General features: G+C 37.1%; 55 protein-coding genes and 1 tRNA gene (1 of these 56 running past the window's edge). 25 read left to right on the top strand and 31 right to left on the bottom strand.

Annotated features, from left to right (window positions below):
• The 17 genes from FJR11_RS10690 to FJR11_RS10610 form a co-directional block, all read right to left on the bottom strand.
• Positions 1–393: the beginning of a hypothetical protein gene (locus FJR11_RS10690; protein ID WP_168503659.1), read on the bottom strand. 477 nt of this gene lie to the left of the window's left edge; 393 of the gene's 870 nt are visible here — the first part of the coding sequence; its start codon is at positions 391–393; the stop codon falls past the left edge of the window.
• A 153-nt stretch (positions 394–546) separates the two neighbouring features.
• Positions 547–1986 (bottom strand): glycosyltransferase, encoded by a 1440-nt coding sequence (locus FJR11_RS10685; RefSeq protein WP_254444736.1) that lies wholly within the window; start codon positions 1984–1986, stop codon positions 547–549.
• A 178-nt stretch (positions 1987–2164) separates the two neighbouring features.
• On the bottom strand, positions 2165–4009 hold the full coding sequence (gene hepA, locus FJR11_RS10680; protein WP_168503657.1) for a heterocyst formation ABC transporter subunit HepA: 1845 nt from the start codon (positions 4007–4009) through the stop codon (positions 2165–2167).
• 251 nt (positions 4010–4260) lie between these two features.
• Complete coding sequence (gene hepC / locus FJR11_RS10675) at positions 4261–5007, bottom strand: heterocyst development glycosyltransferase HepC (RefSeq protein WP_371417504.1); 747 nt, start codon at positions 5005–5007, stop codon at positions 4261–4263.
• A gap of 609 nt (positions 5008–5616) precedes the next feature.
• Positions 5617–7845, bottom strand: a complete 2229-nt coding sequence (locus FJR11_RS10670) for a polysaccharide biosynthesis tyrosine autokinase (protein ID WP_168503655.1) — start codon at positions 7843–7845, stop codon at positions 5617–5619.
• A 152-nt stretch (positions 7846–7997) separates the two neighbouring features.
• Positions 7998–9083 carry a glycosyltransferase gene (locus FJR11_RS10665; RefSeq protein ID WP_168503654.1) on the bottom strand — a complete coding sequence of 362 codons (1086 nt, stop codon included), beginning with the start codon at positions 9081–9083 and terminating at the stop codon, positions 7998–8000.
• Between the two features lie 257 nt (positions 9084–9340).
• Complete coding sequence (locus FJR11_RS10660; RefSeq protein WP_168503653.1) at positions 9341–10654, bottom strand: NAD(P)H-dependent oxidoreductase; 1314 nt, start codon at positions 10652–10654, stop codon at positions 9341–9343.
• A 2-nt stretch (positions 10655–10656) separates the two neighbouring features.
• Positions 10657–11202 carry a dTDP-4-dehydrorhamnose 3,5-epimerase gene (rfbC, locus tag FJR11_RS10655; protein WP_168503652.1) on the bottom strand — a complete coding sequence of 182 codons (546 nt, stop codon included), beginning with the start codon at positions 11200–11202 and terminating at the stop codon, positions 10657–10659.
• A 96-nt stretch (positions 11203–11298) separates the two neighbouring features.
• Positions 11299–12288, bottom strand: a complete 990-nt coding sequence (locus FJR11_RS10650; RefSeq protein WP_168503651.1) for a glycosyltransferase family 2 protein — start codon at positions 12286–12288, stop codon at positions 11299–11301.
• Positions 12289–12420: 132 nt separating this feature from the next.
• Positions 12421–13185, bottom strand: a complete 765-nt coding sequence (locus FJR11_RS10645) for a phytanoyl-CoA dioxygenase (RefSeq protein ID WP_168503650.1) — start codon at positions 13183–13185, stop codon at positions 12421–12423.
• Between the two features lie 29 nt (positions 13186–13214).
• Positions 13215–14228 carry a glycosyltransferase family 2 protein gene (locus FJR11_RS10640; protein ID WP_168503649.1) on the bottom strand — a complete coding sequence of 338 codons (1014 nt, stop codon included), beginning with the start codon at positions 14226–14228 and terminating at the stop codon, positions 13215–13217.
• 159 nt (positions 14229–14387) lie between these two features.
• The gene (locus tag FJR11_RS10635; protein WP_168503648.1) at positions 14388–15416 is read right to left on the bottom strand and encodes an NAD(P)-dependent oxidoreductase; all 1029 of its coding nucleotides are present in this window, start codon (positions 15414–15416) and stop codon (positions 14388–14390) included.
• 122 nt (positions 15417–15538) lie between these two features.
• On the bottom strand, positions 15539–16753 hold the full coding sequence (gene lhgO, locus FJR11_RS10630; protein ID WP_168503647.1) for an L-2-hydroxyglutarate oxidase: 1215 nt from the start codon (positions 16751–16753) through the stop codon (positions 15539–15541).
• A gap of 58 nt (positions 16754–16811) precedes the next feature.
• Positions 16812–17585, bottom strand: a complete 774-nt coding sequence (gene rfbF / locus FJR11_RS10625; protein WP_168503646.1) for a glucose-1-phosphate cytidylyltransferase — start codon at positions 17583–17585, stop codon at positions 16812–16814.
• A 374-nt stretch (positions 17586–17959) separates the two neighbouring features.
• Positions 17960–20149, bottom strand: coding sequence for a tetratricopeptide repeat protein (locus FJR11_RS10620; RefSeq protein WP_168503645.1), 2190 nt, complete (start codon positions 20147–20149; stop codon positions 17960–17962).
• Between the two features lie 147 nt (positions 20150–20296).
• The gene (locus FJR11_RS10615; protein ID WP_168503644.1) at positions 20297–21079 is read right to left on the bottom strand and encodes a PP2C family serine/threonine-protein phosphatase; all 783 of its coding nucleotides are present in this window, start codon (positions 21077–21079) and stop codon (positions 20297–20299) included.
• A 157-nt stretch (positions 21080–21236) separates the two neighbouring features.
• Positions 21237–21914, bottom strand: coding sequence for a VWA domain-containing protein (locus tag FJR11_RS10610; RefSeq protein WP_168503643.1), 678 nt, complete (start codon positions 21912–21914; stop codon positions 21237–21239).
• 663 nt (positions 21915–22577) lie between these two features.
• On the opposite strand from FJR11_RS10610, the gene FJR11_RS10605 reads away from it, so the two are divergent.
• Positions 22578–23942 carry a response regulator gene (locus tag FJR11_RS10605; protein ID WP_168503642.1) on the top strand — a complete coding sequence of 455 codons (1365 nt, stop codon included), beginning with the start codon at positions 22578–22580 and terminating at the stop codon, positions 23940–23942.
• 374 nt (positions 23943–24316) lie between these two features.
• Here the strand turns inward: FJR11_RS10605 and FJR11_RS10600 are convergent, their stop codons facing one another.
• Positions 24317–24580, bottom strand: coding sequence for a hypothetical protein (locus FJR11_RS10600; protein WP_168503641.1), 264 nt, complete (start codon positions 24578–24580; stop codon positions 24317–24319).
• 213 nt (positions 24581–24793) lie between these two features.
• Positions 24794–26368, bottom strand: coding sequence for a mechanosensitive ion channel family protein (locus tag FJR11_RS10595; protein ID WP_168504186.1), 1575 nt, complete (start codon positions 26366–26368; stop codon positions 24794–24796).
• A 392-nt stretch (positions 26369–26760) separates the two neighbouring features.
• Between FJR11_RS10595 and ahcY the strand changes: the two genes are divergently transcribed.
• Positions 26761–28038: an adenosylhomocysteinase gene (ahcY, locus tag FJR11_RS10590; protein WP_168503640.1), complete on the top strand. Its 1278-nt coding sequence runs from the start codon at positions 26761–26763 to the stop codon at positions 28036–28038.
• 178 nt (positions 28039–28216) lie between these two features.
• Here the strand turns inward: ahcY and FJR11_RS10585 are convergent, their stop codons facing one another.
• Positions 28217–29821: a HEPN domain-containing protein gene (locus FJR11_RS10585; RefSeq protein WP_168503639.1), complete on the bottom strand. Its 1605-nt coding sequence runs from the start codon at positions 29819–29821 to the stop codon at positions 28217–28219.
• A 12-nt stretch (positions 29822–29833) separates the two neighbouring features.
• Entirely contained in the window at positions 29834–30196 is a 363-nt protein-coding gene (locus FJR11_RS10580) for a DUF2513 domain-containing protein (RefSeq protein WP_168503638.1), read from the bottom strand.
• A 286-nt stretch (positions 30197–30482) separates the two neighbouring features.
• Between FJR11_RS10580 and FJR11_RS10575 the strand changes: the two genes are divergently transcribed.
• The 4 genes from FJR11_RS10575 (at position 30483) to FJR11_RS10560 (ending at position 31635) form a co-directional block, all read left to right on the top strand.
• Positions 30483–30740 carry a type II toxin-antitoxin system HicA family toxin gene (locus FJR11_RS10575; RefSeq protein WP_168465855.1) on the top strand — a complete coding sequence of 86 codons (258 nt, stop codon included), beginning with the start codon at positions 30483–30485 and terminating at the stop codon, positions 30738–30740.
• Positions 30737–30958, top strand: a complete 222-nt coding sequence (locus FJR11_RS10570; RefSeq protein WP_168503637.1) for a type II toxin-antitoxin system HicB family antitoxin — start codon at positions 30737–30739, stop codon at positions 30956–30958. Before FJR11_RS10575 ends, FJR11_RS10570 begins: the two co-directional genes overlap by 4 nt.
• 12 nt (positions 30959–30970) lie before the next feature.
• Entirely contained in the window at positions 30971–31138 is a 168-nt protein-coding gene (locus FJR11_RS10565) for a hypothetical protein (RefSeq protein ID WP_168503636.1), read from the top strand.
• A 167-nt stretch (positions 31139–31305) separates the two neighbouring features.
• Complete coding sequence (locus tag FJR11_RS10560; RefSeq protein WP_071189669.1) at positions 31306–31635, top strand: XisI protein; 330 nt, start codon at positions 31306–31308, stop codon at positions 31633–31635.
• A 52-nt stretch (positions 31636–31687) separates the two neighbouring features.
• Here FJR11_RS10560 and FJR11_RS10555 read toward each other — a convergent pair whose 3' ends face one another.
• The 3 genes from FJR11_RS10555 to FJR11_RS10545 form a co-directional block, all read right to left on the bottom strand.
• Positions 31688–32050, bottom strand: coding sequence for an aspartyl protease (locus FJR11_RS10555; RefSeq protein WP_168503635.1), 363 nt, complete (start codon positions 32048–32050; stop codon positions 31688–31690).
• Positions 32047–32364 carry a hypothetical protein gene (locus FJR11_RS10550; protein WP_168503634.1) on the bottom strand — a complete coding sequence of 106 codons (318 nt, stop codon included), beginning with the start codon at positions 32362–32364 and terminating at the stop codon, positions 32047–32049. The genes FJR11_RS10555 and FJR11_RS10550 overlap by 4 nt, the downstream gene beginning before the upstream one ends.
• Positions 32365–32550: 186 nt before the next feature.
• A complete protein-coding gene (locus FJR11_RS10545) occupies positions 32551–32796 on the bottom strand; it encodes a hypothetical protein (RefSeq protein ID WP_217358224.1) in 246 nt (81 codons plus the stop codon).
• A gap of 528 nt (positions 32797–33324) precedes the next feature.
• Between FJR11_RS10545 and FJR11_RS10540 the strand changes: the two genes are divergently transcribed.
• The gene (locus FJR11_RS10540) at positions 33325–34872 is read left to right on the top strand and encodes a serine/threonine-protein kinase (RefSeq protein ID WP_168503632.1); all 1548 of its coding nucleotides are present in this window, start codon (positions 33325–33327) and stop codon (positions 34870–34872) included.
• A 16-nt stretch (positions 34873–34888) separates the two neighbouring features.
• On the opposite strand, the gene FJR11_RS10535 is transcribed toward FJR11_RS10540, so the two are convergent.
• Positions 34889–34973 (bottom strand) — tRNA-Ser (locus FJR11_RS10535).
• A gap of 85 nt (positions 34974–35058) precedes the next feature.
• Between FJR11_RS10535 and FJR11_RS10530 the strand changes: the two genes are divergently transcribed.
• A complete protein-coding gene (locus FJR11_RS10530) occupies positions 35059–35640 on the top strand; it encodes a Uma2 family endonuclease (RefSeq protein ID WP_168503631.1) in 582 nt (193 codons plus the stop codon).
• Here FJR11_RS10530 and FJR11_RS10525 read toward each other — a convergent pair.
• The 3 genes from FJR11_RS10525 to yidD form a co-directional block, all read right to left on the bottom strand.
• Positions 35601–36317, bottom strand: a complete 717-nt coding sequence (locus FJR11_RS10525; RefSeq protein ID WP_168503630.1) for a M15 family metallopeptidase — start codon at positions 36315–36317, stop codon at positions 35601–35603. The two genes, FJR11_RS10530 and FJR11_RS10525, sit on opposite strands and share 40 nt — an antisense overlap.
• Positions 36318–36343: 26 nt before the next feature.
• On the bottom strand, positions 36344–36826 hold the full coding sequence (locus FJR11_RS10520; protein WP_371417503.1) for a TIGR02281 family clan AA aspartic protease: 483 nt from the start codon (positions 36824–36826) through the stop codon (positions 36344–36346).
• 206 nt (positions 36827–37032) lie between these two features.
• Entirely contained in the window at positions 37033–37278 is a 246-nt protein-coding gene (gene yidD, locus FJR11_RS10515) for a membrane protein insertion efficiency factor YidD (RefSeq protein ID WP_168504185.1), read from the bottom strand.
• 52 nt (positions 37279–37330) lie between these two features.
• Here yidD and FJR11_RS10510 point away from each other — a divergent pair, with 52 nt between their 5' ends.
• The 8 genes from FJR11_RS10510 (at position 37331) to FJR11_RS10470 (ending at position 45565) form a co-directional block, all read left to right on the top strand.
• A complete protein-coding gene (locus FJR11_RS10510; RefSeq protein WP_168503628.1) occupies positions 37331–38038 on the top strand; it encodes a diacylglycerol/polyprenol kinase family protein in 708 nt (235 codons plus the stop codon).
• Positions 38039–38380: 342 nt separating this feature from the next.
• Complete coding sequence (locus FJR11_RS10505; RefSeq protein WP_371417502.1) at positions 38381–38746, top strand: CTB family bacteriocin; 366 nt, start codon at positions 38381–38383, stop codon at positions 38744–38746.
• A 498-nt stretch (positions 38747–39244) separates the two neighbouring features.
• Positions 39245–40759 carry an HlyD family efflux transporter periplasmic adaptor subunit gene (locus FJR11_RS10500; protein WP_168503627.1) on the top strand — a complete coding sequence of 505 codons (1515 nt, stop codon included), beginning with the start codon at positions 39245–39247 and terminating at the stop codon, positions 40757–40759.
• A 193-nt stretch (positions 40760–40952) separates the two neighbouring features.
• Positions 40953–43121 carry a peptidase domain-containing ABC transporter gene (locus FJR11_RS10495; RefSeq protein WP_168503626.1) on the top strand — a complete coding sequence of 723 codons (2169 nt, stop codon included), beginning with the start codon at positions 40953–40955 and terminating at the stop codon, positions 43119–43121.
• Positions 43122–43189: 68 nt separating this feature from the next.
• On the top strand, positions 43190–43495 hold the full coding sequence (locus FJR11_RS10490; protein ID WP_168503625.1) for a hypothetical protein: 306 nt from the start codon (positions 43190–43192) through the stop codon (positions 43493–43495).
• 308 nt (positions 43496–43803) lie between these two features.
• The gene (locus FJR11_RS10485) at positions 43804–43959 is read left to right on the top strand and encodes a hypothetical protein (RefSeq protein ID WP_168503624.1); all 156 of its coding nucleotides are present in this window, start codon (positions 43804–43806) and stop codon (positions 43957–43959) included.
• Between the two features lie 918 nt (positions 43960–44877).
• Positions 44878–45081, top strand: a complete 204-nt coding sequence (locus FJR11_RS10475) for a hypothetical protein (RefSeq protein WP_168503622.1) — start codon at positions 44878–44880, stop codon at positions 45079–45081.
• A 298-nt stretch (positions 45082–45379) separates the two neighbouring features.
• Complete coding sequence (locus FJR11_RS10470; protein ID WP_168503621.1) at positions 45380–45565, top strand: hypothetical protein; 186 nt, start codon at positions 45380–45382, stop codon at positions 45563–45565.
• Positions 45566–45593: 28 nt separating this feature from the next.
• Here the strand turns inward: FJR11_RS10470 and FJR11_RS10465 are convergent, their stop codons facing one another.
• Entirely contained in the window at positions 45594–46496 is a 903-nt protein-coding gene (locus tag FJR11_RS10465; RefSeq protein WP_254444734.1) for an alpha/beta fold hydrolase, read from the bottom strand.
• Positions 46497–46816: 320 nt separating this feature from the next.
• Between FJR11_RS10465 and FJR11_RS10460 the strand changes: the two genes are divergently transcribed.
• From FJR11_RS10460 to FJR11_RS10445, 4 genes are all read left to right on the top strand, one after another.
• A complete protein-coding gene (locus FJR11_RS10460) occupies positions 46817–47374 on the top strand; it encodes a thioredoxin family protein (protein WP_168503620.1) in 558 nt (185 codons plus the stop codon).
• Between the two features lie 74 nt (positions 47375–47448).
• Positions 47449–48177 carry a UMP kinase gene (pyrH, locus tag FJR11_RS10455; RefSeq protein WP_168503619.1) on the top strand — a complete coding sequence of 243 codons (729 nt, stop codon included), beginning with the start codon at positions 47449–47451 and terminating at the stop codon, positions 48175–48177.
• Positions 48164–48712 (top strand): ribosome recycling factor, encoded by a 549-nt coding sequence (gene frr / locus FJR11_RS10450; protein ID WP_168503618.1) that lies wholly within the window; start codon positions 48164–48166, stop codon positions 48710–48712. Before pyrH ends, frr begins: the two co-directional genes overlap by 14 nt.
• Positions 48713–48887: 175 nt before the next feature.
• A complete protein-coding gene (locus FJR11_RS10445; RefSeq protein WP_168503617.1) occupies positions 48888–50006 on the top strand; it encodes a geranylgeranyl reductase family protein in 1119 nt (372 codons plus the stop codon).
• Positions 50007–50066: 60 nt separating this feature from the next.
• On the opposite strand, the gene FJR11_RS10440 is transcribed toward FJR11_RS10445, so the two are convergent.
• A complete protein-coding gene (locus FJR11_RS10440; protein WP_168503616.1) occupies positions 50067–51152 on the bottom strand; it encodes an AI-2E family transporter in 1086 nt (361 codons plus the stop codon).
• Between the two features lie 89 nt (positions 51153–51241).
• Positions 51242–51454: a hypothetical protein gene (locus tag FJR11_RS10435; RefSeq protein WP_168503615.1), complete on the bottom strand. Its 213-nt coding sequence runs from the start codon at positions 51452–51454 to the stop codon at positions 51242–51244.
• Between the two features lie 366 nt (positions 51455–51820).
• On the opposite strand from FJR11_RS10435, the gene FJR11_RS10430 reads away from it, so the two are divergent.
• The 5 genes from FJR11_RS10430 (at position 51821) to FJR11_RS10410 (ending at position 57670) form a co-directional block, all read left to right on the top strand.
• Complete coding sequence (locus FJR11_RS10430) at positions 51821–52351, top strand: YdcF family protein (protein ID WP_168504182.1); 531 nt, start codon at positions 51821–51823, stop codon at positions 52349–52351.
• A 140-nt stretch (positions 52352–52491) separates the two neighbouring features.
• A complete protein-coding gene (locus tag FJR11_RS10425) occupies positions 52492–53655 on the top strand; it encodes a GuaB3 family IMP dehydrogenase-related protein (RefSeq protein WP_168503614.1) in 1164 nt (387 codons plus the stop codon).
• 341 nt (positions 53656–53996) lie between these two features.
• Entirely contained in the window at positions 53997–54320 is a 324-nt protein-coding gene (trxA, locus tag FJR11_RS10420; protein WP_168503613.1) for a thioredoxin, read from the top strand.
• Positions 54321–54976: 656 nt separating this feature from the next.
• Entirely contained in the window at positions 54977–56047 is a 1071-nt protein-coding gene (locus FJR11_RS10415) for an LOG family protein (protein ID WP_168504181.1), read from the top strand.
• A 300-nt stretch (positions 56048–56347) separates the two neighbouring features.
• On the top strand, positions 56348–57670 hold the full coding sequence (locus FJR11_RS10410) for a D-alanyl-D-alanine carboxypeptidase (protein WP_168503612.1): 1323 nt from the start codon (positions 56348–56350) through the stop codon (positions 57668–57670).
• Position 57671 lies beyond the last annotated feature (1 nt).

Here is a 57671-nt window from a genome sequence, read left to right as displayed (position 1 = left end):
AGCCAATCTTCTCCAAAATGCCATGATGGCACGATTAGGATAATCTAGCGCATAGTTGGAGATAGGTTTAGGTATATCACCTATCACTAAATCTTGCCATTCCACAACATCAACACAAGGATGAATTTGACGTAAAATATTACTAGATTTTGGCAAATAACTACCGTCAGAAATGACAGTAAATTTGTTAGGAATACCAACATGACGAATAAATGAGCGAATATTTGCTACTTGGATAGCTAAATCGCGTTGACAAGAGAAAGCATAGACATTTATGTTAACTTTCCTCTGTTGAATAATGGGAAAGGCTACAATATTATTAATTGCTTTTGAGTACAAAAAACGATGGATTTGTCCTTGAATTTTTGCTGAATGATAGCCTATGTTAACCATAACTTTTCTCCAATAACCTAGAAATAATACTGAATCGAAATCTTGATACTAACAGTGTAATTAAAGTCTTGTTAAATTACGCTTGTAATTACACCTTTAAATTGTCCGGTGCTTGTGTACGACACTTAACCCAATTTACAATTAAGACTTAGTTTAATTTGAGATTGAGCAAAGATTATCGAAAATTTTTAAATAGTCTTGCACTAGGATTTGATAACTTAATTCATTGTGTAAATGAGTCCGATCAAATCGTAAAGGAGATCCAGAAAATTTGGCTGTAGCGATGTGAGCAATTACTTCTTTCATAGCCTCTATATCGGTGGGTTCTACTAACCAAATACCGGGTTTATCTTGTAAATAATCCCAATTTTCTCCGTAAGGTACTGCTGCTAAAATGGGTCTATCTGTCATTAAATATTCATAGCTTTTGCAAGAAATTCTTCCTCCTTGCGTACCATCTGGACGATTTGGTAAGGTTATTAATAATAAATCTGCCTGTCTAGCTAGTTGAATAGCTTGAAAATGAGGTAATGCTCCAGATACAGTCACTACATCTGTAATATTTTGATTTTGTAAGACTTTATTAACTACAAATTCAGGAAAACTATTGCCATAAACCGAGAGTTTAATTTTGTTTTCCCATGCCAATTTTTGAGAGATGAGTTTTTTAATTGCCTGACCTACAAAAACTGGACTAGAACTACGATGATCAATTTTTGTTCGTTGATAATATCCCCATTCTAGCCAAGCTTTATAAAGTTTTTTAACTAAAGTTTTTTCTTGAGGTAGATGATAGAAATTATACCATCCATTCATCCCTCCCGTGTAAATAATCTCGAAAGATGAATTATCATTTTGGGAATTAATAGGAGTAGCAAAATCCAAAGGATCTGCACCACAACGAATTAAATGAAATTTAGATTTTTCAGATTCAGGTTGACGATTTTTGACTAGATCTAAATTGAATTGAGAAACATAAACTACCGCATTTGCTTGTCGAACATAAAGGTTTTCTAACCAACGTTCAAGATGATGATGTAACCAACTAACAGTATTGGGGTGCATATCAGTGCAACTAAGTGAATCATCTAAACTAACTACTAAAGGTAAACCTGTCAGCCATTTTAGTGCTACTCCCACCAAACCCGCAGAATAGGGCATCATGATCACAAAAATTGCATCTGGTTTTTGTTGTTTAATTAACTGGTAGCCTTTTAACACTGCGGGAAAAACCCAAAATATTTCTGGATCTGGCCAAATTAATAAGTTTAATATTTTCTCAAATCTTAGTTTTTGTAACCATGTAATTAAAGCTTCAGGATAGTAACTTTTTACATAATGAATATTACATTTTCCTGGTAAACAACTATCTTTTGTGGCAGTTAATACATCTACTTTCCAAGTTTTCTGGAATTCTCCTAAGAGTTTATTAGCCCTATAGGCAATAGGGTTTTTTAACGGAGGTAAATAATGAGCCACACAGAAAACTTTTGGCTGATTTTGTGATTTGTCTGCCAAATTATTGGGGATAATAGCAGCTTTTTTAAATTTAGTAAAACTTAAAGATAGAAATCCCAAAAAAGAATTATTCATTTTTCTATACATTGGTTGACTAATTACTAACTTATTAACTAAAACTGTGCAGAATATTTATTTTCTAAATATTGAGAATTTAGGATAAATAAAAGACTCCTATTTAATTGTTTGAGAAATTAGCACCCTTTAACTTACCTTATTTTCCGTTCCCTAGCACCATAGGTAATTTAAATGATCAACTATCATGTTGAGGACTAGTTTCATACTGCATTTGGTGATATTGCCAAAGTTTCCCTTTAAGTTCTAGTAGTTCTTGATATTTACCCTGTTCAATGATTCTTCCCTGTTCTAGAACCACAACTTTATCTGCCTTAGCAATAGTAGAAAGACGGTGAGCAATTGTAATTACTGTCCGGCCAACAGAGAGCTTTTCTAGTGATTCTTGAATTAACCGTTCAGAGAGAGAATCTAAAGCACTTGTAGCTTCATCTAAAATCAAGATTTCTGGATTTCTCAGCAATGCTCTAGCAATGGCAATCCGTTGTCTTTGTCCCCCTGATAACCGCACACCTCTATCTCCTAATTCTGTATTAAACCCTTCAGGCATTTCTAGAATAAATTCTAGAGCATTTGCCAGTCGAGCAGCTTCTTCAATTTCTGCTTCTGTGGCTGTTGGTGTGCCGTAAGAAATATTTTTCCAAACAGAAGTATTGAAAATAAATGTGTTCTGACTCACAACTGCTATCTGACGACGAAGAGAATTAATTTCAAATTTGCGAATATCAACTTCATCTATATAAATATAGCCATCACTCGCATCATGAAACCGAGGAATTAAATCTGCAAGTGTAGTTTTACCAGCACCAGATGAACCAACTAAAGCTGTCATCTCACCTTGTTTAATGGAAAGAGTAATATTATGTAAAACTCGTTGATTAAGATTATAGTCGAAATCTACAGATACTAAATCAATTGATCTTTTTAAACCTGGAAATCTAAGTTTGCCATTTTGAAAGTAGATTTTATCATCAGTTTTCAACAGATTCTTGATATTTTCTACTGCTCCTGTCTGAGTAATTAAAAAAGCTACAACTCCATTTATATCTTGAATCATAGGCATAATGCGAAATAGGACAAAAAAGAAGGTCAGCAAAGCAGAAACCTTCATTAAACCCGTAGTTAATGCCACGATGATCATACTGATAAGAATCAGAGTAGATATACTTTCAGCGACAGGTTTTACGACTAAGGAAATCAAATCAACACTTTTTAAAGTATTAACTATTTTTTCACTTGCTTGATAATACCTTTTTCGCTCAAATTCTTGAGTAGAAAAAGCATGAATTGTGCGGATACCTTCAATAAACTCAAGCGTCCTAGAAGTAAAATTATCATTAGCCTTAGTAATACCAAAACTACGTTCTCTAATTTGTTTATTAAGTGTAGATAATCCCACTGCTACAAGACTAAATAGCGAAATTGCCACCATGGACATTTTCCACGAAAGCATAAACAAGGAAGTAGAATAGACAATCAGTGCGAAGCTTCTAGTTATTAAAAAAGCTGTGCCACCAACAAGCTGTCTAATTCGCTCCATTTCATTGGTGAGTATATTAACTAATTCTCCAGATTTTTTATGATTAAAATAATTGAGAGTTTGAGCTTCCAATTGTTCAAAAATTCGTTTACGGAGACTGTCTACTAGACTTATTTCACTAAAATTAATGCAAACTTGCGCAAGATAATTAAATAATGCGCGCATACAAGTTGTGGTTACAATTAAAGTCGATACTCGATATAATCGTTCTGTTGCTGAAGCATTAATTCCTAAAATCAAAATATCAAACCACTCAATTCCTGTTTTTACTGGTTCACTACCAGGAGTTGTTAAGCTTTGTAAGAATACTAATAAAAATCCTAAACCAAACCCTTCAAAACTTGCAGATAATATTGAAAACACTAAGGCTAAAATTGCCACAAGTCGAAAGTTTTTAAATTCTCGTAATATTAATCGGTTATTTTGCCAAAAACTCGTAGCTTGGAAAAGTTTCACAGTTGACAGTAGAAATTTAGAATCCATAAAATAAAAATTTTGGAGGATAATTTTACTAATTAAGCACAGAAATATCAATCAAAAGAAAAGAAGTATCCTGATTTTGATGCACAGAGAATAAAATCAAAAAAGTAGCAATTCAAAAATAACTTCCTTTTTAAATACAGTGCAAATCACTATTTGCATAGTATTTATTATTTCTGAATTAGGTACATAATTCATGGTGATAAATATCAAAACAGGAAATATTTATCGAAATCGAAAATTATCTAATTCTCCTAAGCCGTAGGTATTTTATTTTTAGATATCATCTGTAATGATTTAATGAATTTAGGTTGTTGATTTAACTTTTTATCCTGTTTCTCCAAGCTTAACTTCGTCGCATCCTCCAAGGATAAAGAACATTTGCCAATTAAGCAATTTCTGCCTTGCAATACATTCAATAATTTGCAGAAATTTTCTAGGCAATATTTACTTAAGCTAATATGTGAGTCCCTAAGACTTCCTGAGGTAGTTGAAGAAAACTTAATAACTCGAAAAAGTTGACAGTTTTCGCCAATATACCATTCATAATCCAGCAAAAACCTGGGGGAATATATTCGCATGATTATAAATCCTGCTAGAACAAATGGACTCATAAATAGCAGCAGAAATAAAGCTAAAGTCCAATCAATGATTCTTGATAAAACTCTGAAAATTTGATGACCTTTCTTCGGAAATTTATGATGTCTAGGAATACTCACAAATATGGGTTTATTAGCTTGTAAACAAGCATCTGCCCAAACTTTTAATAAAGAATCACCTATTTTTGGATCTATGCTGACTAAACTAACTGAAGAATGCTTTAAACACTCTATTAAAGATTCTTTATTCTCTAGTGAAGCTAAATATAGCTGTGGTAATTTTCCAGAACTTTTTACTAATAACTTTCCCATACGCCATTGTAAGGTGCAGGATAGGCAGCTAATATTTTCAGACTGCTGAGGGATAATGTAGTTATTATTGGGATTGGAAATGACTGACATTGACATATATATTGGCAGTGATAAAGTAATAGAGAGAGAGTGTAAAATGATCAGAAAAGGTGCGGTTTAAACGCAGATAAAGGTGAGTAAATACAAATGACAATTTTCTCTATACTCATTCCTCCTAATGGTTTTCCCTATATCCAGTCCTAACATAAGCTGTTTGACTGAGTATTATTAAAATAACTGAAAATTGATGACACTTAAGTAGGTTGGTGTTGAAAATTGTTGTTATGGCAAGGCAAGAGGCAAGTTGGAATAGTCAAGATTCAGAATGTATAATTACTTTTTCTTGACTCAATGACTTCTAAATTCTGAACTCTTGCTTTGAATATGTGTTTCAATCTCTAGAATATAAGAATCTTGATAAATAGATCATCAATAAGCAACTTCTTTATTCACTCTTTAAATAGATATTACTTTTCTGTGCGAAATATTAAGCTATGATAAAATGAATTAATTGTCACTAAATAAAAATAACCAAGATTTTGTTGTTTTAAAAACATATTAAATAGATAATTTATTGAGGATTTTATTTAATTAAAAACCCCCGGATAGCCGAGGGTAAATATATTTGTATTTGGTTGAATAATTATCAAATATTCTGGTTTATTCTTCCAATGCTTGTTGCAATACCAACTGTTTCGGCTTTATATAGGGGACATAAGTGCTGTCAGATGGAGATGCACCATTAGCCACAACTCCAATCAAATTTAACTTACTCAACATCTTTGTAGCTTGATTAAGTTGGGTGCGTGTCACCTTACCAATACTAGCCATCATCACCACACTCCGACAAGATGACGCTGTGAGCATAGCATCAACTAAACCTAAGACGGAAGGGGCATCTATGAGTACCAAATCATAGTTTTCTTCAAATGCAGCCATCAATTCTATCATGCGCGGAGAACTCAAAAGATGGGCAGGATCGGTTGGTATGGGGCCAGCGGTCAAAATATCAATATAAGATGAGCCGGAGTAGGGAACACTGATGTGATTAGGTACGGTAACTTCACTTTCTAATAAAGTTGAAAGTCCCTGTTCATTAGGAAGATTTAGCTGTTTGTGCAGATTAGGATCGCGTAAGTTAGCATCAATTAGTAAGACTTTTTTATGCAAGCGAGCTGCACTCATGGCTAGACCTAAAGCTAAGGCTGACTTACCATCATCTGGCAACGCTGATGTCACCATTAAGGATCTCAAATCAGAGACATTATTGAGCAGTTCAATATTTTTGTAAATTAGATCAAGTGCTTCCCAACGAGGAGGAGATTGTAATACTTGAATTGTCCAAGGAGCAAGAACTTCTGGTTTGCCAAATGGCAATTTAATCATTGATTCCCTGGGTCTAGCAGGTGGCAATTTAGGAGTTGTTCCTAATAATGGGAGAGCAACCTGTTTTTCTAATTCCGCAGTAGTATGTACAGCGTCATCAGATGCTTCACGAATAAAGGCCGCAACACCTCCTAACATTAACCCAATAACTCCTCCTAATAATAGGTTTTGTTTGAGGTTAGGGCCTGTTTGCATACCTTGTTGAGGTTCTTCGACTACTTCCCAATTAAATCCACCTTTAGAAAGTTCCTGGCGTAATTTTTGTTCTGCTCTTAATAATTGTTCTAATCTTTCTCTGCTAAATTGTAGTTGGGGAAGTATGCGATTGTAATAAGCTAATAGAGAAGGAAAACGTTTGAGGTCTGCTTGTAATTCTTTCTCTTTTACTGCTAAAGTTTGATCACGTGCGCTTAATGAAACTATAGTAGTTTGCGTTTCTACTAACTGCCCTGCGAGATTAAGATCAATTTGCCCAAATTGTCCTTGTTCTAGAAGATTATCTCCAGAACTGGCAACAGGATGAGAATTTTGTCCCAAGGTTCTGCTGACTTCTTTTTGCAAAAGTTGTTTTTGACTTTGCAGTTGTTCGGTCAATTTTTGAACGCTGGGAGTATCGTCAGTGAAGCGTAAACGTTCCTGGGCTAAAGCTAGTTCTGTTTTCTGAATTTCGTTGAGTAAGCCTTGATAGCGAGTAGACTGACTCAAACGGGAAGAAACTAAGGCATTTTGTGGAGAACGGTTTAGCTGTACTTGCAAAGATTTTTGCTTTGCTACAGCTTCTTCATACTGGGAACGAGTTGTTTGTCGTTCTTGCTGGATAGTATTTAAAGTTGTCTCTACAGTTTTGGCCTGAGTTTCTGGATCAATTAAATTCTGAGTTCTCCGAAACCGTTGCAAATTTGCTTCGGAAGCGGTGACTTCATCTGTCGCTTTTCTCAATTGATCTCTGATGACTTGCAGACCTTTCTGTAAGCGCGAATCCTGCTGTTGTTTATTATATTCTAAATAAACTTGCTGAATAGTCTTGAGAACTTTTTCGGTTTTCTCTGGATCGTTATCACTATAATCAACTTGAAAGATTTTAGTGACAATATTATCCTCTGGAGTCTTCAGTTGAGTTAATACTAAAGACTTTTTTAGATCCATTGCTGTTAAGTTTGGATATTCAGTCTTGAGTTTATCAACTGCTTTTTGAATCAGCCCAGAACTCTGCATTAAGTTCAATTGAGTTGCCGTATCTACCTGGACGTTAGCATCAGTAAACTGACTTTCGCCGTTATCACCTTCTTTTTTCCCTTGATAGTTAGCTTCTACTAACAATTGCATGGTACTTTTGAAGCTGGGTTCTGTTTTTAAGGTCATGATGCCAGCAATAGCCGTAGAACTCAGCAATACTAATAATAACCAGGGGAATCGCCGCAAAATTACAGCAAATATTTGTCCATAACCTGGTTCTGTTTCTGATGCTGGATTTGTATTTGGACTTAGACTAGTTTGAACCACTTTTATTATCCTTATCTGCGATAAACTACGCAAACACCTAAAAAATTAAATGAAAGATGCACATTACTAGCACACAAAGACGGAAGTCAAGCAAGGATTAAAAATTTTGAAAAAGCTGGTGAAATTTGCTTTTTTTTTAATCTTTAATTCCGTCATGCGGTACTAGCTTGATCAATAATTTGATCAACTTTGCTAAAAAATGACTGTTCTGAAAACTTGCTAACAGCGTGATTACGGATAGTTTCGTAATCCCAAGATATTCCTCTGGCTTCTAGTAATGCTGCTTGTAGAGAGCATGGTGTTTGTCTCTTAAAAAATACGCCTGTTTTCCCTGGTATTTGAGTATCTAATACTCCACCTGCTCCATAGGCAATGACTGGTGTACCACTAGCATTTGCCTCGACTGGAACTAATCCATAATCTTCTAAAGCCGCAACAATAATTGATTTGGCTTTAGAGAATAAATCTTTACGTTCTCTATCACTGACATGACCTAGAAATTGGATGTTGGGTAATGCCTGGGCTTTTAATCTTTCTTGTTCTGGTCCATCACCTGATATTAATAAGTTCCAGCCTAACCAATTAAAAGCTTCGACTATTATATCAAGACGTTTATAACTTATCATCCGCGCCGATGCCAAGTAATATTCTTCTTTGGTATCGGAGAAAACAAAATTGCTAGTATCAATTGGATAGTTAATAGCAATGGCTTCTTTATGATAAATATTTTGAATTCGTCGGGCAACAATACTAGAATTGGCAATGTAGAGATCGGGTTCTTGAGCATATTGCAGGTCTACATTTCTCATCATTTGAAATATTTTTTCAATGAGAGGAGCAAAGTATCTATAGTCTCCGTATTCCCGTAAATAAGTTTCTGTATCCCATAAAAACCGGGTAACATTATGACAAAAACAAATATGTCTAGCTGCGGGATTTTTCCGGACTGCTTTAGCAAAACTGGTACTGCTGCTAATAATTAGATCATAGTCTTGCAAATCCAAAGAGCGAAATGCCGGAAAATAGAGGGGAGCTAACATCCGAAAATATTTGGTTGCACCAGGAATTTTTTGCAAAAATGTGGTGTTAATAATACGTTCCCCTAAATCAATACTTTTTTGGGGGTCGTATAATGAGGTGAAAATGTCAGCTTCAGGATATCGCTTACACAGTAATTCAAATACGCGCTCTGCTCCACCGCGCTGGGTTAAGTAATCATGAACAAGAGCAATTTTCATATCTGATTCCCTATAATTTGGTAATTGGCGATTGGGTTTAATATTTATTCTCTAGTAATTTAATTTTTAATGTTGCATTACTAGGTTGTATCCCTTGCTTTGTATCAATTAATTTATTTGTTTAATAGGAGTTTAAATCATGCAAAACCTCACAAGATTATCAAAATAATCTCTGTTATTTACTGTATATATGTAAATTCAGAGGTTAAATGAAAATATCAGGAAACCTCTGAATTATCTTGATGCTAATTTGAAAACTATTTTGTGAGCGCTAAAGTTTTCACAGGAGCAAAATAAACTGCTTGTTCAGCCCGTAATTGATCGCAAAGTCTGCCTTCAGGCAATTCCACATCATCGTAAGTGAGAACCTGATCTTTAGGAATATCACGCTTCAAGCGGCATCCTTCAGCAATACCCATTGGTAGTAAGTTTTCTTGTTGCACAATTGGGGAATTTTCACATTGGCCATAGGTCATGTAATAACCAATACCATCAAGAGTTTCTCCGGCTGTGAGATCAATTTTGGCGGTGGTGACGACATCAACAACCGGACCGGCGATGGGTGCAAGCACAGCATCATGGAAGAGGACAGCGCGAGCTACGGACAGGGGAACTTCAAAATGACAAAGGTGATAGGGGGTATAGAAGCTGTACAGAGGTCCTTCACCTAGTTTATAAAGGTTGAGATAATGGCGTTGTTTGGGGTCTTCGTGAGTAGCAAATACAAATACTCCTGGACCTGGTTTAGTGCCAACAACGTAATCAACGATACCGCCTAATTCTTGCAGTTGGTCAATGTCATACATTTTGGTCATTTCATCCACATGACCGGTGTAGTCGTATCCCAACATCCCCCGCTTGGCTACTTTCATCCCTGTGCCGTTGGCTACTATGGCTTGCTCAAAGGAAATTTTCGTGCCGTCAGCAAAGCTTGTTACCATGGCGGGATTTTGACCCCAGCGTTGGGCAAAACCTGCTTGGGTGGTGGGGTTGCGGTAGGGGTCTTGTAAACCTTTGATGTTGCCACACAGTAAAGGCTTTAAACCGATGCTTTTGACAAAGCGGTACAGGTTCATTTCTACCCCTGGTTGGTCGCCATCACAGGCGCTGAGAATCACGCCAGCCCGGTCTGCATGGACTTTGAGGATAGGCCCAATTGTGCCATCAAGTTCGGCATTCATTAAAATGATATGCTTGTGATGAGCGATCGCACACATGACCAAATGAGCCGCATATTCAATTGTTCCTGTCACTTCAATGATTGCATCTATGCCATCTGCTTCACATAGCAACATCGCATCTTCGGTGATTGCATACTCATTTTGAGCAAGTGCATTTTCTAAATCAGCCAAGTTATCAACAATTTTGATATCCTCAATTCCTGCTTCTACATAAGCTCGTTTAGCTGAATCAATATGACGATTAGAAATAGCAACTAACTCCATTCCTGGCACAGAATTGACAATTTGATTGGCAATGCCTCGACCCATAAAACCAGCCCCAATCATTGCCACTTTTACTGGCTTACCTAATGCAGCCCGCGCTTGTAAAGCTTTATCAACAATAATCATGATTAAACTCCTATTAAAATAGATTCTAGTAAAGGCCAATTCCGATCTTTATCAGACATTTCCGTTGCATCCAATGGCCAAGAAATTTCTAAAATTGGATCATCATAACGCAAACCTCTTTCATATCCAGGAGTGTAAAATTCACCCACTTGATACACAACTTCTGCACCATCGGTTAAAGCTTGATAACCATGGGCAAACATTTCTGGAACATAAAGAGCGCGACGATTTTCTGCACTCAGTTCTACACCAATATGCACTAGATAAGTAGGAGATTCAGGACGCATATCCACAATTACGTCATAAATCGCTCCTTGAGTGCAGCGAATTAATTTTGTTTCGGCTGCGGGAAGAGTTTGATAGTGCATTCCCCGCAATGTGCCTTTTTTATGATTGAAAGAAAGGTTACATTGGGCAACTGTTGGTTTTAAACCATGAGCGATAAATTCATCAGCGCAGAAAGTGCGAGCAAAAAAACCGCGAGCATCGGGCTTTTCTTCTAAGTCAATAATGAAAGCACCAGCGAGTTTAGTAGAGGTAAAAATCATGGTTGTTGAGAAAGTTTTTATTGAGGATAACAGAACGGGTTTTGATTTTAGGTTTATACCTTAAATCTCCATGGGGTATTTATATAAAAAAAGGTATCACAATGATATTTTTTTATTTCTTAAACTGGTTAAATGTGAAGTTTTAAGTTCCATCTCTTGTTGGGCTATAACACTTTCCAGGAGTGATGTACATACTAAACCAAAGTAAGGAATGATTGTGGTAATTGCCATGATAGGCCATCTTCTCAAAGCCCCGAAGAAAACTCGCCAATTATTGTCAGTAAAGTGCTGAAGAATTAATTGACTACAAAATAATTTAGAGTATCCTATTTCCTGGAGTTTGATATTAACTTCAGGTGAATAAGTATATTGCATCTTTAGCAATATCTTTGGCTTCACCATCCAATGACTAGCACCAAAAGCATTTTCCAAAAAAGTATCTTTGGTTATTTTTACACTGCCATGAAAAGCACAAAACCCAGTTAAATAGACCTGATAATCTAAGTTTTTTACACCATTAGTCCATTTTTGTAGAGCGCTTTGAGCTAATTCTGTTTTGTATACTTGAGCAGACATCAGTTGTACCCCAGAGCGATTTTCCTGTATACAACGTTCAAATGCCGATTCACCATCATGCTCAATTTGTTCATGATGAAGCTTATAACAGCGTTGATATAATAATTCACCTGTTACTTCATGACGACAGGAAAAATTCAAAATTAGTAATGCTAAATCTGGCTCTTTTTTTAACGTATTAATGAGATAAGATATCGTGTTATCAGCGATAATATCATCATCACTAATAGTCCAAACATATTTACTTGTTGCTGCTTTAATGCAATAAGCAATATTTTTCATTACGCCAACATTTTCACTATTTTTGTTGATATGAAATGTTGTAGTTGGTAAAAATGACTGCCATTTTTTAACTATTTCCTGTGTATTATCTTCTGAACAGTTATCAGAAACAATAATTTCACATTCAGATTCAAAACCTTTGATAGATTTCGCCAGCCATGTTAACTGTTTATCAAGTAAAGCAGCACGGTTATATGTGGGTATAGCAATTGTCAATACTGGATTCATTGTAGATAAATTATTATTGAGAGGGCAAATGTTTTTGGCTATGATTTTCTATCTTGAACCTAAGCTACCAGCTATTAATTGTTGACTTGGTTTGGCAAAGGTATCATCATGATATTGTGTACAAAGTTCTGGTCATTTAGGAGAGTTAGCTGTGTATGCAAAAAATAAAGCTGAACGCTCTAGGCTTCTTGCAGTACCATGATGTAAAATATTCCTTGTATCCGCAAAAATCACAGTCCCAGCTTTGCCAGGGCAGGATTTCCAGGCTGATTTAGGAATTATTTTCATCATTTTATCGTCGTTAATTCCTAGAAAATTAGAACGCCAAAGTTCATAATCAACTCGATAATTGTTAACTCGTTCTAGAAAATTAACAGGTAGTGGAATATATTCAAATGGCCCCTGTTTTTCAGTTACATCATTTAGATAGATAATGACTTTAATCATGCGTCTATCTTCAGAATCTTTATGCCATAGTAAAGTCTCCAGTTGTTGCTCATTAGGGAAGTCTTTCCGCACATGAACACCATGAAAAACGATAGGTAAACCTATATAATTTTCAATAATGTTTTGTAGTCGGGTTTCAATTCCCCAATTAAAAAATTCTGGTAAATCTGTAATTGTATAAATTTGTGGTAACTTATACCCTGCATGAATATCTCTGGGATTTACCATACTATCTGCATAACTATTAGCACTAGCTAACATTTTTGAAGTAGATGATAAACCTAAATCTGCTAAAGACGTGATGTAAACACCTTCTCTTTTAAGATGTTCAACAATCAAGTGATCCCCTGAATTGATAGTAGGCAAATTTCTCTGATGCTGCCAAAGATTTGCTTGATAATTCAACTCAGACTGGAATAAAGATACTTTGTCTTTAATACTGTTAAGCATGAAATACCTACCGATTAAAATTTATTGATTTATCCCTGATAGTTTTTTACTTCTGAAATTTTTGTTCTCTCAAGTTCTGTTTCTGCTACTTTTAATTCTCTCATTGGTATTAATTCCAATACTGCCATACTAGCTAAAGCTAAAAAAGGAACTACTGTTTTTATAGCTGATACAGGCCATCTTCTCATTGCTCCTAAAAAAACTTTCAAGTCTACTTCATGATAGTTTTGTAAAAGCATCCGACAACAATATGCTTTAGAATAGCCAATTTGCTCAAGTTTTAAAATCACTTCAGGGATATGTTGGTATTGCATTAAAAGTGCAGCCTTTGGTTCTTTTTGCCAATAACTAACACCCACAATACATTCTAGATAGATATCTTTAGTCACAATTACTTTGCCATTAGCAGCACAATAACCGGCTAAATATGCTAAAGATATCCAATTATTACTAGCAGTTGGCCAAATTTGGAGAGCGCGTTTAATTAAATCAGTCCGATATACTGTAGCAGTTAGAAAAATTACTGCCCCTACACTTTTAGTCAAACAATGTTCAAATATTGCTTTACCATCACCTTTACCATCTTCAGTATCCGCATCAAACCAACGATTACCAACTATTTTTGGTGGATGTACTGCTTCCCCAGTAATTTTATTCCGACCAGAAAAATTTAGAAACAATAATGATAAATCATCAATATTTTTAATTTTCCCTATTACATAAGCAACTGCTCTTTCCTGAATTGGATCATCATCCCCAATTGTCCATACATACTTGGTTGTAGCAGCACTTAGGCAATAAAAAATGTTTCGCATTACGCCTATATTTTCAGGATTTCTATTTGATTTTAAGGTGATATTTTTGAGAATATTTTGCCATTTACTAATGATAGATTGAGTATGATCTGTAGAACAGTTATCAGAAACTAAAATTTCACATTCTGTTTCAAATCCTTTAATAGCTTGAGACAACCAAGTTAATTGTTTATCAAGTAACTCGGCGCGATTGTAAGTAGGAATAGCAATAGTTAGTAGTTTTTGCATTAGTAATCCTCAAGTGAAAATATAGTTATTAGTACAAAATTGAGAATTGATCTTGATTTACAAGTGGTTATTAAATTGTATTTAGTCCGTCTTGATAAAATTGTTGATTACTGAGGTGCGTTAAATTAAAATTAACGCACTCAGGAAAAAAGATCCTATTTACTTTTGATTCCAGAAAAAATCTTTATCAATTTGTTCGGTGCGAATTAGATATTCTAGTTGTTTTAAGCGGGTGAATCCTCTAAACAAGAAAGTATCTTCATTCATATCAATTTGATTGAAAATATTACATAGTTGTTCAGCCCCAAGTTGAGCATTCCAATCACACTTAAAGCCGGGAAGAATACTGTTAATCTTTTCAAAAGAAACTCGATAACTGCGATTGTCTGCACCGTTATTACCAAAAGATAATTGACAACCAGGAAAAACATCAGCAACGATTTCTGCTATTTCTTTCACTCGATAGTTATTAGCAGTATCACCAACATTAAAGATTTGATTGTGAATAATATCTCTGGGTGCTTCTAATGCACAAACAATGGCTTTACAAATATCTAAAGCGTGAACCAATGGCCGCCAAGGAGTACCATCACTGGTCATTTTAATTTCTTTGGTAGTCCAAGCTAAACCCGCCAAGTTATTTAAAACAATATCAAATCGCATTCTGGGGGAAGCACCAAAAGCAGTAGCATTCCGCATGAAAGTAGGAGAGAAATCATCATCAGCTAATGGTTGTAAATCTCTTTCTACTAATGTTTTACATTCTGCGTAAGCTGTTTGCGGATTAACTGGTGATGATTCTGTAATATCACCTTCACTAGCCACACCGTAAACACTACAGGAGGACATATAAACAAAGCGACGGACACCCACTGTTTTTGCCAAATTAGCGAGACGTACTGAACCTAAATGATTAATATCATAAGTAATTGTGGGTGATAATTGTCCAGTCGGATCATTAGATAATTCCGCCATGTGAACAATAGCATCTACGCCTTCTAAATCTTCAGGATTGATATCACGAATATCTTTATTGAGGGTTTTAGCTGTTAAGTTAGTGCCGTTATATAGCCAACCAGCTTTATAAAAACCAGTATCAACACCAAGAACTTCATGTCCTTTTTGCATTAATAAAGAAGGCAATAAAGAACCAAGATAACCTTCTGTGCCAGTTACTAAAATCTTCATGATTGTTAAAATTTTTGATGTGTGAAAATATGTTGTTGCTTGAAAAATCCGCAGATAAAATTCTCTTTCCTTACTCTCTGTGCCTCTGCGCCTCTGCGTGAAATAAAAAAATGTAGTTCATTCTACGAAGATACTAAACTATGCAAATGAGTGGGTTCTGGTATTTGCTTAACTATGGCTTTACCGATTTCCAAAGAAGAAGTTGCAGCGGGTGAAGGGGCATTGCAAACATGAATAGAATTATCACCAGCAATGATGAGAAAATCATCAACCAGAGAACCATTATTCATCAATGCTTGAGCGCGAACTCCTGCATGGGTAGGAATTACATCTTCTGCTCGAATTTCGGGAATTAGTGTTTGCAGACTTTTGACAAATGCTGCTTTACTGAAGGAACGAATGATTTCTTGAATCCCTTCGTCAGCGTGTTTAGCTGCTAGTTTCCAGAATCCGGGATAAGTGATCACTTCAGCAAAATCTCTGAAGTCAAAATCGGTTTTTTTGTAACCTTCCCGTTTAAGACTGAGAACTGCATTTGGTCCTGCGTGGACACTGTTATCAATCATCCGGGTGAAATGCACGCCGAGAAAGGGGAAATCTGGGTTGGGAACTGGGTAAATGAGAGTTTTCACCAAATAGCGTTTTTCGGGGGTTAGTTCGTAATATTCGCCCCGGAAGGGAACTATTTTGGCTTGGGGGTTAGCCTTACCTAATTTTGCAATGCGATCGCTATGCAATCCGGCACAATTGATCACAAATCGAGTTTCAAAACTGCCATTATTAGTTTCTAAAACCTGATTTTTTCCACTGCGGGCAATTTTCAAAACTTGGGTATTGAGACGTAAATCTCCCCCTTGATTGCGAATTAATTCTGCGTATTTTAAACAAACTTGTTTGTAATTAACAATCCCTGTATTGAATACCCGAATTCCACCTACACAACTAACATGAGGTTCAATTTCTTTGACTTCTTCAGGACTAATTCTTTTAACAGGAATACCGTTTTCTAAACCGCGTGTATAGAGATTTTCTAGCCGGGGTAATTCTTGTTCATTAGTGGCAACAATTACCTTACCACAAACTTCATGATCAATATTATGTTTCTGGCAAAAGTCTACCATGGAACGGCTACCATCACGGGAAAATTTAGCCTTAAAACTTCCCGGTTTATAGTAAATACCAGAATGAATTACACCGCTATTATTACCAGTTTGATGAAATGCCCATTGACTCTCTTTTTCTAGCACTAATATCCGGGCATTTTGATAACGCTCTCCTAAAGCCATGGCTGTGGAAAGTCCAACTATTCCCCCACCAATAATTGCAAAATCATACATTAGTAATCTTTCCCTTATCCAAAATCCAAAATCTAAAATCTAAAATCTAAAATTGCTACTACCAAACTTGCCAAGGAGCTTTACCACTTTTCCAAAGGTCTTCAAGATAGTTTTTATCTCTTAATGTGTCCATGGGTTGCCAAAAACCATGATGTTTGTAAGCAGATAATTGTTCTAAATTAGCTAACTTCTCTAATGGTTCTTTTTCCCACACAGTTGAGCTATCAGCAATAAAATCAATTACTTGCGGTTCTAGGACAAAATAGCCACCATTAATCCAAGCACCATCACCTTCAGGTTTTTCTTGAAAACTGGTAATTTTTGTTTGTTCTTGTCCGAGAGAAATTGCCCCAAATCTTCCGGCTGGTTGGACTGCGCTGAGTGTCGCTAATGTCTTTTGTTCTTGATGAAATTTAATTAACTCTGTAATATTTACATTACTGACACCATCACCATAGGTAAAACAAAAGGTATCATTACCAATATGTTCCCGAACTTGCTTTAAACGCCCCCCAGTCATTGTATTATCACCTGTATTTACTAAGGTGACACGCCAAGGTTCAGCATATCCAGAATGAACATTCATTTGATTAAATCGCATATCAAATGTCACATCGGACATATGCAAGAAGTAGTTAGCAAAGTATTCCTTGATGATGTACCCTTTGTAACCGCAACAGATAATAAAATCATTAATACCATGAGCGGAGTAAATCTTCATTATGTGCCAGAGAATTGGCTTACCACCAACCTCAACCATGGGTTTGGGTCTGATACTGGTTTCTTCACTTAAACGTGTACCCAGACCTCCTGCTAAAATCACCGCTTTCATATAATTACCTCAAAGATTTGCAGGTGGTTGCTAATTTAAACTAATTGAAATGAAGAGAACGCACAATGATATGAAATAAGTAGAACGATTATTTCTCTTTGCTGATGGCAGATAAACATAATTTAGCTATAAATTTGTAGAAAAGGATAAAGAATACGTAAATTAAGATATTTTATCTGTAAAATATTTGTAAATATAAAAAAGTGTATAAATAAGAGGTAACAGTAAATAATAAATATACTTAAGATCAAATACCTGATTTCTCTAAGAAGTCAGGTATCTTTTTTGGTATTTAAAATTAGTAATACATTAAAAATTCTCAAAAAGCTGGTTGATTTAGTCTGCTTTTTTGATTTTTAATTTGCCCTACTGTATCAATTATTCTGTCCTACTAGAGTTGATTGGGGTAATAAATTGTCACATTTATTAGCGACAACAATACAAATGCTACTGAGAGCTTGTTGATAGTTATCCATATCATCTCGCTCTAGGGAGACTTTCGCGGCTGTTTGTAAATCGGCAACTGCTTGAATCTGGTTCTTCTCAGACCCAGTTTCCCCATACTGTGCCAGTTCATAGTAAGCCATGCCACGTTTAAGATAAACTTTAGCTTGTTGGGGATTAATTTTTAATGCTTCAGTAAAATCGGCAATTGCCTGTTTATATTCTGCTGCATAATTACTACTGTATTGAGCAATTTGATATCTTACCAAACCCCGTTGAAAATAAGCTTCTACTTTAGACGAATTGAGTTTAATTGCCTCAGTAAAGTCGGTAATTGATTTTTGGTATTCCTGAAGAGAATTATTAATGTATTTGGTAATTTCAAATCGGACAATACCCCTTCTGATATAAGCTTCAGCATCATTTTTATCTATGTTGATGGCAGTATTAAAATCTGCGATCGCTTGTTTATATTCTTTATCAGGATCGCTACTATAATCCGCCAGCATATAGTAAGCATTACCGCGATTCACATAAGCTTTAACTTCTTGAGGATTTAGTTTCAGAGCTTCGTTATAATTAGCTAATGCACCTTCATAATCATTTAAGTTGTAACGAGCATTCCCTAAATTTACATACCCTTTAGCATATTGGGGATTTTTTTTAATCGCTTGGGTAAAGTTAGCAACTGCTTGGTGATAATTTTGCTGTTGATAAGCAGTATCACCGCGCTGATAGTAATCTATAAAAGAAAGATTGGTTGGCTCAGGAGCTTGATTAGCTGTCCGAGACATCAAACTTTGTTGAGTATAAGGATTTTGGGAAACAAAGGGACGGGTAAATTTAACTATGAGGTCTAAATAGCCCAAAATACCCAACCCCATCACACCGAAAATTACACCATATAACTTCGAGTTTAACTTCTTAGCAGGGGGAATATTATAAAACTGCTGACTAGATCCTGGCTGCCAATGATATACTGGGGAATGTGATCTTACTGGCTGAGTAATCCGTGGGGTAGGGATATACTGCCGTTTAGATTTGCGACGGGGTTGGAGATGTTGTTTAGAAGCGATCACATCTAAGGATGGAAACGGATCTCTCCCACCTAATCGCCTAGTCCGTTCGCACCAAGGACATTTATCCAAGTGATTATGATATAGATGCTGAGGATTAGCAGCACAAGTGATCAAACTCTCTTCCACCGCCGTTAATGCTGACAACCAGGTTTGAGCAGTAGGGCGTACCTGGGGATGGCAATGACCATCTTCAAAACAACGCACAAATAAATCCTGTAAACTGGGATGAAGTAGATCCCAAGCCGGGGAAATAGGAGTTGGTAAATAGGGGACTGGTTTCTTTTGACTATAGGTAAAATGACCAGCAAGAATTCTGCCTTCATAGGGGGGAGGTTCTATCCCACCTTGAAATATCCCGGAAAATGGGTGAGTTCCTTCCATTAACAACTGGAAGATCAGCACTGCTAACCCAAACAAATCATGATAACTTTCCCGGTCATAGTCAGCAAAAGTCTTATTCTGTAATTCTGGGGGAGTATATTCAGGTTTACCCACAGAACAACGATAAACAACATTCTGTAATGGTTCGGTCACTTGGAAGGAATCTGTATCTACCAACGTTACCAAGGCTGTATCACTAACCAAGATATTTGACTCATTCACATCACCAATACAATATCGGCTGGCGTGCAAAGCCACAAAAGCCGCCGCTAGGTTGCGAGCAGTCCGCAGTAAATACTGATAATTGAATAATGGGCAATGTTGTCGGCGAATCCCCGGATTATAAAAATCCATGATTGGCCGCATTCCCCGAATCCTTGGCATCACAAAGCCAACAATCTTACCGCTACCATCCACTGCCTCCAACAATTCCTGTGGCCAAGCAATGGAAGTATGCCCTAAATTGGCTGTAGGATTTATTGGGGGATTGGCAAGCATCGCCTGGAGTTTTTGGGCAGAAGAGATGGTTTGCTTGTGATAGATTTTCGCTACCAAATTTTCATCCGATGGCACTGCATAGATACAAGCTTCACCACCATGTCCCACACTGACAGAGAGGTTGAGAATTTCTGGATTGGGAAGACGACGTAGTACCTGCATGGAAGAATTAAGGTTATGTGGGGTGATTGGAGTTGGGGGAAGAGGAAAAAGGAAGGGGGAGTATTTTCCTACTGTTAATTAACCCTTTAACTTTTTCCCAACTCTTGCAAAACTTTTTTTTACAAGAGGTCTACTAATAAATATGACTCATGAATTGCTAAATGCACCTAAAACTAGAGTCAAATCATCATCAGTGCGCTGGGTAATCCGCTCGGAGCTTAAAAACTTCATTAACTGTTCTTTTGCTAATATTCTATCTTCCGCATTGGCTACAAACTCGAACAAAGGCAGAAAGAAGGGTTTGTGAGGTTCACCAACCATCATATTCAAAGCCAACATTTGTAGTCCATCAGTGAGAACACCAACATTCACAATTTCTTCCCGCCATAATTTAACTTGTGCTGTCTCTAAGGCGGAAGGAGATGTCAAAAAGGTAGTTTCGTTAATATACTCGCCGCTGCTGGGTATAGTTAAGGCGATGAGATTGCCCATACTATTCTTAGCTACAGCTAAACCATCTCCCACTTGAGCTACAGCCGCAATCTGTGGTGTAGCAATCATGAGAATTAAGGTAGTTGCTAAATCATGAAGTTGATTGTTGCCAGCATCCGCCTCAGTTTCTATGGCTTGGCGGGCGACTAACATGGTATCAGTTAGCAAATGACGCAAAAAATCATCATTAGCTAAAGCATCATTGGTAATCTCTTGGAGAGAAAGATGTTCTATTGCCGTTTCTACAGCAATCATTGATCCCACCTTTCCTAGTTTAGCAGAACCTGCACCATCGGCTGCTGCTATGATCAACACATTATTTGCTAATAGCTGCCAATGGTGAGCATCCTGACAAAGTTGCTGGTTTTTTGAGTGGCTAGTTCCACAGACAGAGGCGGCTACTATGCGCCATTGAGAAATCTGTTTTGATGTGTTCATATAATTTGTTTTCCACAGCTAGTTCAATTTGAACATCAAGCTGTAATTTTATAGCAGGAGTCAGGAGTTACCGAGTCACCAAGTCAGGAGTAAACCTGTATTGTGGACGGCGTTTCGTTATTAATTGATGTCCTAGTCACCTTATCCGTTGCTATAACTAAACAGTTCCCCAACCAATTGGCGGTAGTGCTACCTGTTCATCACTTACCTTAGAATGAGATACCGCTGACATACTCGCAGATAGCCAAACAAACATCTCAATAAAGTTTAAGCCTTTTAGCTTCAGCGGACTCCGCACAGCAATTTGACTTAATCGGCTCATGTTCGCATTATCTACACCTACTGTAAAGAAGGCCACACGTTTACTAGATTCATCTCCTTGCAGTCTTTGGGCTGCTTGTTCGATCACATGATCTAGTTCACCTTGGGGTTCACCATCGGTAATCATGAATACCCAAGGACGATAATAAGCAATACCATTAGTCCGATACTGAGATTTGCGCTCTTGGATAATATCTAATGCTTTGTGAATTGCCGATCCCATGATTGTCAATCCCTGGGCTGTCAGAATAGGTGGGTTAAATTGATCAGCAGTTACAAAGTCCTGTACAACATTGACACTACTGTCAAAGGTTACAATTGCTACTTCTACCCTTCTGGCTGCTAAGGAATTTTTTACCAGTTCATCTTTTAAACTCAGCAAACCTTGATTTAAAGCTTCAATTCGTTCCCCCTGCATTGAGCCAGATGTATCAAGTAATAATACGCATGGGCAACGTGGTTCTGGATTTTCCGCAAATTCTACAACTTCATCAAGGTTAAATGTATCAATCATAACGTTTTGTGTTATGTTATAGTCCAAAGCTTTATTTTCCTTTTCTTCAAAGTATATAGTTTCTGGCGCTAGGATGACTAAAATTATGGTATTTTGCGGGAGATTATTTATTTTGCCAGTAAAGATCCTCATTTGGGCAATCTTTACCAAATATCTCTCCTACTTCCCATCACTACTTAGTCAGTGGTAATTTATAGACTGTTTACCATAATTGCACTTAGCCCAAGTTAAAATGAGAGAATTCAGGGGTCAGTCAGCAGGGGTTTAATATTGCTAAAGCTGTAATAATCAATATATAGATTTACCTCCATAAATTTTTAAAGATTCTATGTGGGATTTTGTCTATCTTAAAGCTAATAAATTCATCATTGTTAAATCCATTTCCAGGAGGAATATCAGTATGAAATTTGATGAATTTAAATGATCAAGAAAAAATATGACAACCTGGAGATTTTCCTATAGACAAATGGTGAAAAATCAGCATAAAAAATTACATAAACTGTTACATTCAAATTGGATAAACTTTAGAAGATGTTTTTCATTGATATTCATAATTTAATAACTCTGATCATGACCATTTTTCTCAGTGATATCATATTACAGCCTGATATTTAATCTTTTCCAAGAGTATATTGATGTATCCGCCAAAAAATTGTAAAAACTATGAAGAATACTGGCACGTTTACCAAACTATCTCCCCAGGGTTTATTAAGACAATTAACTAATTGTCATGAAACTACCTGTTTGCAAGCATTTAGTAACTCTGTATCTTGGTTGATATATATAGAACAGGGGAAAATCGTTTATGCAACTCATTCAGTAGAACCCTTTGATAGATTAGAACGACAAATGCGTCGTCTCCATGAACAAATTCCTCTCGTAGATAATGAAGTGCGTATACAAATGCGCTTGATGTTTGACAATGAAGATCACCATAATTTACCTAGCCAGCCTCCAGAATATGAAGCGATTAATTGGCTAGTTACGGAAAAACATCTGCTTCCGACTCAAGCAATATTACTTATTCAAGAATTAGTTAAAGAAGTAATTGAATCATTTATCCTCATTAAGATAGGCACTTATGAACTAACAGAAACACTGCATGATCTCACGGTAATTTGTAAATTGGATGTCAATTCTATCATAGAGCAATGTCAAAATCAGTTACAAAATTGGCGTTATCTTGGTAGATATATATCTTCTCCCTATCAGCGTCCGTATTTATTAGTTAGTAGCAAATTTCATGATAAAAGACTACCACCACTACAGGAGAATATTACCAACTGGATGAAGGGTTTTAGCTTGCGTCATCTAGCGATTATTATGAATCAGGATGAATTGCAACTAGCTTTAAGTTTATACCCCTATATTGTGAAAGGTTCTATAGTATTACATGAACCAGATCCCCCATTTGATAAATTACCGAAAACCTATCCACATTCATTCCTATTTTCCGAAGATAGCACAGAATTAGTTCGGGGTAAATTATTTGTTTTAGACGTAGCACCAAGCACAGATACTCCTGAAGAAACTCCGATTATTTCTCCAGAGAATGTAGCGGTTCAGCAGCTAGTACCAGATATTTCTGATCTACCTCAAGAGGATTTGCAACCAGAAATAGTTGCAGCAGAAAAAATCAAAGTTAATAGGAGAACTCTACAAAAAACCTACAAAATTATTTCTGTAGATGATAGTCCCACGATTCTTAAAGAAATCAGTCGCTATTTAGAAGATGAGAATTTTACTTTGGTAACTATTAATGAACCAGTGAAAGCAGTCATGTCAATTATTCGACATAAGCCGGATTTGATTTTACTGGATTTAAATATGGCAGGAATTGATGGTTATGAATTATGTAAAATTATCCGCAATAATTCCATGTTTAAAAATATTCCCATTATTTTTGTGACTAGCAATAAGGGAATTATAGATAAGGTAAAAGCGAGATTCGTCGGTGCTTCTGGATATCTAACCAAACCTTTCACCCGTGCTGAATTGCTGAAAATGATTTTTATGCACTTGGCATAATTGAGGAATTAGGAATTAGGTCTCAGGAAGAAGAATAGAGTTTGGAAAGTGTTGGGAACTATACTCAAGTCAACCCAACCCACCCTTGTATAAGTTTTTTAAATAGACATTTTCGCAAAATTGGTAAAGTTGATGTTTATTGAGAAAAATTCTCTCTATTCTCAATAATATTGATAATGTTATCAATAAGGTAACGAAAATAGGTTTTTACAGGATTGATAAATACCCCTTGACTTTTTGTGCTAGTATTAGAGATATAATTGGCTAAAGTGCTATCTAATTTTTGGGCTTAATCAAAAGTCTGTATGGTGTTGGGTTTCCTTGCGTCAACCCAACCGACAGTGAAATTAGTCAAAGCGGATAATTTGCACCTTCTATGCTGCTTCCCGCAGTTGTGTGGGTACAGGCACTTCTGGAAACGGTAGGGAAAGTTGTTCTGGTGATGGTGCTGATGCTTCTTCTAATACTGTGACTTCAATATTTACACTGACTAAATAACTACCTGTATCTGCACCTACGGCTTCAGAAATTATTTTAGCTATATCTGGACGTTTTGCAGTTAAAGGATCACGGATAATACAACGATCCCATTCATGTTTGGCGGTGGGGTTAAGATTGAGAATATAATGCTTCATCATAGGTGTAGTCCTTAGGTGTAGTCCTTAAAATCCTTATTCCATAAGTCTTTCCAGGTTTGAAGACTATTTCCGTATTGTAGTACAAATTTACTAAAATAGCAAGATATTCAGCCAACAAAAATGTAGAAACGCTCTAGCAAGCATCTCTACATTTTTATGTCTACTCAGCAACAAAAATTAAATATTTTTTGCTACTGTTGATGAAAATTGAGACTAAGTATTTTCTTGATAACTCAACAACGGAGTATCATTAATCCAGATGGCTTGTTGTGGTATAGGAATTGCTATTCCGGCTTGATCTAAGGCAATTTTGAGCCGACGACGATATTCTCGCGCCACATCCCATTGTTTGAGGGGTTGGGTTTTAATCCAGACGCGAATCATCATCCCGCGCTCGCTAAAATTATCAATTCCCAAAATACTGGGTTTTTCCAGGATTTGCCGCTTCCAGAATGGTTCTTGATTCATATCCACAGCTACGTCTGTGATTAACTTCAAAGCGTGATCAATATCGGTTTGGTAAGAAACAGGAATAGTTAAATCAGCCCGTGACCAACGACTAGAAAGATTGGCAACAATTTTGACTTCACTGTTAGGAATTGTAATTAAACGTCCTTCTGCATCTCGCACTTGAGTCATCCGCAGATTGAGATTTTCTACCAATCCTCCCACATCTCCCACAGTAATCACATCACCCAGAGCATATTGATCTTCGAGAATAATTAAAAAGCCATTAATGGCATCTTTAATTAAGTTCTGAGAAGCGAGAGATACAGCTACACCAATTAAACCTGCACCAGCTAATAAAGGAATTATATCTATACCCAAGGCAATCAAAGCGATTAAAATACCAACTCCTATCAAAAGCAGAGTGGTGATACTTTTTGTCACTCCTGAAAATGTGGAAACTCGCAGTTGTGTCCGTTCAGAATTACCTGATTTTAATATCACTCCACCGCTAATTATAGTTGTGGTAAATTGGTCAATCAGAGCATAACTAAACCGAATTACTACATAAGTCCCTAATCCGACAATACCGACTTTTAGAGGGATTTGGGCAACGGCAAGAACTGCTATTTGTAAGGCTCGTGTGTAGGGAAATAACCCCAAAATCACAAAACTTCCACATCCCCAAATTCCTGTTTGAGTTAATTGGAATAGGCGTTTTTTGACTTCTGCTAAATGCTCACTTTGCTGGTAATTTAGCTGGGTGGTAATTGATTCATCTGTTTCCACCGATGGAGAAATTGGTTCTCCTGAATCCTTGAGAGAACGGCGTTGCCAATGATATATGAGTAAACTCGACAAGATAACTACTAAGGCAATACCACCTGCTATTTTACCTTGATCAATTAAATAGTGAGTTTGTCTTTCTGCTTTTGCTGTTGCTAAGTCTTTTTGCAAATCTCCAGCGATTTGATTGGCTAATGTTACCGGATCTAACTGACGTAATTCAGCATCATCGGAATTAACCGTCATGAGATATTTTTCATTGATGTAAATTACGGGCAAATTATTTACTTTCAGGATTTTGATATCAAATTTCTGATTACCTGAATAAAAATAATCTTGACTAATTTGCTGCAAATTTAGTTGAATATTTTGCAATCGTTGGGAAACATCATTTTTGGATGCGGCAATTTGAAATAATTGACGACCATCTAAATAAACCCATTCGGAAACAGTGGGATCTTTCGCAGAACTAGCTGCACTGCTAGGAGTGGATAAGTATGGTAAAAGAGGGATTTGGGCTGTAGCTTTTGGTATTGATACAATGGTGATTACCATTGCGCTAGTTATCCCCAAAAATTTAAAGCGCACTCAAATACCTCCTTGAGCAAAGTTTATTTGTAAATTTTTTAGAGTCATTTTCACCATAGGAATTGAGATGATGTATGTCAGGTGGAATCTGTCTCTAATTGCTGATTGTTCTATCGTCAGATAGATAAATTTTGTTGATAGTTATGATCTGGCTATTTGTTCATCATACTCATAACAGATATTTGTAGGATATGACAACCCGGAGGCAGAGATTGATAATCTTTATAGGTCAAGCTGGTAAGAGTAGCATTGAGTAGTTATGGGGAAATTACAGCAAAAAATTGCGAGTCGTGGCACAATCTATGGGAGTACGAAAATTTTCACGTACATTTTTCATTTTTTTTAAAGGATAATTTTTCATGACCGCAACCACTCCCAGATTAAAGCACGAGGTTAAAGACCTCGGCCTAGCTCCCTTGGGAAGACAACGCATTGAATGGGCTGGTAGAGAAATGCCCGTATTGAAGCAAATCCGCGATCGCTTTGAGAAAGAAAAGCCATTTGCTGGATTGCGGATTGCTGCTTGCGCCCACGTCACCACAGAAACTGCACATTTAGCGATCGCTCTCAAAGCCGGTGGTGCTGATGCAGTTTTAATTGCTAGTAACCCTTTATCAACTCAAGATGACGTAGCTGCAAGTCTTGTAGCTGATCATGAAATTTCCGTATTTGCTCAAAAAGGCGAAGATGCCGCTACATATAGCCGCCACGTCCAAATAGCCTTAGATCATCGCCCCAACATCATTGTTGATGACGGTAGCGACGTGGTAGCAGAATTAGTTCAACATCGTCAACACCAAATCGCTGATTTGATTGGTAGCACCGAAGAAACCACCACCGGTATCGTGCGGTTACGCGCCATGTTTAAAGAAGGCGTTCTCACCTTCCCCGCGATGAACGTTAACGACGCAGACACCAAGCACTTCTTTGATAATCGCTATGGTACTGGTCAATCTACCTTAGATGGAATTATCCGCGCTACAAATATTTTGTTGGCTGGTAAGACTGTTGTGGTTGTCGGTTATGGCTGGTGTGGTAAGGGTACAGCCCTCCGCGCCCGTGGGATGGGTGCAAATGTCATCGTTACCGAAATTGACCACATCAAGGCTATTGAAGCCGTTATGGATGGTTTCCGTGTGTTACCAATGGCAGAAGCAGCGCCTTACGGTGATATCTTCATTACTGTCACAGGTAACAAGCACGTCGTTCGGGGTGAACACTTCGATGTCATGAAAGACGGTGCGATTGTTTGTAACTCTGGTCACTTTGATTTGGAACTTGATTTGAAATACTTAGCCGCTAATGCTAAGGAAATCAAGGATGTCCGTCCTTTCACTGAAGAGTATAAGTTGACAAATGGTAAATCCGTTGTCGTACTCGGACAAGGACGTTTGATTAATTTGGCTGCTGCTGAAGGACACCCCAGCGCAGTTATGGATATGAGTTTTGCTAACCAAGCTTTGGCTGTTGAATACCTGGTGAAGAATAAGGGTAGTTTAGCTGCTGGTTTGCACTCTATTCCTAGAGAAGTGGATGAAGAAATTGCTCGCTTGAAGTTGCAAGCTATGGGCATTTTCATTGATAGTTTGACAGCAGATCAAATTGACTATACCAATTCTTGGCAGTCTGGAACGTAAGTCATTAATTAGTTGATTTTTTTGGGGATAGGCTTTTGGGCTTATCCCCTTTTTTTTCGTTTTGTGTTATGGATTTGTTTAATGAACCACGAAGGAACGAAGAGCGCGAAGGAAGAAGGGAAGAAGGGAAGAAGAAATAAGATGAAAGTTTAAACTTTTTTGAGAAAATTTCACTAACTTATTTTTTTTGCAACCCTTCTAAAGCAACAATTAAAAAAGGTGCAGATGGATGATTAAGTAATTTTGCCAAATCTGTAATATCACTTTGTCTTATCACATCCATAATTTCCTGCATTAAGTTGGAATTATTTTCTATATTTTCAATACTTTTAGCTGCAATTATCATCTTTTCAGTAGTTGTATTCATTGAATTTAAAGTGCTTATCTCTACTAAGATTTTCTGAATTTTATCAGCCAGTGCTGTTATTTTCTGTGTATTTTCTTTATTTACAATTTTATAGTGTTTTTCAATTTCTCTACCAATCTGCTTTAATTCTGTATAACCTTGATTTCTGAAATCAAACAAACTTAAAATTACATATGAAGTATATCTACAAATTTCCGATAGTTCTGATGGAGTAATACTTTTCCTGAATCCAGTATGAATGATTTTTGAACGTTTATCATAAAGATAAGAAATTCTTTTATAAATAGTCAAGGTTTCACAATCTTTAATAAAATGATAACGACTCAATGCTAATGTAATTGAAATTCCTTTACACAAAGCATGAGTAATTTTTTCCTTCTCGTTAGAGAATATAGTTTCAAGAGCAGTCCAATATTTTAAAAATGCAATATCAAGGTCGAATTCATTTTGAGCTTCTCCAGTCCAATATATTGCAGTTATAATACTTCCTTCTAATTCGCTGATTTGCTCATTATTTAAAAAGGTTTTAACTTCATTTAAAAAAGCTTTTTCTTCTAGATCATTAAGCAGCTTTTTATTAATAATGAATTTCTGTAAACTTCTTCTTCCTCTACTTCTTATAGAACCTGTTGTATTATTTGTAACTTCTTGGTATAGCAAATATTCAGTTTGAGTATAAGCTTCTGAAGCAATATTGATTTTAAAAATATTTTCAGAAATTCTTTCATGTGTCCAAACACATATTATATATCTAAAATAATTTATTAATTCTTTAGATTTGTATCTAACAATTTCCTCTGCCTTATCTGAATCACCAAAAGCTGAACATATCATCACTACTTTATTCAAAAAATTATCTTCAATATTTTTTTTCAGATTTTCAGCATATAAAGGATTGATTTCAATATTCTTTTCATAAAAATCATTCGTTAAATTTTTATCGAATTTAACTATTTTTATATTTCCAAAAGATATTTGATTTATTTCTTCTAACTCTAACCCATCTAAAATAAAAAAGAAGTCAATTTTTTTAATTTGTTCGGACATACGAGAAAAAATTGCTGTAATTACATTCTGAAAATTTCTCTTCTCAATACCTTGATAAATATTACTTATTTCTAGCTCAAGTTCTATTTTTATAGATTTCCAAATAGTATCATAAGTCGCAATTTCTTCTGTTTTTTTATTTATATAAATAGTTTTAAAGTAAAAAATATCAGTAAATTCGCGCATTTTTTTAATTGATTCATCATTGAACATCCATATTTGGGAATTAATTGTTAAATGGGGAGTTTTAAAAGATTTTGCTAGATCCTCAAGCGTTGAGGCAATACAATAATTTTTTGGTTTAATTAAAGTATTCCAAGTTTGATTAATTGTTTTTTCAATTTTCTGGTCTACAAATTTGAATTCCATATTATTACCTACTTATCCCAATCCTGCATATTTCTGCGCTGCTTTGGTTAGAAGTCCATTTAGAACGACAAAGCTTGTAGATGTTCCCTTCTCCTTTGCTTCAGCCATCACCTTTTTCCATATAGTATCATTCTTGGCATTGTCTAAAAAATTGTGTCCTTCCCAGGTAATTTTATGTACTAAAAAACCTGACGTGCCTGCCTGAGTTTTATCAATCTCACCATCAAGTAATTTGGACTCAATCATAATTTCAATATGTTCAATAATCGTAGCTTCATCAAATCCTTCACAGGTAAAACTTTCAATATAAACTCCCGGAGAATAAGATTCAGCTTGAAGCAATATTTGTCTGACAAGATTCCAGTCTCGTTTCATGTTAATAACACTCACGTATATCTAATTGAATTTTATGTGTATTTTAAGTATAGCACCCAGCAAATATAATTCGCGTCTACACAGACAAAACCCGCCTACGCGTGTTCAAAAATCTTGTTTTTAGTCCACGCAGTTATGTAGGTTGGGTTGAGGGATAAAACCCAACATCTTTATAATTTTACCATTTTGGGTTGCGCTTTGCTTAACCCAACCTACGAATTATTACTAGGTAAAGAATAATGATAGTAGGATAGAACTTAATGTAAAACAATGATAAAATAAAGTAATGTCAAAAAAGCGTAAATTACTGGAGAAAGTTCTTTCAGGATCTAAAAATCTTCAATTTGATGATTTAGTCACTTTAGTTGAAGCCTTTGGTTTTTCCCTATCACGTATCAACGGTAGTCATCACATTTTTACACATCCAACTATCCCAGAACTTATTAACTTACAAAATCGCAATGGTAAAGCTATTCCTTATCAGGTTCGTCAATTTTTGATTTTGATTGAAGAATATGCACTCACTTTGGAGAATGAGCAATGAAGCAGTATCACATTAATATTTTCTACAGTCAAGAAGATGAAGGTTATATTGCTGATATTCCTGATTTAAAATATTGTTCAGGATTTGGTTTAACTGAAGAAGAAGCACTGCAAGAAGTTTTGAAAGCTAAAGCTGCTTGGTTAGAAGCTGCGGAAATAGAAGGTAAACCAATTCCCGAAGCAAGATATAAACCTGTAATTTATCAGATAGCTTCATAACTTTATAGTCTTATGGAAAGATTAAATTATCAAGAGATAGTAAAATATATTATCTCTAAATATGCAAAAGACCAAGCAGAGGAAGATTTACTAACTGTCTTTGATAGAATTGGTAAAAATGCTCAAGCTAAAGGACTTACAGAAGAAATATTGGAACAATTATTATCTGATGAATCATAAATTAATTATCATTGATATTCCTACAGAATCATCTCATGCTAACCGTAACCATTGATGAAATCCAGAAAAACTTCACTAGCTATCTTCACCAAGTAGCAGCAGGAGAAAGCATAATTATCATCGAATCAGGTAAAGCAATTGCAGAAATTAAACCAGTTCCCAATGTTATGGAAAAATTAGATTACCCTGAATTAGTACAACAAGTGTTAGCAACACATACAGACGGTCATTGCTCTGAAGGAACAGAAATCGAGTTAATATTTGATATTCAAAGAAATCGCTATCTAGTAGTTCATATAGGTTGGGAAGGTGAAAATAGAACCTATGGTACAATGATTCATGTAGATATTAAAGATGGAAAAATTTGGATTCAGCGCGATTTTACAGAAGAAGGAATTCCTAATCAATTAGTAGAGTTAGGAGTACCGAAAACAGATATTGTGCTAGGTTTTAGAGCGCCTCATATTAGGCAGTTTACTGGTTTTGCAGAGGGTTAATTTTTTTGCACTCTTCCTTTGCGCCTTTGCGTCTTTGCGTGAGATAAAAAAATTACCCCAAAGTCAAAATACCCTCTGGAAAATCCACCACCAACCGCAAAAACTTCAACCACTCAGAACCAAGCAAAACTTCATTAATTCCTTTACCCACATTCACAGGAATTTGATACTGCTTTCCGTCTAATATCACTTGACCTAAATAAATCTGAAATTTTGATTCACCTTTAGCTGTCCGTAGCATTTCCTCCCCACTATACACCCATTCTAATCCATCTAAATCTTGTGTATTAATAGCCATAAAACCTGCAAAGCCCGTATCAAATAGGGCATCTACAGGAAGATTTAAGCCATCATTAGTAACTAATTCAATCTCAAAAAATAATTGCCCATTACCTCCAAAATAACCATCTATCATATTGTGCCAGTTGTTCCCGTTTCATTTAAACAAAAAACGAAATGTCTAGATTGAGGATATTTTTCCAACATTCTTTTATGAGATTGCATTCTATCCTGATCAACTAAATATTCTCCACTATCTGGTTCTATGGCAATATACCAACCATAGTGACTTTCCATATATTCAGGACGGACACGCTCAAAAATTGCCCAACAACGTTGATAAAATATTTCATCCTCTGCTTCTCGTCTAGCTAATTCTTCTGGTGCTATAATCAATTCGGGAAAAATTCTTCCTCTTCTTACTACTTTTTTTGATGTTATATGAGTCATATTATTAACTTGAACTCTATTTATTATTTTAACTTGAATTTTTCTTGATTGCAATGTTTACCATTATTTAAACATAAAATTAAAACTCTTTCTTTACGTTCTCTGCACCTGAAGCGTGAAATAAAAAAGCGATGGCTTATCTTTAATTATTAGCAAATAAGCGATCGCCATATTTAAAAAAGCTGATTATGTTGTTAAATTCAAACTTGCTGGTAGTAGTGAATAAACATCTTTAATATGACTAATTGTTTCACCGGGTTGAAGTAATAACTCAGCTAATTTACGGACTGCATTTATAGAAATACCCATCATTATTTCATTTCTATATATGAAACAACTACCAAATTTTTGACGATAAGTAACAGAATAAAGTTTAGCCCCTAAAAACTCCTGGTGAGAATTTTCATTCTGAGTTATGGTTTGTAAATTCATCTCAAGTTGCATAAATAAAAAGATTTATCACGATGCTTACCTTATTGGTATAGGAAATTTGCTCAAAATTTATCTGTTTTGACAAATATTCAGACTTCCAAGAAGTTAGCTTTTATTTTTAAATAGTTTACATAATTAATCTTTAGCGATTTTTATAAATTTCACCGTGATATAAATACTGATTTAACGTGATAAATATCACACAAAGTTTGTGATCTGTGTTCATGCTTTTAGCTGATCTATGTCGAATAGCGAGATAATAAAATATGAGATTACACTTAATCTTTTGTTAAAAAAGTGCAATTGTTTTTAATGCTACTGGAGAAATTTATACCTCTCTATCAATTCCTATATTCGGGATACTTATGACTAATGCGGCAATTTTTCCTTAATCAATTATCATGGTGACTAATTAGCTCTATAAGTGATATTCCAGAATATTTGTTCAGAATGAAAAACCGTTATCATAATAAGTAATATTGCTACAACCCAGTTAATTATCTGCTCATTTAAGACTCAAAAAACCCTATGTTAGCAGGCACAATTTTACAGAATGGAAAATATACCATCCTCCAGGAAATAGGGCGGGGCGGATTTGGTGTTACCTTCAAAGCTATGCACCACTATTTAGGACAAGAAGTGGTGATGAAAACCATCCATGAACGGTTGCAACAACATCCCGATTTTCCCAAGTTCCAACGCCAATTTCAAGATGAGGCCAAAAGATTAGCCGCTTGTGTTCATCCTCATATTGTGCGGGTAAGCGACTTTTTTGAGGAAGATAATCTTCCTTACATGGTGATGGAATACATTCCTGGAGAGACCTTAGGTGCAGCATTTGTATTACCAGGAATACCCCTACCAGAAACCACAGCCATTCATTATATCCGCCAAATAGGCGCAGCATTGCAGGTGGTCCATAATAATGGCTTATTGCACCGAGATATTAAACCAGATAATATTATTTTGCGTCAAGGAACTCAGGACGTAGTGCTAATTGATTTTGGCATTGCTAGAGAATTTAATAACGGGGCAAAGCAGACACATACAGGCTTAGTCAGTGAAGGATATGCACCCATTGAGCAGTATTTGACTCAAGCCCAACGCACAGCAGCTACAGACGTTTATGGTTTAGCAGCAACTTTATATGCACTATTAACAGCACAAGTTCCCCTCCCTGCATTATTACGGGACAGGGAACAAATGCCCTCTCCCCGTGAACTACAACCCCATCTGAGTGGGGCTGTCAATCAAGCAGTTATCCGGGGAATGGCTGTAGAACCTCACTTTCGTCCGACCACAGTAGCAGCATGGTTGCAACTACTACCAGAAAATGGGGTAAATTTTACATCACCACTTTTACCTACTCAAGCAGCGCCGACTATTAATTTATCAGATTTAAAATCAGCAGATTTACTCAAAAAAGCTCCTTCTCATCCTCAGGCTACACCATCAAAATTCGCAAACATAGGCAAAAAAGCCAGTATATCTAAGGGAGTTATTAGCATTAGTATCGCCTTAGTTGCGGCTACAGCAGGTTTTAGTATGACGCGAATATTCTCAAAACCTGATTTACAATCATCACCTAAACCACTTTTTGAACAACCTACCTACGAACCTAACACACCGAAACCTGTGGTTGAAATATCTCCATTATCTGAAAATCAAAAGACGCAAAATTCTTCTTTGAGTGAATCTGCACCCCTACCTAGTGTGAGGAGAAAACGCAAAAATATGCGGATTTCCCCAGAACCAACTCCTACTAGCAATCGTAATTCTGAAGAAAAAGCACCTAAAAACAACTCCCAATCTATCCCCACTCCCGACACCACAATCAAGAAATCAACACCGGTTGTGACTTCTACACCATCCTTAATGGATACCTTGCGTAATGCGAAGGAATCTCAGCAAGCTTCTCCTCCCCCAGAGAATACTGCACCGGAATCCAATCCTGTAGTTATTCCCCCCAAGGAATCTCAACCAGCAAATTCTTCTTCTGTGGTAGTCCCAACCCTAGAAACAAACCCAAATCAAGCGCCGGAAAGTCAGCAGCAAAAGGAAGAAAAGCCGCAATAATATTTGGTAAAATCAACGGAGAGGGGGGGATTCGAACCCCCGTTGAGTTGCCCCAAAACGCATTTCGAGTGCGTCACCATCAACCACTCGGACACCTCTCCACAACAAACTCTGAAGTTTTTGCTTCACTAGCCGCGCTTTCGATTATAGCACAACCATAGATACAAATTACATTAGGTCATACTCATGATTGCAACTCCCAGTTACGACTATATTTCTCCCACTGAATATCTCGAAGGAGAAGAAACCAGTCCCGTCAAACATGAATACAGACAGGGAGAAGTTTATGCAATGGCAGGGGCAAGTAATACTCATGTAGTTATTACTCTCAATATTGCTTCACTACTGAGAAATCATCTCCGTGGAAGTGGATGTCAAGCTTACATGGCTGATACCAAAGCACATATTGAATTAATAGATACTTATTACTATCCTGATGTGATAGTCAGTTGTAACCAAAAAGATAAAGCCTTTAATAACTTTTTGCGTTATCCCTGTTTGATTGTGGAGGTGTTATCTCCTACCACAGAAGCTTTTGATAGAGGTGATAAATTTGCTGACTATCGGCAATTAGAATCACTTCAGGAGTATGTATTAGTCAGTCAAACCCGGATAAATGTAGAAGTTTTCCGCCGTAACGCAGAAGGTCAATGGGTGTTTTATAGTTATGGACAAGGAGAAAATATACATCTAGCCAGTGTGAATTTTCAGCTTGCTATTGCAGATGTCTATGAAGATATCAGTTTTGAACCTGTTAACCTGCCATAACGGGCTGTCATTGTAGTTTCGGGATGAGATTGATTATACAACCAAGCCCACATTTGATCACCAAAGGAAAAATGCCACCATTCTCTAGGATTGCGTTGAAATCCAGCTTTTAACATTACATTCTGCAATAATTGGCGGTTAGCATCATACTCTTGATTACTACTAGCATAATATTCTGGGTGCGATCGCTCGGACATTTCATCAATAGGTGAACCCATATTGACAATTTCTCCAGCATCATTTACTAGAGTAATATCCACCGCAGCCCCTGTACTGTGGGGAGGAGGGGTTTGCATATCCAAACTGGGTACAGCCCAAATTTCATAAACTGCTTGCCATGCTTCTTCCCGTTGCTGAGGTAACAATTCCTCTTCTTTTAAACCCCTCTCCCGCAATGCTTCGCCAAAACTGTAGTCTACCATAAACTGCTGCACAGTCACAGGACGATAAGCATCAAATATTTGAATATACCAATGGGGATGTAGTAATTGTAAATAATTTTGCGCCTGAATCAAATTTTCAATGACACTTTGGCGTAGATAATAAGGTGAGTGTTCTCCATAATTAGCACCTAACTTTTGATAAGGGTGAGGAGATTCCACAGCAAACAATTCTAGAGGAATCTTAATCAAAGATTCACCACATTCAATAATGGGGATTTGATGGTATGGTCGCATTTTAATGGATAATTTTGAATTCTTTGTCAACGCCGATGAAATTGTATGTATTTATCTAAAATTTTGATATCATAGTTCTTCAAAAAATCTTGACTAAGTAGACCAATCTGAGCTTGAGGAGGAACTGCAACTTGGGGATTATTAATAACCAAACCACCAACTCCTATAGATGAAATTGTGCCAGAGGGGAACTCTACTATACTACCATCAATAATGGTGAATTTTATATTTTCTCCCGGCGTAAGCTTGAGAACTTTTGCCATTTCTTGAGTAATCAAAATCCCACTTACACTAGTATCAAAAACCATCTCGAAAACTTGATTACCATTAAATGTCACATCTATAATTGGAGTTTTAGCCTCACGACGTTTAATTGGTATCCGAAAAACAGTTGCAGTTGGTAGTGTAACTTTGCACAGTTGGTCTAAACTGATAATTTTACCTGATGATGTCACCATAAAACAAAGACCAGGATCATTAGCTTTTGCTAAAGATGGGATTGTGACCAAGATTAACCCAAATATAACTGCAATCCACCTACTTTTAAAAGGTTGCATTTTCTTTAGTTATTCTAAATGTCTATAAATTATTATAGCGGTTCTTAATCGGATGAAATACAATCCAGGACGCATACTCGTTGCACCTCCAGTCCTGGTAATTTAAAACTGTACCTCACCTTCTCACCGTGTAATCCTGTAATCTCTATAATCCGTGTTCAGTCTTCATGTTCACAGCAAGATTTTTCTTCCTGATTCGGAACAGGATCATAACCTCCTGGATGGAAAGGATGACAGCGTAAAATCCGCATAATACCCATCCAACCACCACGAAATACCCCAAACCGTTCAATTGCTTGTATCGCATACAGAGAACAAGTAGGTTGAAAGCGACAAGTGGGGGGAAACAGGGGAGAAATCAAGAAGCGATAACCCTTAATCAGCCAAATCAATAATATTTTCATACCCAAATCTAATAAAGTAGGATTAAAGTTAAAAATACCTCTATTTCGATCATTGTTTAACACATTCCTCAGCTTAGAAACCCTTTCCCCATTGTCGCTGCAAATTGCCCCCGCAGCGGCTTGGGTAGGATTAATTATCTGCATTGCTTGGGCGGTTAATCGTTTTACTAATAGCGAACCGGAAATCATTCGTAAAATCGTGCATATTGGCACAGGTAATGTTATTTTAATTGCTTGGTGGTTAGATATTCCCCCATTTGTGGGAATTACAGCTTCAGTTTTTGCGAGTATTATCACTTTATTATCTTATAAATTCCCGATTCTTCCTGGTATTAATAGCATCGGCCGTCACAGTTTAGGTACTTTCTTCTATGCTGTGAGTATTGGTGTTTTAGTAGGTATTTTCTGGCATTTACACCAACCCCAATATGCTGTTTTAGGAATTATGACTATGGCGTGGGGAGATGGACTAGCTGCTTTAATTGGCAAACGCTTTGGTAAACACAAATATCTAGCTTTCGGCGCTCAAAAAAGCTGGGAAGGTTCTTTCACAGTTACTTTTATTAGTTATTTGATTTGTGTAATTCTTTTACTGATTACCCAAGGTAACATTTGGCAAACTTGGATAGTTTCGTTAATTGTCGCCTTTATTGCTACGATTTTAGAAGCGTTCTCTTTTTTGGGAATAGATAACTTAACAGTTCCTATCGGTAGTGCTACCTGTGCCTATATATTAACTCAGCTACTCTCTGCTTACTGAATAATTTTTGATCTAGCAAAATGATTTTTTGGAAATTAAAGATATCTAAGAATATAGAGATTGAATTTTTTATTGAGGGGAAAACCTAGTAAAAAACCTAAATAAATCTAGATAATCAGAGTTTTCTATAGAAAAAAAATAAATATTTTGCAGATTTTATGGAACTGAATATTAATCTTCTAATAAGACTATTCTAGTGATAAAGAACTATTTTGTCTCTACTTTTAGAGGTAAATTTATAAACTTTACTTTCTACCCGTAGGTTTATGAATTCTTAGGCAATAATGCTTATAGTTGAGTTGTTAGGTGGTGAAACACCTAATTACGTAAGTGAGGCTAATAATGATGTTAAATCAAATCAACGCATCCGATTTGCTTGTTGCTTTATCTGATCAACAACAAGAGATAGTAACTGGTGGGGCTGACTTTGAACTAGCTGGTAGTAATTACGCTAACAAAGGATCACTCTTAATGGGAACAAGTGTTTCCGGTCCTCAAGGTAGCAGTGCTACTTCCGCAGGTAAGGCTAATACCATCCTGACTGCGGCACAAGATTTCTTAGGCTTAGGTGCAGAACCTCCTGCTAGTGTAGGGGCTTTAGGTCCAGCAGTCCTACCAGGTAACGGAGGAATTGGAATTACACCACCAGTAGGTGGTGGACTCTTAGCTCAACCCGAAGTTGCACTAACTGGAGTTGCACTTCAGTAAATATGGGCTAGTAGGTTTCCCAATCTCAAAGCTGAATTGAACTAGCGCCGCAGGGCGGAATTAATAAGAATTAAAAATTAAAAAAGCAAATTGCGCCAGCTTTTTAGGAATTTTTAATGGTTAGTTCTTTTTACCGCTCTGCACTGCTAGTCAATACCTTTTTTAGATCATAAAGGGGGTTAGAGGAGATGATAAGAACTTGCTCAACGTAAGTGAGGACTTTGAGAAAGTTTAATTCTCCTCCCCCATTTTTTTAACGCTTGAGCCGCGTCGAAGATTTGAGAAAGATAACTCCCAATGCAAGGGCATAACTATCTCTACCCCCTTCACTAGATTATAACCCATGATCAAATAATTTTTCACCCTGTGAATAGAGAAATTTACTTGTTTTTATTTCCGCTAATTTATTACCTAAGATAGTTACTTTTCGAGTTGCATGATATTAGTAATTTCTATCTGAGGTCAGACTATTTTAGTCCTAACAGAAGGTGTAATAGCGTGAATTCCTTACAGAGTCAGAGTCAAGATAACAATTCTTGGTATAACTTCAATAACGGGACTACAGAGGATTTGCATTTACTAGAAGCTAATGAGTTTCTCCCCCATATTGGCAAATGGATTCATATCGGTGGGGGAGTGATGATTAGTATGTTTGTAGTGGCTGTAAGTCTCACCTCTGTCCTCTATTACAATATTACAGTCAAAGTCCCTGCAACTATCCGACCATTGGGAGAATTACGGTTAGTTGAATCTGCAATGACAGGAACTGTAAAAAGAATTGTAGTTAAAGAAAATCAGGTAGTAGATAAGGGAGAAATAATTGCTTATATTGATGACTCCCAACTGCAATCTCAAAAAAGACAACTGCAAAATACTATCCAGCAAAGTCAATTGCAACTTATTCAAATTGATGCTCAAATCAATCAAATTAATACTCAAATAGTTTCTCAAACCAACTTAAATGACCGCACTATTTTAGCTGCACAAGCTGAATTAGCTGGAACGGAACGCAATTATAAAGATCAGCAAATTAAAGCTAGTGCGGAAATGATTCAAGCTAAAATAGCTATAAATTTAGCAAATGAGCAACTAGCAAGATTACAAAGAGAAAGGGTGTTAGTAGCCACTGTAGAAGAAGCAGAAGCAGCTTTAAAACTAGCTATTTTACAGCATGATCGCTTGCGAAGTGTAGTTACATCAGGAGCAATATCTCGCAATTTAGTTGAGGAAAAAGAACAAGCTGTAAAATCGGCTCAAGCTAAATTAGAACAAGCCAAATCCAGTTCTAAAAATCTCCAAGAAGAAAAAGAACAAGCTGTAAAATTAGCCAAAATAAACTTACAAAAAGCAAAAATTGCCGTTAATCCCAGTCCGGCAATTGTTACAGTAGCATTGGAACGAATTCAACAAGAAAAAGCTAAAGGTGAAGGCAATTTAGCGGCTTTAAAAAAAGAACGCGAAATATTAATTCAGCAACGTCTAGAACTGCAAAAACAGCAAATTCGCACTCGTCAAGAACTACAACAGCTAGAAAATGAGTTGAATAAAAGTGTAATTCGCTCACCAGCCACCGGCACCCTCATGCAACTCAAACTCCGCAACGCTGGACAGGTTGTACAAATCAGTGAAGCTCTTGCTCAAATTGCTCCTGCGGATGCTCCTTTAATCATCAAAGCTCATGTTTCTGCTAAGGATATTGACAAAGTAAAAACTGGTCAACCAGTGCAAATGCAGGTTTCAGCTTGTCCCTATCCAGACTATGGAACTCTCAAAGGAACTGTGAAAACAGTTGGAGCAGATGTTCTTGTAACTACACAAAATAATTCCATTATTAGTACACCCCAAATAGCTACTTACGAAATTAATATTGAACCACAAAGTCTATTTTTAGGAAAAAGCAACCACTCATGTTATCTCAAATCTGGTATGGAAGGACGGGCTGATATTATCTCCCGTCGGGAAACTGTACTCCAATTCATCCTCAGAAAAGGCAAATTAATCACTAATTTATAAATAAAAACGTAGGTTGGGTTAAGCGACAGCGCAACCCAACAAAATCTTTAATAAAGTTGTGTTTACTTCCGTCAAATAAACTCCTGTTACTAATACTCTCTGTTGGGTTAAGCAACAGCACAACTCAACAAAATCTTTAATAAAGTTGGATCTCCTCACGTCAACCCAACCTACTCAACTCATCTTACTAATTATGCTCAATATTTTCAAACCTCATCAAAATTACCAATGTACTTTACAGTTAAGTGAAGAAGACTGTGGAGCAGCTTGTCTAGTTTCTATTAGCAAGTATTATGGACGCTTTTTAAGCATGATTAAAAGCCGAGAAGCTGTTGGTACTGGACAATTAGGAACAACATTATTAGGTTTAAAACGAGGCTCAGAAAATCTCGGTTTTAATGCTAGAGCAGTTAAGGCTTCCCCAGAAATTATAGACAGAATTACAGAAATTACATTACCTGCCATTATCCATTGGCAAGGTTATCATTGGGTTGTTTTATATGGTAAAAAAGGCAAAAAATATGTAATTGCCGATCCGGCTGTGGGTATTCGTTATTTGACTAAAGAAGAATTAACCACCGCTTGGAATGGGGTAATGCTCTTATTAGAGCCAGATCCGGATCGCTTTTCTGAGCAACCCCAAGAACAATCAAAAGGTGGGATAACGCGCTTTTTTCGCCGTATTGTACCCTATCGTGGGTTGCTAACTCAGGTTTTAATGATCAATATTGTCCTGGGTTTATTAGCTCTGGGAAGTCCTGTTTTAATTCAATTATTAACAGATGATGTTCTCGTTCGAGGAGATGTACAATTACTGACTGTTGTAGTTTCCGCAGTTGTCGTCATGAGTTTATTTAGTGGAGGTTTGCAAGTATTTCAAGCCTTAATGATTTCTCATTTTGGGCAAAGATTACAATTAGGTTTAGTCCTAGAATTTGGACGCAAACTTCTGCAATTACCCTTAAATTATTATGAATCTCGTCGCAGTGGTGAAATCACTAGCCGACTCCGAGATATTGGTGAAATCAACCAATTAGTATCACAGATTGTGATTGTTTTACCGAGCCAGTTTTTCATCGCTGTGATTTCTTTTTGCTTAATGTTATTTTATAGCTGGCAATTAACAATAGCAGTCTTAGTAGTTGCTGGGTTAATAACTTTATCTACCTTACCTTTTTTGCCAATTCTGCAACAAAAAACCCGGAGTCTCTTGGTTTTAGGTGCAGAAAATCAAGGTGTTTTAGTAGAAACATTTAAAGGCGCACAAGTAATTAAAACTACCAATGCTGCTCCTCAATTTTGGGATGAATTTCAAAGTCGCTTTGGTCGTCTTGCCAATCTTGCTTTTAGCACAGTTCAAATTGCAATTATCAACGGAACTATTGCTAAAATCATCTCTACAATTGGTGGTGTTGTCTTGCTAGGATTTGGAAGTATGTTAGTAATTAAAGGCAATTTAAGCATTGGACAAATGTTAGCTTTTAATGCTTTACAAGTGAATGTTTTAGCTTTAATTAACTCATTGGTTGGTTTTGTTGATGAATATTTTCGTTCTCAAACCGCAGTTTCTCGATTATTAGAAGTTATTGATGCTACACCAGAAGTAGTAGGAGGAAGTCAAAAGCCCATTGCCCAAATTTCTAGTGTAGCAGATATTAGTTGTTCCCATCTCCAATTTCATCATCCAGGCAGAATTGACTTATTAGATGATTTTTCTCTTCAGCTTCCTGGGGGACAAGTTATTGCATTAATTGGTAAATCAGGTTGTGGTAAAAGCACTTTAGCAAAATTATTGGCTGGTCTATATGTACCAGATTCTGGTAATATCCGCATCGGGTTTTTTAATATCCAAGATATTGCCTTAGATTGTTACCGACAACAAGTAGTTTATGTTCCCCAAGAACCTCATTTTTGGAGTCGTTCAATTTTAGAAAACTTCCGTTTAGGAACACCTTCTATTTCTTTTGAAGAAATTGTTCAAGCTTGTGATATTGCTGATGCAGATGGTTTTATCAGTCAATTACCCAATAAATATCAAACCGTATTAGGGGAATTTGGGGCAAATCTTTCCGGTGGACAAAGACAAAGATTAGCGATCGCTCGCGGAATTCTCACAAATCCACCTATACTGATTTTAGATGAAGCTACTGCTGGACTAGATCCGATGAGTGAAGCTCATGTTCTAGATCGTCTGTTGGAATATCGTAGAGGTAAAACCACAATTTTAATTACCCATCGTCCTAGCGTCATTCACCGAGCTAATTGGATTGTTCTCATAGAAAAAGGTCAAGTACAAATTCAAGGAACTCCTGATACTTTTTTATCAAAACCGGGAGAGCATTTACAGTTTTTAGCTGCATAAATCAACATTGTTAAAGTTTTTTGCTAATCAATTAACCCAATCTAGTTACTTATGCAAGGAGTAATAATATGCCAAATAAATTATTTAGATATCTTTCTGATGCCGAACAAGAATCTGTAGTTGGTGGGCAAAATATTCCAATGTTAGGTTTATTCAATGAAGGTAAATTATTCTTCCAAAAAACCGATTTAGAAACTGAAGGAAAAAATGATTTAACTTTAGCTTCAGGTGATTCTAACACACAAACCACCAAGTACAAATTTTCTCAAATTACTATGGCACTTTCTTTTACATTTGGATTCTTAACAATTAGTTCTAGTGGTGATAAATTGAGTGATTTTTTGCCCAATCTTCTAAATAATTTGATTTCATGAAATCGCTATATTTAAATTCAAAAACTTTCTTGTAGAGACAGCTTTATTTTCTGCTCTACATTTTCTCTTGCCTGAATTAATAAATAACTCTCTTTAAAAATTACGCACACATCCTTGAGTTATTATGAATGAGACAAATAAAATCAACATGAGTTAAAAGAAAGAGATATGCCTAAATATAGATATATCCTAAGAACAATTTAAAGTCTTACAAATTTATAACTATTGAGTCATTTATTTATAATAAAAAATATTTATAAAAGAGGCACAGGTGTTATTCACCTATTTATAAATTGAGGCTAACAATCATGTCCACTCAAATCACTAAATCTAATTTGCTTGTCGAATTATCCACAGAAGAACAGGAACTTTTATCTGGAGGAAAGAATAAACGATGTTACAAGAAATGCTACTGGTATTGTCCAAAAGGTGAGCGTGATAGCGAGCGTGATGAAGATTCTTAAAGGTCATCTGAGAACTTTGCAATTATTAAGTAGCGTTTAATAAACAGATAGCCCACTCAAAAAATTGATTGTTTTTTGAGTGGGTTTTTGTCACATAAAAAGATTCAATGTTTCTAAAATGCTTGATCAATTGGATATTATTATAGCTTTAAATATAAATTAGAAGATAGAAATTATATTTATTAATTTATAACTAGAGAATCATTGAATCTCTGAAAATAAAGCTTATAAAAGGATTAGAAGTGAATAATCAGTAAACCAATGGAGGCTCATAATCATGTCTAATCAAAATACCACATTTAATTTATTTGAGGACCTATCTACAGCAGAACAAGAACTCTTATCTGGAGGATTGTATAAGTCCTCCCCTTGCTGTAAACCGAAAAAACAAAAATGTTGCGGAGACTATCCCAAATATGATGAACCTACACCTTATGACGGTGATGATAGTTCCTCTGATAGTGACTCTAAGCCAGGTTGTTAATAATCTTCCTTAGTAGCTAAAGTCTATAAACTAGGCTATCCTTAATAGTCTTCGTTTTCAAATTTATAGTTATAGGGTGAGGAGAAAATTTCACATAAATGGCTTGAGATCAAGCATCAGCACTATCTTAGTCTCTGAATCTGTAAATCTTGACATCTACCGTTGAGAAATAAAACAGAAACTTGCTAAATTTTGTGCCATAACTTTCTCCTCTCTCTTTTTTTAATATGACAGTTTAAAGTTGTAAGTTACTCATGTTTGTAGTAGTCAGCCCCTAGTGGTAAAAAATAAATAAATTCATGAATTTATATAATGCTAAAGATAGAAATCGCAACGATTATTTTATAACCATAGAATCATTAAAATTATCGAGATAAAGCTTATAAAAAGATGAGGGTTAAATAATATCTATCAACGAATGGAGGCTGACAATTATGTCTGATCAAAACATCAAATCTGATTTGCTTGAGGAATTATCTACAGAAGAACAACAACTGCTATCTGGTGGTCACTGGGGTGGTCCTTGGCACAGAGGCGGTGGTCACTGTGGTCCTCGGTGCGGTGGTGGCGGTAACTGGGGTGGTTCTGGTCCCTGGCACGGAGGTGGTGGAGGTTGGAGACCCCGCCGTCGCTGGTAGTAAGCTAACCTAGTTCTGTCCTAGTTTAAACTTATTAGATTCATTCCCAGCCATTGGCTGGGAATGTCAGCAGTGAAAGTCTTTATCTAACAATTATCACTAGAAGTATTTGATTAGAAATAAAATATTTAAACCATGTTTAACTTTCAATTTTCACAACTTAAATATCTAATTCAAAAGATAGAAATTATAATTATTAATTTACGACCATAGAATCATTACATTGATCGAAAAACCTTTTATAAAGTAAGCATAGGTATATGACACCTAATCAAACAATTGAGGTCAACAATTATTTATGTCAAATCAAAATATCCTATCTAATTTACTTGTGGAATTATCCATAGAAGAACAGCAACTTCTAACTGGCGGATACCGAGGTGATAAAGATGATAGAGATGATGGCTATGGTGGAGGTTATAAACCTAAAAAATCTGGCAGAAATCGGAAGAAAAAGAAATATGGTAGTTGGTATGGTAGATAACTATCAAAGATGAAGTTCATCTGCCCTACTACCTTCTGCTTAGTAACTCACCAATCCAATTCAGTAAAATCGGATTTACCAACTCAGGAGCTTCATCTTGAGGACAGTGTCCCACACCTTCTAAAGGAATAAACTTTTGAACTTGGGGAAAATTGGCTAACTCTCTCCCTAAATTAATAGGTTCCCAAGGGTCAGCCGTTCCCCATAAAATAATCACTGGACAAGATAATCTAGGTAATAAGTCTTCCGGTAAAGGACCACTAGAGTAAGCAGTAAAAGCTAAAAATACAGCAGCAGCCCCAGGATCTTTGGCTGGTGTCATCAGAATATCAACTAATTCATCTGTCACCGTTTCTGGGTTAGCATAGGCTTGTAAAAGAATATTTTTAACTGTTTTTGGTTGAGCCAGACGATTAAAAAAGAAGTCCCCCACAGATTGAATTGCTAACAAGTTTTGCAAAATTGGCGCACCAAACCGCTTCATCCAAGGTAAAGTAACACGTTTGCGATCATGTAATAACCGCAAAGAACAGTTCAATAATGCAGTTCCTAAAGCCACATCTGGGTTAGTTGCTGCTGCTTGCATAGCGACAATACAACCAATGGAATTTCCCACTAGAAATGCAGGTTCACCCACCACTTCCCGACAGAAATCAGCTACTTGTTGTCCCCAGGTTTCTAGTGTGTAGGTAATTTGTTCCCCTGGTTTGGGTTTATCTGAACCCCCAAAGCCAATTAAATCAATAGCATAAACTCGGCAATTGACTGCTAAAGCTGGAATATTTTTGCGCCAGTGCAACCATGATGCGCCAAATCCATGGATGAGAATTACAGCAGGTCCTGTAGTCCCTTGGGTTTGGTAACAAATAGAAAAGCCAAGCCATTGCCAAATTTTTGTAGAAGTTGTCATGGGAAATGTAGTATTGATCATTGAAAATTGCCTATTCTCATATTTTCCCAAAAATACTCATGATTTCGAGTATTTTAGGAAAATTAAGTGAGTAGAAGTATAAATACATATCAAATTTTTGTAAATTTAATACTAAAGTTTTAACTAAAAATTACCAACTTTTGTCAAAGTTCTGTAAATTTTCTCAGAACCTAAATTGAATAAAGTTATTATCATGGCTATACTAAGAAGAATACAGTAATTTTCATGTAGCTAAAACCTACAGGGAAAATTCAAACCGCTTTAGAGACGTTTTATACAGCATCTCCATAATATGGTGTGTTTATAGCAGTTGTCATACAATGAATATACTAGAAATAACTGATACTCCGATTGGGAGTTATGCCCCAGATTTTGAACTGCCCGGCATTGATCAACAAGTACACCATTTAAGTCAATATCTGAAAAAATTTCGCTCAGTTTGTGTTATTTCTTTATGTAACGAATGTGCCTCTGTAGAAATATACATAAATAGACTCAAAAATATCCAAGCGGAATTTGCTGATAGTGGGTTTACACTCATTGGTTTAAATGGTAGTAGTGGCGAAAATGATACTGGAGACAATTTTGAGCAGATGAAAGCTTTTGCCGAGCGTCATCAGCTAAATTTCCCCTACATCTGGGACTCAACCCAAGATGTCACCCGCAGTTTTGGTGTAATTACTACACCCACAGCTTTTTTAATAGATCATCATGGGATTGTGCGCTATAAAGGGCAAATAGATAATCACCCCCAAGCAGCATCAGCCCAGGGAGTAGATTATTTAAGAAATGCAATCACTTGTTTATTTCAACAGCAGGAAATACAGCCAGCAGAAACCGAGCAAGTTGGTACTGTATTCAGATGGCGGACAATCTAACTAGACATAGATAGTCACTGTACTGCTATCTTAAATTGGAGGCAATTGCAACTTTTTTGATAAAGCGGAACTTCATGGGAACGAATTACCGACGGGTTTTACTTAAACTGAGCGGTGAAGCCTTAATGGGCAACCTAGGTTATGGCATTGATCCAGAAGTGGTCGAGGGAATAGCCAAGGAAATAAGAGAGGTGATCGCCACTGGTGTGCAGATGGCCATCGTTGTTGGCGGCGGTAATATTTTTCGAGGCGTTAAAGCAGCATCAGCGGGTATGGATCGGGCAACCGGCGACTATATCGGCATGATTGCCACAGTCATGAACGCCATGACTTTGCAAGATTCCCTGGAACGGATGGGAGTACAGACAAGAGTTCAAACTGCCATTGCTATGCAAGAACTAGCAGAACCTTATATTCGCCGTCGTGCCATCCGTCATCTAGAAAAAGGGCGGGTGGTGATTTTTGGGGCTGGTTCAGGCAATCCCTTCTTTACCACAGATACCACTGCGGCCTTAAGAGCCGCAGAAATTGAAGCCGAAGTGATTTTTAAAGCTACCAAAGTAGACGGCATTTACGATGCTGACCCCAAACTTTATCCTGATGCCAAGCGTTTTACTACTCTTACTTACGCCCACGTTTTGGCTAAAGATTTGCGAGTCATGGATAGTACCGCAATTGCCCTATGTAAAGAAAATAATCTCCCCATTCTAGTATTTGACCTAACGGTGCGAGGTAATATCCACCGGGCAGTCATGGGAGAATCTATTGGCACCCTTGTGGGAGGTTCTTGTGAAATTAGCTGAAGCTCAAGAGACAATGCAAAAAACCGTTGAGGCCACTCAACGGGCTTTTAATACAATTCGCACTGGTCGCGCCAATGCGAGTTTGTTAGATAAGGTACAAGTGGAGTATTACGGTACACCAACATCCTTAAAATCACTAACAAACATTAGCACCCCAGATTCTTCAACCATCCTGATTCAGCCCTACGATAAGAGCAGCTTGAACATCATTGAAAAAGCCATCTCTCTATCCGACGTAGGTTTAACTACCAATAACGACGGGACTGTGATTCGGTTGAACATTCCCCCATTAACCAGCGATCGCCGTAAGGAATTTGTCAAACTTGCGGCCAAGTATGCAGAAGAAGGTCGTGTAGCAATTCGCAATATCCGTCGAGAAGCTATTGATGCCATTCGCAAACAGGAAAAAAGTGCTGAAATCTCCGAAGATGAATCACGGGATCAACAAGACAAACTTCAAAAAATGACTAACAAGCACACAGAAAAAATTGACCACTTGTTAGCAGAAAAAGAAAAAGACATTACTACTGTCTAAGTTAGTAAAAGGCAAGAGGTAAAAGGCAAGAGGCAAGAGGATAATTATTTCTCTCTGTCTCCCCGCTTTCCCTCTTCCCTGCGCCTGTATTCACTAAAAAGTTATAAAAATTATCACCCCTTGTATATACTAAAAAATCAGCTAAGTTAATATAAAAAGCCAAAAATTAGTCATTATGTACGACTGCATCATTGTCGGTGCTGGCCCAGCAGGTGGAACAGCAGCATATCATCTAGCCAAAAAAGGGCGCTCAGTCTTAGTCTTAGAAAAAGAATCCTTGCCCAGATATAAGCCTTGTGGCGGTGGCGTGTCACCAGCTATAGCTCAATGGTTCGACTTTGACTTTAGCCCTGCCATTTCCGTCAAAGCTGACTCTTTGCGCTTTACTTGGAAATTAGGCGATCCCGTAGAAGCAAAAATTGACACCAAAGAACCAGTTTGGATGGTGCGACGGGATATTTTTGATCATTTCCTGATCCAGCAAGCTCAAAATCAAGGGGCTGAACTACGAGACAAAACCGAAGTTACAGGGATCGAATTTAAAAGTGATTATTGGCAAGTAAATACAGCTAATGGATCAGTCACAGGTCGCTACCTCATCGCTGCGGACGGTGCAAAAGGTTCTATGGCTAAATGGCTAGGTTTTAAAGAACGCAAACGCCGATTAGCCGGAGCATTAGAAGCAGAAATTCCCGCAATTATCGAAAAAAAAACCACAATTCACTTTGAATTTGGTCTAGTCAAAAACGGCTATATTTGGAACTTCCCCAAAGATGATTGTTATTCTATCGGAGTCGGCACTTTTATTGGTGGCGAACCCCAAGACTTTAAGAAAATTTTAGATGAATATGCTAAATCTTTTAATTTAGATATTAAAAATAGTAAACAATACGGTTATCCCCTGTGTATTTGGGACGGCAACCAAAAACTGCACACTCAAAACGCAGTTTTAGCTGGAGAAGCCGCTTGTCTAGTTGACCCCTTTACGGCCGAAGGTATTCGTCCCTCGATTTTTAGCGGTGTTCTCGCCGCAGGGTTTATTAACGATGCTTTAACTGGTGATATTAATGCCTTAGAAAAATACAGCGATGCCATTAACGAACAATGGGGAACTGAGATGGCTTGGGCGCAAAAACTAGCAGGAGCATTTTACCGCTTCCCTGGTATTGGCTACAAAGTTGGTGTGAAACGTCCCTCTAGCACTCAAATTATGGGTAAAATCCTCTGTGGTGAATTGCGTTATGGTGATGTCGCTGGTCGGGCCTTAAAACGGCTAATTCCCGCTTTTGGTTGATATAGCAGAAGTCACCGAGTCAGGAGAAAGGAGAAAGAAGAAAATTCCTTTCCTCAACTCCTAAACTTCATTATTGACATCTCGATATTCCTCAACTATCACTAACTCAGGATTATTTTTATCATGATTATCCCATTGATCTAACACATCTTTAATCAACACTTCTTGTACCCAAATTTTCGCAACAACGGTGAGGGGAAGTGCCAAAAATAAGCCTAAAAATCCAAAAAATGTCACAAAAAATAATTGAGAAATTAGGGTGACTGCTGGTAGTAAAGATACTTGATGGGCCATAACTACAGGTGTGATGAAATTACTCTCAGCCTGTTGAATAAAAAAGTAGAGAATAAACACAGCCAGGGCTTTCCAGGGATTATCCAAAAGAGCGATCGCCATTGCTGGTACTACACTCATAGTTGGACCCAAATTAGGGATTAAATTCATAAATCCTGCTAATACGCCCAAAGCTAGTGCTGCTTTTACACTTAAAATTGATAAGCCTACCAAACTCATCAGTCCGACTACCAAAACACCAATCGAAGCACCTGTCACCCACCCCTCCAAGGAAACTTCGCATTGATCTAAAATCCCCACTACCCGCCGCCGATAAAAGGAGGGAAATATGCGAACAAATACTTTTTGATAAGCATCAGGATTAACTAAAAACATTCCTGTTAAAACCAGGACTAATAAAATTTTGAGAACAACCTCTAACGATCCAGAAACAAAAGCAAAAGAGTTACCTAATAGGCGATTAAATAGCGGTTGTGCTTGTTCAATTAAACTATTTAGATCCGGTATGTAGGGCAACAATTGCGGAGGAATATTAGTTCTTTGCAGATCAATCCAACTATTAAAACGCCCAAATCCTTGGGGAACTCTATAAGTTAGTTCATGAAATTGCTGGACAAACGGTGGTACAATCAACCAGAAAAAACAGACAACACCCCCAAAGAAAATCCCCACAGCTAATAAAACTGCTAATCCCCGTTTTATTCCTAAACTTTGGAAGCGACGTGCTAGACGATTTAAAGTCGTCGCTAATACAACAGCAGCAAATATTAGTAGTAAAACGTCACGAAGCTGCCATAATATATATAAAGATATAACTAAGGCAATTAAACCTATCCATTGACCAAGGTTCACAAGCAAGACTCCCAGCTTGGTAAGATGCAATATTTTTGATAATGCACTTAGGTTAGCCGATTTTAGGAACACTGCCTATATTTTTTGTGTTAATTTCGTTTTTGCCTTGGTACTCGCCATAGTAGAACAGTTGCCATAATCAAGGTTGGTGATAAAACCATAATTAGCACATTTGTCACCGTTGCCGGAATCCAAAAAAATGGACTAGCATACTTAATGAATACTGATAGCAAAGCCGAAAAAAATAATAGCTTCAACAAAAATCCGATAGCCTGGGTGGTGTAGCCATGTTGATTTTCCATGATAGTACGGCAATACACATAATTTTAGAGGGCATCTACTAATTTAGACTTTACCAAATTATTTAGCAATAAATTACACTAGCTCAAATTTTTGGGCGTGTTAGGTCTTGTATGTACATCTCAAAATTATTCTGTAAATGAGTGGTGAGACACCTTTGATTAATTTCCTAATATAGTTTAGGATATGGCAGCAATTACAATGATTGTAAAGTTACCAACTTCTTTTTAGGCAGACTTTGCAAAAACTGATATTAACCATCATCATCCTCCGTCATTGTGCTGATTTTTAAAGAAAATTCCCGTCCGAATAGACATACCTATAGAGCATTGAATAAGCTACTGTTGACAGGTAAATCTCTGCGGGTTATGGCTTGTCTCCTACCCTTATTCATCTGGTGGGGGTGTAAAGCAGTACAAAACCAGTTTGTCCAACCACAAGCAATATTAGTGTTGGGCGGTTCTAGTCGCTTGTTAGAAAGGGAAAAGTTTACAGCCAAATTAGCTCATCAATATCCAAATATACCCATTTGGATTTCTGGAGGCAGTCCACCTCAGTATACAAAAAAAATATTTACTAGTGCAGGAATTGATCCCCAGCGTTTAAATTTAGATTATGAAGCTGTAGACACAGTTACTAATTTTACTACCTTAGTAGATGAATTACGATCTCGTGGCATCAAAAGTGTTTATTTAATTACATCTGACTTTCATATGCGTCGTGCTTCCATCGTTGGTGAAATTATTTTAGGTAGTCGGGGCATAAATTTTAAACCCGTATCAGTTCCTTCAGACAATTCACCAGAACCCATGCAAAAATCCATTCGGGATGGTGCTAGGGCAGTGATTTGGGTGGCTACAGGTTATACAGGTGCTAATCATGTCAAAAATAAACAATAGATTTTGGATATGTAAACGGGAATATGAGGACAAAATTCCTAAAATTTTGAATTTTGTATTTTAAATTTTGAATTTCCCCAATTCCCAATATCACCACAATTTGATACCCTAGCTTAAACAGTTTTGAGAAAAGTTAAAGCGTGGAAATTCAACTTGGGCGGGGAAAAATGGCTCGTCGAGCCTATGGAATTGATGAAATTGCTCTAGTCCCTGGTAACAGAACACTCGATCCGAGTTTAGCTGATACTAAGTGGAAAATTGGCAATATTGAGCGAGAAATCCCCATTATTGCCAGTGCAATGGATGGGGTTGTGGATGTAAAAATGGCTGTTAGCTTGTCTCAGTTGGGGGCATTGGGCGTAATTAATTTAGAGGGTATCCAAACTCGCTATGCCGATCCAGAACCGATTTTAGATCGGATTGCCTCTGTCGGCAAAGATGAATTTGTGAGTCTGATGCAAGAACTATATGCCGAACCCATAAAACCGGAATTAATTGAAAAACGTATTCAGGAAATTAAACAACAAGGTGGTATTGCCGCAGTTAGCGCAACTCCAGCAGGTGCAAGCAAATATGGTGAAATAGTAGCTAAAGCCGGAGCAGATTTATTTTTTATCCAAGCTACGGTGGTTTCTACTGATCACCTCTCTCCAGAATCCATTACTCCCCTCGATTTAGCGGAATTTTGCCGTTCTATGCCCATTCCTGTGGCATTGGGAAATTGCGTAACTTATGAAGTCACCTTGGAGTTGATGAAAGCTGGTGCAGCAGCAGTATTAGTGGGTATTGGACCTGGTGCTGCTTGTACCTCTCGCGGAGTCCTGGGTGTGGGCGTACCTCAAGCTACAGCCGTCGCCGATTGTACAGCCGCTAGAGACGATTATTACCGGGAAACGGGGAAATATATCCCTATCATTGCTGACGGCGGTTTAATCACTGGTGGAGACATCTGTAAATGTATCGCCTGTGGTGCTGACGCTGTGATGATTGGTTCTCCATTTGCCAGAGCCGCTGAAGCTCCTGGGCGTGGTTATCACTGGGGGATGGCAACTCCCAGCCCACTATTACCTCGTGGGACTCGGATTCGCGTTGGTACGACGGGAACTCTAGAACAAATACTCACAGGTCCGGCGGGCTTAGATGACGGTACTCATAATCTTTTAGGAGCTTTAAAGACCAGTATGGGAACTTTAGGCGCTAAAAACATTAAGGAAATGCAGCAAGTTGAAGTTGTCATTGCTCCTTCCCTGCTAACCGAAGGCAAAGTTTACCAAAAAGCCCAACAGTTAGGTATGGGTAAATAAGTGACTGGGGATTGGGGATTGGGGATTGGGGACTGGGGACTGGGGATTGGGGATTGGGGACAACTGACAACGAACAACTGACAATTGACAACTTTTCTAGTAGCTTGAAAGATCACTGGAAAAATTACATATCTAGCCTACAATAGAGGTGGCGGAGACGAATGTTTCCGTTCACTCCTCACACCACATTCCGCCCGGACTAATGTTCGGGCGGTTCCTTATTATGGGCATAAGTTTTCTAGTTTCTTTGCAAATGTATATTCTTTACCCCTAAGAGGATGTTTTTGCTATGGTAGAATTTTCACCAAGCCCAAGAAATATCATAGACAAGGTTTTTAGGTATGTCAGCAGCGACAAACGTTACAGATACAAGTTTTAAGCAAGATGTCCTCGAAAGTGAAGTTCCCGTATTAGTTGATTTTTGGGCCCCTTGGTGTGGTCCATGCCGAATGGTCGCCCCTGTTGTTGAAGAAATTGCGGCTCAGTACGAAGGACAACTCAAGGTTGTGAAAGTCAATACTGATGACAATCCTCAGATTGCTAGTCAGTATGGTATTCGCAGTATTCCCACCTTAATGATTTTCAAGGCTGGAGAAAAGGTAGATATGGTTGTGGGTGCTGTACCTAAAACCACTTTAGCTAATACTTTGGAAAAGTATCTTTGAAGCTCACCAGACCACAAACTTCTCTTGAGTTATTCAATGACAAGATAAATTACTGGACGAAAATGGTGCGTCCCCGCTCTTTTTTTTAATCACAAAAAAGCCTGGGGTCAGTACCACTTTCAAACAGTTCCCTTCTGATTATAAGAAAAATACTGAAAACCCTTGAGAAACAGCAACGCAGTTGCATTTTTCGGACTTCAGGCAATGGATGAAAGTTTAGTGCAGCATTTATACTGCACTAAAAATGCTAGAATACCTTAATCAGTACAAGATTTAAAAACCTACCCCTGGACTGGGGGAAAGTCTACGCTCGAAAAACCTTGAGGAGAGATCAGCACGCCCAAAGGGCAAACGTGTTGAGCCTGGGAACCTGAGAAATCAGGATATTAAAACAGCGATGTTTTAAGAATCTCCGTCTCTTTAGAGCGGAGAGTGTCAATAGTCAAATCAAGCTTATTTACCGAGAAGCCTGTATTGCAATAATTACAAACAATATACTGAATATCGTGTAAAATAACTGAAGTTGCTAGTTAGGTGGCAGGGAAGAAAGAAAAACAGGTAAAAATGTCATCAAATACCTATTACATATTACTAACCTCCACTAAATAATTAGCAACTTGGGTTAAAATATAATGCCAATTATTTCGGCAGTACCCATGACCTCTGAAGCGTCTTCTTGCACATTAGATTCTCTCAAAGCCGATCTTGCTGAATTAATAGATCGTTTACCGACACTAAAACATCAGCAATTTATTCAGCAGTCACTTACGACAATTTTGCATCTTGCTGATAGTGAAATTGAACGTCTTGATTGGAAAATATTATCTGCGGCTTTAGCAGATATGGAACGTGGTTTCCAGTTGTTTTATGATTACCGTCATGTTCGGAAAATTACTATTTTTGGTTCTGCACGTCTAGCACCAGATACCCCAGCCTACCAAATGGCAGTTGCATTTAGCCGCGCTGTTTCTGAACTAGGATTTATGATTATGACAGGTGGTGGTGGTGGTATTATGCAAGCTGGTCAGGAAGGTGCTGGCAGAGACAATTCTTTTGGTTTAAATATTCAGTTACCTTTTGAGCAACAAGCTAACCCGATTATTGAAGGTGATGCTAAACTAATTAACTTCAAATATTTCTTCACTCGCAAATTATTTCTCCTGAAAGAAAGTGATGCTGTGGCTTTATTTCCTGGTGGTTTTGGCACTCAAGATGAGGCTTTTGAATGTATGACATTAAGCCAAACAGGTAAATTTGGTCCAGTTCCTTTAGTATTAATTGATCAACCAGGAGGTGATTATTGGCGTTCTTGGAGTCAATATATTGATGAGCAATTGGTAAAAACGGGGCTTGTTAGTCCGGATGATCCTAGTTTATATACGATTACAGATAATCTAGAAGTTGCTTGTAATGCTATTACTAGTTTTTACCAAGTTTATCATTCTAGTCGTTATGTTGGTGATCAGTTAGTTATCCGGTTAAGAGAAGATTTATCAGATGCTCAAGTGGAATCACTTAATACTGACTTTAGTGATATTCTGGTGACTGGTAAAATTGCCAAAAGCCCATCATTACCGCAAGAAGGGCAAGATGAAACATCTGATTTACCCCGCTTAGTTTTATATTTCAATCAACGAGATTTAGGACGGTTGTATCAAATGATTAGGGTAATTAATCAAGTGGGTATTCCTACTCCAGAGGAAGCAGCACATCCTGAAAGGAAGTAAACTATCCTAATCCATTGATAATCAAATCGCTGTAATACCCCTACCTCAAGGTTTTCTAGGCAGGGGTATTACTAATAAATCATCCCTAATCCATCTGCAAGTAATGTAATTATCTCTACTTAATAAATGTGTAAAATACTAGTTATTATAACTCAATACTGATAAATATAATCAGGCGCGTATATTAGTAGAAGTTGCTAGGAAAAGAGGCACTGAAAATCCAAAATAGCCTCACCCCATGACTTAAGTTTATAAAATTAAAGAAAACTCTTACCAATTAACCAATAGAGGAATTTAACTATGCTGGAATTATTAGGATCAGGTTTGTTTTCTCTATGGCTAGAAATGGCTAAGGCGCAGATTCAACCTTTAGAAGCCTTGAGTGTATTGGCTTGGCAAGGTAGCCCTAGCTTTATTCTTGTCCCTGATCCCAGCCCAGCCGGAGCTATTACAGTCCAAGAATATCTCAAGGGTTTAATCACGTCAAAATTAATTGACCAAAATCTCATGTCCTCTCAAGGTATTTGGTTACAGTCGGGACCAATGCTGATGGCTAATCATCAAGGTACTGTACCTTTACCCGCTGCTTCCTTAACTAAAGTTGCTACTTCATTAGTGGCTTTTAAAGCTTGGGGACCAAATCACCAGTTTGAGACTTTAGTTAGTAGCACCGGACCGTTGGTAAATGGGGTAGTACAGGGTGATTTAGTAATTACTGGTAGCGGTGATCCCATGTTTGTGGGGGAGGAAGCGATCGCTCTGGGAAATACTCTGAATAAAATGGGTATTAAACAAGTAAAGGGAAATTTGGTGATTACTGGGGCTTTTGCCATGAATTTCCAACGTCATCCCCTGCTTGCCGGTCAATTACTCAAACAAGCATTGAATCATAAAACTTGGTCTCGTTCTGTGATTTTCCAATACTCAGTGATGCCCAAGGGAACACCTAAACCCCAAGTGATTATTACTGGTAATATCAAAGTAGAAGCCCAACCGAAAGTAGGACAAACTTTACTAGTACGTCATCTTTCCTTACCTTTACAAAAACTCATTAAGGAAATGAATGTTTTTAGTAATAATGATATTGCAGAAATGTTAGCCGAGTCTGTGGGAGGAGCAGATGTAGTTAGCACATCAGCAGCGCAACTTGCTAGAGTCTCAAAGTCAGAAATTCTCCTGATTAATGGTTCTGGTTTAGGTAAGGAAAATCGGATTTCTCCCAGAGCAGTTTGTGCTATGTTCATGGCATTGCAACGGGAAGCTAGTTCCTATCAGTTGACTTTAGCTGATTTATTTCCTACCTCTGGACTAGACAACCGAGGAACAATACATTCTCGACATATGCCAAAAGCAACCGTGATGAAAACCGGTACTCTCAATGACGTTAGTGCTTTAGCTGGAGTTGTTCCCACACGCGATCGCGGTTTGGTTTGGTTTACAATCATCAATCGTGGTGGAAATATATCGGCTTTTCGGGATCAACAAGATAAACTTCTCCAACATTTAGAAAAAGAATTAGAAGTATCTACTGACATTCCTGCTACCCTTATTCCTCATTTAGATAATTCCTTACCAAATCTTGGTGCGGCTAATCGCAATGAAGTTTTGTATAAGCCATCTTAAG

Source organism: Anabaena sp. UHCC 0187 (assembly GCF_009712035.1).
GTDB lineage: Bacteria > Cyanobacteriota > Cyanobacteriia > Cyanobacteriales > Nostocaceae > Dolichospermum.
The sequence above is the reverse complement of the archived record's forward strand: the minus strand, read 5'-3'. Positions and strand labels throughout refer to the sequence as shown.

Bases quoted from the DNA above. Each gene is read 5' to 3' on its own strand.
- FJR11_RS10685 (WP_254444736.1), bottom strand. From the start codon at position 1,986: ATGAATAATTCTTTTTTGGGATTTCTATCTTTAAGTTTTACTAAATTT.
- hepA (WP_168503657.1), bottom strand. From the start codon at position 4,009: ATGGATTCTAAATTTCTACTGTCAACTGTGAAACTTTTCCAAGCTACG.
- hepC (WP_371417504.1), bottom strand. From the start codon at position 5,007: ATGTCAGTCATTTCCAATCCCAATAATAACTACATTATCCCTCAGCAG.
- FJR11_RS10665 (WP_168503654.1), bottom strand. From the start codon at position 9,083: ATGAAAATTGCTCTTGTTCATGATTACTTAACCCAGCGCGGTGGAGCA.
- FJR11_RS10660 (WP_168503653.1), bottom strand. From the start codon at position 10,654: ATGATTATTGTTGATAAAGCTTTACAAGCGCGGGCTGCATTAGGTAAG.
- rfbC (WP_168503652.1), bottom strand. From the start codon at position 11,202: ATGATTTTTACCTCTACTAAACTCGCTGGTGCTTTCATTATTGACTTA.
- FJR11_RS10650 (WP_168503651.1), bottom strand. From the start codon at position 12,288: ATGAATCCAGTATTGACAATTGCTATACCCACATATAACCGTGCTGCT.
- FJR11_RS10645 (WP_168503650.1), bottom strand. From the start codon at position 13,185: ATGCTTAACAGTATTAAAGACAAAGTATCTTTATTCCAGTCTGAGTTG.
- FJR11_RS10640 (WP_168503649.1), bottom strand. From the start codon at position 14,228: ATGCAAAAACTACTAACTATTGCTATTCCTACTTACAATCGCGCCGAG.
- FJR11_RS10635 (WP_168503648.1), bottom strand. From the start codon at position 15,416: ATGAAGATTTTAGTAACTGGCACAGAAGGTTATCTTGGTTCTTTATTG.
- lhgO (WP_168503647.1), bottom strand. From the start codon at position 16,753: ATGTATGATTTTGCAATTATTGGTGGGGGAATAGTTGGACTTTCCACA.
- rfbF (WP_168503646.1), bottom strand. From the start codon at position 17,585: ATGAAAGCGGTGATTTTAGCAGGAGGTCTGGGTACACGTTTAAGTGAA.
- FJR11_RS10620 (WP_168503645.1), bottom strand. From the start codon at position 20,149: ATGCAGGTACTACGTCGTCTTCCCAATCCAGAAATTCTCAACCTCTCT.
- FJR11_RS10615 (WP_168503644.1), bottom strand. From the start codon at position 21,079: ATGAACACATCAAAACAGATTTCTCAATGGCGCATAGTAGCCGCCTCT.
- FJR11_RS10610 (WP_168503643.1), bottom strand. From the start codon at position 21,914: ATGATTGATACATTTAACCTTGATGAAGTTGTAGAATTTGCGGAAAAT.
- FJR11_RS10605 (WP_168503642.1), top strand. From the start codon at position 22,578: ATGAAGAATACTGGCACGTTTACCAAACTATCTCCCCAGGGTTTATTA.
- FJR11_RS10600 (WP_168503641.1), bottom strand. From the start codon at position 24,580: ATGATGAAGCATTATATTCTCAATCTTAACCCCACCGCCAAACATGAA.
- FJR11_RS10595 (WP_168504186.1), bottom strand. From the start codon at position 26,368: ATGGTAATCACCATTGTATCAATACCAAAAGCTACAGCCCAAATCCCT.
- ahcY (WP_168503640.1), top strand. From the start codon at position 26,761: ATGACCGCAACCACTCCCAGATTAAAGCACGAGGTTAAAGACCTCGGC.
- FJR11_RS10585 (WP_168503639.1), bottom strand. From the start codon at position 29,821: ATGGAATTCAAATTTGTAGACCAGAAAATTGAAAAAACAATTAATCAA.
- FJR11_RS10580 (WP_168503638.1), bottom strand. From the start codon at position 30,196: ATGAAACGAGACTGGAATCTTGTCAGACAAATATTGCTTCAAGCTGAA.
- FJR11_RS10575 (WP_168465855.1), top strand. From the start codon at position 30,483: ATGTCAAAAAAGCGTAAATTACTGGAGAAAGTTCTTTCAGGATCTAAA.
- FJR11_RS10570 (WP_168503637.1), top strand. From the start codon at position 30,737: ATGAAGCAGTATCACATTAATATTTTCTACAGTCAAGAAGATGAAGGT.
- FJR11_RS10565 (WP_168503636.1), top strand. From the start codon at position 30,971: ATGGAAAGATTAAATTATCAAGAGATAGTAAAATATATTATCTCTAAA.
- FJR11_RS10560 (WP_071189669.1), top strand. From the start codon at position 31,306: ATGGAAAAATTAGATTACCCTGAATTAGTACAACAAGTGTTAGCAACA.
- FJR11_RS10555 (WP_168503635.1), bottom strand. From the start codon at position 32,050: ATGATAGATGGTTATTTTGGAGGTAATGGGCAATTATTTTTTGAGATT.
- FJR11_RS10550 (WP_168503634.1), bottom strand. From the start codon at position 32,364: ATGACTCATATAACATCAAAAAAAGTAGTAAGAAGAGGAAGAATTTTT.
- FJR11_RS10545 (WP_217358224.1), bottom strand. From the start codon at position 32,796: ATGAATTTACAAACCATAACTCAGAATGAAAATTCTCACCAGGAGTTT.
- FJR11_RS10540 (WP_168503632.1), top strand. From the start codon at position 33,325: ATGTTAGCAGGCACAATTTTACAGAATGGAAAATATACCATCCTCCAG.
- FJR11_RS10530 (WP_168503631.1), top strand. From the start codon at position 35,059: ATGATTGCAACTCCCAGTTACGACTATATTTCTCCCACTGAATATCTC.
- FJR11_RS10525 (WP_168503630.1), bottom strand. From the start codon at position 36,317: ATGCGACCATACCATCAAATCCCCATTATTGAATGTGGTGAATCTTTG.
- yidD (WP_168504185.1), bottom strand. From the start codon at position 37,278: ATGAAAATATTATTGATTTGGCTGATTAAGGGTTATCGCTTCTTGATT.
- FJR11_RS10505 (WP_371417502.1), top strand. From the start codon at position 38,381: ATGATGTTAAATCAAATCAACGCATCCGATTTGCTTGTTGCTTTATCT.
- FJR11_RS10495 (WP_168503626.1), top strand. From the start codon at position 40,953: ATGCTCAATATTTTCAAACCTCATCAAAATTACCAATGTACTTTACAG.
- FJR11_RS10490 (WP_168503625.1), top strand. From the start codon at position 43,190: ATGCCAAATAAATTATTTAGATATCTTTCTGATGCCGAACAAGAATCT.
- FJR11_RS10485 (WP_168503624.1), top strand. From the start codon at position 43,804: ATGTCCACTCAAATCACTAAATCTAATTTGCTTGTCGAATTATCCACA.
- FJR11_RS10475 (WP_168503622.1), top strand. From the start codon at position 44,878: ATGTCTGATCAAAACATCAAATCTGATTTGCTTGAGGAATTATCTACA.
- FJR11_RS10470 (WP_168503621.1), top strand. From the start codon at position 45,380: ATGTCAAATCAAAATATCCTATCTAATTTACTTGTGGAATTATCCATA.
- FJR11_RS10465 (WP_254444734.1), bottom strand. From the start codon at position 46,496: ATGATCAATACTACATTTCCCATGACAACTTCTACAAAAATTTGGCAA.
- FJR11_RS10460 (WP_168503620.1), top strand. From the start codon at position 46,817: ATGAATATACTAGAAATAACTGATACTCCGATTGGGAGTTATGCCCCA.
- pyrH (WP_168503619.1), top strand. From the start codon at position 47,449: ATGGGAACGAATTACCGACGGGTTTTACTTAAACTGAGCGGTGAAGCC.
- FJR11_RS10445 (WP_168503617.1), top strand. From the start codon at position 48,888: ATGTACGACTGCATCATTGTCGGTGCTGGCCCAGCAGGTGGAACAGCA.
- FJR11_RS10435 (WP_168503615.1), bottom strand. From the start codon at position 51,454: ATGGAAAATCAACATGGCTACACCACCCAGGCTATCGGATTTTTGTTG.
- FJR11_RS10430 (WP_168504182.1), top strand. From the start codon at position 51,821: ATGGCTTGTCTCCTACCCTTATTCATCTGGTGGGGGTGTAAAGCAGTA.
- trxA (WP_168503613.1), top strand. From the start codon at position 53,997: ATGTCAGCAGCGACAAACGTTACAGATACAAGTTTTAAGCAAGATGTC.
- FJR11_RS10415 (WP_168504181.1), top strand. From the start codon at position 54,977: ATGACCTCTGAAGCGTCTTCTTGCACATTAGATTCTCTCAAAGCCGAT.
- FJR11_RS10410 (WP_168503612.1), top strand. From the start codon at position 56,348: ATGCTGGAATTATTAGGATCAGGTTTGTTTTCTCTATGGCTAGAAATG.